Raw genomic sequence first — 45099 nt, forward strand, 5'->3', positions numbered from 1 at the left:
CAGCTCGCGCTGTTTCGATCTCGTCGCGAGTCCACGGTCCCATAAAAGCACTCCTGAACAACACTACTGCCACAAAATATAGGCTACGAGGCACTCTTTTGCGTAACTGTTACAAGGTTACAGTTCAGATAATCCTAAGATTGGAAGACAGCGATACCGCGCAGTGGTTTTCCGACAAGGTCGGGGAGACCGCGATTCGCAACCTGACGCTCACAGGCAGTACGAGCACGGGCAGCGAAGCGCATATCGGTGAATTTACCGGGTCCGTTTCACGTTCGCTTCAACTGGAGAAGGTTCCGCTGATCCCAACCCGCCTGATTCACGGCCTGCCCAACCTGCAGTACTTCATGCGCATTTCGGGTGCCGCCGTCTATCAGGGCCGTATTCCCATCCTTCAAGGCTGAAAACCTACGCATGTCTGCCGTATTCAAAAAAATCATCCGCGAACACAAGCTGTCCTCCCGCCTGATTCCCGTCTTCACGGTGGCGCCGGAACTTGAACTCGCCTGCGCCCGCGTGGCCGATTTCATCGGGGAGAAGTTCATGGGCGAGAGTGAGCCGCTCGTCAAGGAGATGCTGGACTGCGGGCTCGCCGCCTACAAGCGCACCCGCAAGACGGGCAACCCGCACATCGCATTCATGCAGGGGTTATTTTCCCGCGCTCACCTGCTGTACGCGCGCCGCTACGTGGCGATCGACGGCGATCGCTATCACGTCTGGCCGCCGATGTTCGAACCGGTGACCACGTTCGAGACGCGCTACGGCAAGCTTGAAACGGGCATGTTCGACGAGCGTTGCCCCGAATCGGTCACGCAGCGCTCGGCCGCCTTCCAGCTGGCCGCCCGCGCGCTGACGGGCGAAAATTTCCGACTCTATTTCGAGGACTACGATGTCGCTCACGCCTTTTCTGATAGCGAAGCTATCGAGGGTTGAACCGGACGTCGTGCGCCGTGCGATGTCGACGGCCAGCGCGATCGACGAGATTGAAGGCGGGCGACCGGCCGAGTTCTCGCGCGGTCCGAACGCGATGGCGTTCGCACTGGCGCTCTTTGTGGCGCGGCGGCCTGTGCATTTCTATCTTGGCCTCGCGGGGCTCGTTGGCTTTCCGGTCTACCTTCTGGTGCGGATCGGGTCATTCCTGATCGGGTGGATGCACATCCATGGCCAGTAGCCGGTTCGTCTCCCACGTCAAGTGGTGGTTCTTCTTCGTGCCGTTGCTTGCCGTGTTCATCATGCCGGCGATTCCCGAGCCCTCACTGTTCTCGGTGCCGGCCGAGGAAGCGGAGTCGGTCGCAGCAATCCTCGGTGTGGAGAGGGCCGACGAAGTGGTCGAGAAGACCAACGAACGGTTTAAGGCGTGGTTCGTGCAAACGGGTCTGGTCCGCGCAACCATCGACGCGACGGGAGGCGGCGATATTGGCGATGGGGGAGTGTCCGAGTTCGCCCACACCTGGGTCCACAACTTCTGGCGCGAGCTGTATCGGGTCGTGTACCGCGCGAGCGTCATGAAGCTCTGGATTTTCGGCACGCTGATCTTCTGCGTCGCGGCATTCTTCGACGGCGCGATGCGTCGCAAGATCAAGGCATCAGCGGCGGGCTTCGCCAGTCCACTGTCGTTTCACCTGGCAGGCCACGGCATCCTGCTGGTGTTCGGTGTTGCCTTTGCGGTCCTCGTCGCCCCGATTCCGGTGCTCGCGCCGTGCTGGATCGCCATCGCCGCGGTTCTCGGTGCGCTTCTGTGGCACGCGGCGTCGTCCTACCAGTGATCGGCTAGCCCGAAAGCTACATGGAAAACCGCATCATTCCGGGTTAAGGCCGTCAGCCGGCTGACAGGCCGTAGTCGTCGCGCGGCGAATCGCGCCGGGTGTCCCATGACGACCCCGAAGCCGCCTTTCGATGAGTCTAGTCGGTAAGGACCGGTGCCGAGTGAAGAACGGGCGTTGGCGTGCAGCCAGTTCGAGGAACTGGCCGTTGCTTGGGCTTATTTGAAAGAGAGCCTGATGTTGGCGTAACGCCCATGGCCGGGTTTCAGACGCGAAAGTTCATGATCCATCGTGCTACTGATATCCGCCGCACTCTTCAGCACCAACTGACGTTGACCTCTATTCTGAGCCAACCGTTGTACAGGTAGTCAACTCCAAAGCCGCACCAATTGATGTGTCCGCTCACCGGAAAGGCAAAAGTACCAGGGTGGGTGTGGTCCGTCTTGGAAAATGACGCGGTCAACGCCGCGACCTCGCGTCCCGACGTAGAGAGTAGCAGTGCTTTGCCCTTTCGCTTCTTTTCGTCGATGAACACCCGGATGACATAGAACCCACTGTTGATGCGTCTTTGAGAAATCTTCTCGATTGAGCCTTTTGGCAAGGAGGCATGTATGAACAATAAGTCGACGCCATGCTTAGGATCGGCATCTGAAGTTTCCGATGAAATGATTGCCGCGCTGACAACGGATGCCTCGTGGGAAAATGCGCAAACAGCATGTCGCGCGTCTATCCGCAGTCCGGCCTTCTTTGCGGCTGCCTGAAGTGCCGACGTAATCGCCGGTCTCGACTGGTAGACGATAGTAGCCATGCAAATCCTCTTTCCAGAGAATTCAAGACAATGAAAGAGTAGGCGGAAATGCGTCGGGCGGAAGTGCTGTTACAAATTAATCACGAGCGACCGCCTCGGACCGGATAGATCGCCTGGAAGCGGAAAACCAGCGGCTCGCCGCGGAAAACAACGGTCTTCTTGTGCAGTTTGCCCGCTGGACCTACAACGCCCAGACCCGCAATCTGACAGAGACGATCAGACTCTCCCCAGCCCGCTGTGGGGACCGCCGCTCCATCCGGTTCAAATAGGCGAATGCCCCGTCCGTTGCGCCGCGGCCTATGGAACTCAAAAACTCCATCCGGCTCATCAACTGGTCAGAAAGATGCTTCAAATCACACATGTTTTGACGGTCCGGGTGACGTGAGGCTCGCAACAATAGGGACATGCCGCGCGCGTGCGCGTGCACCTTTCCAAAGGACACCCTACATGAGCACCATCTCCGAAGAGACGAATACCGAAGCCGCGAGCCAGCCGTCGGCGACCGACATCCCTGCAGCAGCGGAAAACTCGGCTACCGGTGCTGATGCCGCAAGTGTTTCGGCGGCAGACCAAAGTGCCACGACGACGGATGGCGCGGACGGCGGCGAGATCGAACTCGAGCTGCAACAGATGGAAGACGCGGCAAACACCCTTCAGAAGGAAGGGATGATCAGCGAGTCCGAAGCCGAGGAAAAGCGTGAGCAGGTCGCCCGTACGCGCAAGCTGTTCCGCGAGCTGTCTCCCGCCGAGCGCGCAGCGATCGTGCGACGCCGCCGGGAAATCGGCCGTGAACTGATGGCGCGCCAGCTTTCCGGCGCGGCAGTAGTGGCCGCGACAGTGCGGCTGAATCACACCCGCCTGAAGCCGCTGTTCGAACAGTGGTGGCCGTACCTGAACCGCATGAGCATCAACATGCAGCGCTTCGGCCGCTCGACGTTCGGCGCTGAGGATCAGGACACGGTCACTTCGTGGCTCGAGAAGCAGGTTGCCGAGCTCGAAGCGTATGTCGATGAACAGCTTGGCGTGGCCAAGGACTTCCGCGAGAAGTCCGAGCGGAAACTGCGCGACCGGGGCGACATCGTTTTCGCCCCGACCGTGACCAAGCCGTCGCTCGCCATCGAGGTCGAGGCGTACTCGCGTTTCTCGATGCGTCTGCTGTCGCTGCTGATGAAGTTCGACAAGGTGATGGACAACTTCGACTTTCTCATCTGGAACGGCATTCGCGACCAGTCGGACGTCGACGAGGAAACGGCGCGTTTCCTGCGCAAGTTCCATCCGATTGGCGTGCGTGGGTATATGACCCACCTGCGCCTGATGACGACGGTGCGCGGCCGCTAGGCGCGACGCAATCATGCTTGACGGCCTGAATCCCCAGCAGCGCGAGGTTGCCGAGCACCGCCGGCACTGCGTCGCGATCGCGTGTCCGGGCGCGGGCAAGACGAAGACGATTGCCGCCAAGGCTGCGCTCCTCCTGTCGCAGCCTGGCGCGATCGTCGGTGCCGTCACGTTCAGCAAGGACGCTGCGGTGGAACTGCGCGATCGCATCCTGGCGCTCTCGGGCGCGCAGGCAAAGTCCCGGCTGGTGGCGGGCACCTTCCACTCGCTGGCATTCCGTCAGCTGGGCCAGCCCGGCGGAAAACGGCGGGACATCGCATCCGATGGCGATCGCATGGGCCTGATTGCCCGTGTCATCGCCGAACTCGGCCTCGAATGGAAGCCAGAAGAAGTCGTGCCCGTGATCGAGCGGATCAAGACCAACTTTGGTCGCTTCGAGGCCGGCACCGCCGATGCACAACTCTACGAGGCCTATCAGGCAGCGCTCGAGCGCAACGGCAAGATCGACTTCCAGGACATGCTGCGTCTCGCGGTTGCAGGCATGGAGGCGGGCGATATCAAACCGTACCGCTTCACCGATCTGCTCGTTGACGAATTTCAGGACACTGACCCGTTGCAGTACCGGTGGGTCGAGCTTCATGCGAAAGCGGGGGCACAGGTGACGGTCGTGGGTGACGATGACCAGAGCATCTATGGCTTCCGCGCCGCGCTCGGCTTTCGCGGGATGGAGAGCTTCGCGGCGTCGTTCAATGCGCAACGCGTCGTGCTGGGCAGCAATTACCGGTGCCGCAGCGAAATCCTCTCGGCCGCCGACCGGGTGATCCGCAATAACGCCGATCGCATTCCAAAGGTGCTGCAGGCCGAACGCGGCGCCGGCGGCTCGGTCGCGACGAAGCGGTCCGACGACGAATATGCAGACGCCGTTGCCGCAGTCGAATTCCTGCAACCGCTGCTCGCGTCCGGCAAGTCGTGCGCCATTCTTGCCCGCACGAACCGTATCCTTGATCCGATCGAAGCGGTTTGCCGCTCGCACGGCGTCCCGTACTTCCGTGCGTCCGGCAGTTCGGTACTGAACCGGCCGCAGGGCGCGCTCATGTGCAATCTGCTCGAAATCGTCGAAGGCCGCAAGCAGAACGGGCTTGATGCGGTTCTGGGCTACATGGGAATGAGTTCTGCGCACCTAGGCTCATTGCACCGCGACATGGGCTCGGCGCTTGTACAACGACAGAAAAAGGATCTGGTCGCGCTAGGTCTGCCCGAAGAGACGGCCACCGCGTACCGCGCGTTCATGAAGCGCCTGGGCGAATGGCAACTGATGTGTGAGCGCCAGTTCTATTCGCTTGCGCTCGATGGCGTGCTGGAACTGATGATGACCTATGCGAAGGCCGATCCGGCGATTCGCGCAATCCAGGGCACGTACGACGTGCTGTCGCGACTGAACGGCACGTTCGCCGAGCGGATCGAATATCTCAAACGGGACAACAACAAGCCCGCAGACGGCGCGCTCGTGCTGACCACGATGCACAGTTCGAAAGGGCTGGAGTGGGACCACGTCTGGATCACGCGCGCCGAAGAGGGTGTCGTACCGGACGAGAAAAGCACCGAATCGGAGGAGCGGCGCCTGTTCTACGTCGCGATGACACGGGCGCGTGACAGCCTTGTCATCGCCACGATCAAGAAGAATCCCGTGTCGCGATTCGTCATCGAATCGGAAGCACGCTGATCAATATCTGGAGTTTCCATGCTCGATCGACTGCTCCGCAGGCTTGTCCCATCCCCTCATGCCTGTTGACGCCGCCTCGCAGGTCGTCGTGCCAGCGGTTGCGCCGCATCGACACCGGGCATCGGCCTTTGAGTTCGACAGGGCAAGTCTCGATGCCCTCTGCTATTCGTACAGCGACGGCGACTTCTCCTACCTCGCCGTCGGACGCGATGACTGGGCGCCGCTCGCCGTCGCAGGCTTTTCGCTCGTGAGCCAGCCGCAATGCCGTACATGGCTGAACGAGAACCTGCGCTCACGAGTCTGGGTCGGAACGGACGCGCTGGAATCCTGGCACGCGGAGAACAGGCCGGTGTTCGCAAAGGTTGGCGCGCGACCCGACCGGCAGTTCGTGTCGCCGATGAATCTGGCGATGGTGACGGACATCGGGGAGGATCAGGTCCCGTTACTGGAGGCCAGCGAGATCGCGGAGCTGTTCGCGTTGGCGTGGCAGCGTGCCCGTGTCGCGTCGCCGTTTTTCTTTCTGGCCAATTCGGCGCAGTATGCCGCGTTGCTGGGTCACCACGCACTTCGCTTCGCTTCTGAGGCGAACGAGCACGCACTCGAAAGAGCCATCGACTGGCTCGCGACCTGGTTTGAGGCACGCGGCCTGGCGGTTGATCGGGAGCGATCTCTCATCAACCTGCCGGGCTATCGTGCGCTTTTCCATAGGGCTCCTGCACCGCTATGACGTGGACGCGGACGTGGTCCGGCGCACATGCAAAAAAATAGGGCGCTTCCCTGACGGGAGCGCCCTTTGTTCTATCGTGGCCCGGTAATTACAGGTCCGCGTGGTGAAGCTTTAGCGCGAGGCGATAATGTGCGTCGCCGAGCGGCACGTCGATAGTCTGGCCATCTGCGACCACCACGTTGCGTTTTTCGACGATCAGACCCTTCGTATTCACGACCTCGGAACGACAGTCGGCTGGACCGTCTTCGGACTTGCCGACGAATTCCGTGTCCTGGACGCTGACCGAAACCATCGCCTTGTTCCCGTCGACCATGGCCGGTGCGATAAACAGGGCGCGGCCGACAAAGGCGCTCTCGCTCCTAAGAGTGGTCGTGTTGCCGTCCTTCGTGCAATGACCGTAGGCGATGTTCTCGCCGTTCGAAATGACAAAGGGGGCTTTACCATTGTTGCCAATGATCGATGTGCCAGTCACGATCTGAACGCCGTCCTTGTAGAGCGCTGCGTCCAGCTGTTCACGAACGGGTGCTGTTTCGGCCTGGGCACTGGCCATCAATGCGCCGGCAATGAGGAAAGGACCGAAGACCTTGCTGATACTGTGCATCCTTCATTCTCCTGGTTGAAAATATTTGTACGCTCTCGCATCAGGCACTGGATGCGGCGCGTGCTAACTGTTGAACGTTGCTTGCCGCGTTCTCTATTGTCAGATCGCTCTTGCGCTTGACCTGCCCTTCGAGGGACGCACGCGGGCCGAGACGGATCGTCCCGTAGTAGTAGACGTTCCCTATCACGCGACCGTTAATCTCGAGGATGCCGCGCGCGTGCACGTCGCCTTCAACCGTGCCGTCGATCCGGACGTGCTCGCCCTGAACCTGCCCCTTGACCATGCCGCCCTGACCAACGTGCAGCAGGCCGGTATTGGAGACCACGTCACCATCGACGATGCCAAAAAGGCTCAGACCGTGATCGAGAATCACGCTGCCGTGAACCGACAGGCCCGCGCAAAGCAGGGTGACGTTGGGACCTTGTGTTTTCATGGGGGCTGGCTCCTAGAACAGTTGAACGTCGCCGGATTTCGCGGCGGGCGCTTTCGACGGCGCGGGCGTTGTGGTCGACGGCGCAGCGGGCTCGTCGTTCGCCGTCGGCTGGTGACGCGTGAGGTGGTGCAATGGCCGCAAGGCTGGCCTGGCCGGTCCATGCGACTGCTCCGCCGGGGCCGCGGCCGCCGTTGTGGTGGGAGTCGCGGTTGTAAGTGTCGGCGCGCTCTGCGATGGCGATGGCGCCGGTGCCGGTGCCTGAGCCTGAGCCTGCGATGTGACCGCCAGCGGGGCTGTCTGTGCCGGCGCAGTCGGGCGTTGCGCGTGGATCGGAGAGGCCGCGGCGCGCTGTTCCGGATTGGTGGATTGGGTGGCCGCGCGAAGATCGGTTCCCGCAGCCGCGGCCGGCATTGCGAGCGAACGCGCGTCGACGCTCGCGAGGCCGGACGGTCCGGTTGCCTTTGGAACTTCGAGGTCACTCGCGGTCAATGGCTTCGCGGGCGCCGCATTGATCGGCATCGTGCCGTCGCCCACGGATTGCGAAGTAGCAGGAACCTGAGCAGATACCGGAGCCACGGCGATCGACGCCGGATGAATATTCTCGCGCGTCGCGTGCCACACCCGCGCTGCACTCATCCCCGCCAGACCAGCAAGCGCGGCAATGGCCACAGCGATCAGGGCAGGGCGTCTTGCCGTGCGCAGTGCCGCGGTCATTGCGGCACTGTGGGAGCGTAGGGATTTGCCGCCTTCGGGTGCCGGTAGCGCCGGCATCGCGGCGGTGTGGCGGGTGATGTCGATGACGACGGGTTGCCCCGAATACTGGGCGTGCAGTGCCTGAATTTGCCGTAGATCCATATGTTCCTCACAGGGTGACAAGTCGAGCGTACCCATGCGGCCACGAAGTCAAGTGGGCCGCGATCTGAAGTAGGCGTGAGAGGTCGAAGCAGTCAGCTTTCGCGGCGCTGGCCGTCGAAGTCGTACTGGTCGTTGTCGGGCATGCACACCTGTACGATGTGTTTGAGCCGGCGCTCCGCGTTCGCGAGAATGTTTGCGCGATCCTGGTCCGTGATCTTTCGCTCGATCATCCGCTCGGTGGATCGCACAAAGATCCGGTCATACTGCGTCAGGCATCGCACCAGCAGACCAGCGAGCGGACGCGTGACAGTCAGTTCGATCAGTTCGTGCGGCATTTCGAGCCGACGCGCTTCGTGGCGGGCCAGCCATTCATCGGTCTTGCCGAGCCAGTTCGAGGTGTCGCGCAACGCCTTCTCCAGAGCCTTGACCTTGCCTCCGCGCGCGACGGCAATCTTCGACGCGCAGAAGTTGTAGTCGGACCTGATGTAGTTTCGGGCGAACTGCGAGCTGTACCGAAGCACCGTTTTCGCATCGGTCTCCGGATTGATCCGCTCAATGCGGCCGTCGCTCGTCAGGCGTTCGATGGGCTTCAGGCCGCTACCGGATGCTGACGGGGGTGCCTCGGAAGCAGGTGTGGCAACACTGAGCGCTGGACGACCGGTGTTGCCTTCCGGCTGCCGGTCGGGCTCGGGGGAAAGTTCAAGGACTGCGGCCATGGTCTATTCGGATGTGGTCTCTCTCACCGTCCATTGTCAACGCGAGTCCTCTGACGAATTCAGGCAAAAGCTATGCCGTTTTCGTGATCTTTCGGGGGATTTGCGGCAGCGTTTTGGGCAATACTGACTCTACTTCTCGCGTCCCTGACGCATCGACACTGACCCGGCTAGCCCGGAGTCCATCTTCTGTCCAAGTCGTGCCCTGCGCATGCTCCGACCAGCCGGCAACTGGTGTGGAATCTTCTGCTGATGAGCGCCTAGCCCGCGCTCCCCATTCATTCAGTCATAAAACTCGTCGCCGGCCGCATTCATTTGCGCCGCGACATCGTTCGGACTCGGATCATTCGGGTGTTCTCTCTCCAGAGCCCGTCTGGGTAGAACGATCGTAGTGGACTGAACCGTGATCCTGCGGCGGAATGAATTTTCCGAAAATGGGCTGTTGCGCAGCGTGACCATGCTGCGCGGGAACGACCTAACGTTCCCGACTGTGAGCCTCCCGGCTCCCTGAGCGCCACGACCCCAGAAGGGTTGTGGCGCTCGGGTCATTTCATCCGAATCCCGAAGCGCGCTCCTCTGACCGAGGAACGCGCTTTTTTTTCGTCCTTCAGTTCCTGTCCCGTACGGAGGTCTTTCATGCTTCCCGACCGTCTTGACCAGCGCATTGCCCAGGCGATCAGCGACACGATCGCCCAGGAACGCGCATCTGCAGATACCGCATCGCCAGCATGGCGCACGCGGTGCGAGGTAGCACGGTTCGCGACGTTCAGCGATCCCGAGCGCCGCGTTTTTCTTTCACATGTTGCTGAACGCCGCGGCGAGGCGGCGGCGCACGCACTGGAGCAGTCCGCCAGCGAGTTGCGCACCACAGCGATCTTTTTCCTTGCGAGAAAACCCTCATGAATGCAGTTCCCAGCATGCTCAACGGCCCTGTGCGCAGTGTCGTTGAAGAACGGGCCTTGCGCCCGCCGGTGATCGGACACATCCGGCCCGGCATCAAGGTGCTCACATCGAAAGCCCGAGCCAACAGCCGCGCCGTTGAGATCTACAACGACATGGTTGCGGCGGGTGATTCGTTCGACACGATCGGAAAAGTGATCGAATCGAAGTGCAACCTGAAAAACGCACTCGCGCCGAAAAACACACCGCATTTCACGTGTCGCCGCTCGGACTTCACCAATCCGGACGTCGCCGACGAAATCCTCAGGCTATATGGCGAGGATCGTGGCGAGGGACTGAAGCTCTATCGCTTTCCGGTGCTGTTCGCGTTCAACGACTGGATGCAGAACCTGCCCAACCAGATGGCCGTGTACGGCACCAATGGTCGCAAGTTCTTCTCGCAGTACGAACGAGATGGCATCCGCTATTGCATGACGTACGCGAAGATGGAGCGGGATCAGCGGGCGCAACGCGCGGTTCGGCACTTCGGCGGCCGCACGGTCATCCGGCGGCAGGATGAAGCGATTCCTGATGGCATCTGTGACCCCGAACAGTGTCCGCAGTATCAGGCGCGACATTGCAACCTGTCAGCGAGTTTCATCTTCGCTGTGCCGGACATCAAGGGTCTGGGGCTCATCGAGTTGCCGACGAATTCGATCTACGTGCTTCAGAAGGCGTATTCGGCCATGCAGACCGTGCAGCTTGCCAGAGGCAAACTGACCGGGACGCGATTCTGGATTACGAAGCGCGAGTTCGACATCACGCGCATCAACGAAAACGGCGAAGCGGTTCGGGCAAAGCAGCTGCTCACGGTGCTCGACGCCGACATCGACATCGGTGCGCTGCTTGACGGCGCCGATGATGCGGTGCCGGCAATCGAAGCGGCCGCACAGGCAGTTGCCTTGCTCGAGACCGGTGGCAACGTTGTTCCCCTTGGGGGTGGCGTCGCAGTCGCCGTTGCTGCTGAGGGAACGCGCGGTGAGAGCTCTGTCGGCGACAGCGACCCGATGGCAGACCAACAGGCATCCGGGCAGCAACAGCCGGTACAGGTTGCAGTGCAGGTTGCAGGCGGTGCCGAACCGGGTCATGCATCGAACCCGCCGTCATCGCAAACTGACGTCAGCGCGGACGGTGTTGTCGAAACGCTCGCCGACAAGCTGGACCGTATGTCGGACCTGCTGAAGCGTCTCGGGTTAAGCGCGGAAGACCGGAAGGATGATTTCCGGCTCTTTGCGCACACCACCTATGGACGCGGATGGGTCGAGCGGCCGCAGGATGTCGACAGCATGAACGGGCGTCTGAAGACGGCACTGACTGATCGCGCAGCACTCGATCGCGAGATCGCGGCGACCAGGCAGACGAAATTCTTCGACTGACCGGTCAACACTTTCCGTCAGCCCTTCGGGGCTGGCTTTTTCAATTCCTGTTCCTGCGTCCCTCCCGGGCGCGCATTCCAACAATGGCTGCCGTGGGGCAGCCGTTTTCATTTTTGGAGGCGAAAGTGAAATTCGCACAATTTTCTGACCTGCATTACGCGCCGGACAATCTGGTCGAGTCCGACCGTTGCTTCAGTTTTGCCGTTGGCAATGCGATCGACAGCGGCGCGCAGGTTGGCGTGATTTCCGGCGACTCGACCGATCACCGGCTTGATGCCCATGCGCCGGCGTTGCACGCGCTCGCGACCCAGATTCACCGGCTTGCCAACGCGATGCCTGTGCTCATGTTGCAGGGGACGTTCTCGCATGAGCCACCGGGCACGCTCGATAACTTCGCCCTCATGGGCGGCGTTCATCAGATCCATGTTGCGGATCGCGTATCTCAGGTCGCGCTCGTCGATGGGCGTTTCTGGGCATCGACGGGACCTGTCTTCTCGGATGACGAACTGCGTCAGTTCATCGGCGTCATGCCCGAAGTGGTGTTCACCTGCCTGCCCACGGTCAACAAGGGCCAACTGGCTGCGAGCGTTGGCGCGCTCGAGGCCGGTACGGGACTGGGCGATGTGCTCGCCGCATATCTGGCGGCGGCGGGCCGGGTGAACAGGCAGCTTCGCGCAGCGGGGATTCGCACGGTGGGTGTCTCGCACGGCACAGTCAACGGCTGCACCACCGAGCACGGCGTCACGATGGCGGGATTCGATCACGAGTTCTCGCTCACGGCGTTGTTCGAAGCCGAATGCGATGGCTTCATGCTGGGCCATATTCACAAGGAGCAGCAGTGGGAGCGCGACGGCAGGCTGGTCGCATATCCGGGCTCGATCGGCCGGTTTCACTACGGTGAAGAGGGCGAGAAGGGCTATCTGTCGTGGGACGTTGAACCGGCCAGCGCGTCAGCAACGCTCGTCGCAACGCCTTCGCGACAGATGATCTGCATTGACTTCGACGGGCCACCGGACATGGCAAAGCTTCAGGAGCTCGCTGGGGACGCGACCGACAAGTTCGTGCGTGTACGCTGGCAGGTGGACGAAGAGCATCGTCAGGTAGTCGATCGGGAAGCGATCAAGGCGCTGTTTTCCGGCGCTGCGGGGCTGAAGGTCGAATCGCGGGTGCTGCCGGTGGTTCGCAGCCGTGCCCAGGGCATCAGTCTGGAAACGACCGTCGAGGGAAAACTCGCACGCTGGTGCGAACTTTCAAGCGTTGACGCCAGCCCGCTTCAGGACCGGTTGCAGCTGCTCGCCTCCGGCGACGTGGAAGCGATCGCGGCCGGTGTGCTCGCCAGTCTTGCTTCCGGGCCCGAACCGCAGCCTGAAATGCCGGCGCTCGCCACGGTGCTCACGCACCCCGCCGCATTTCTGGAGACGGCGGACGAAGTCACGGCCGCACCGGTCGGGACTGACACGAAGGCGACCGTTAGACCCGCGGCGCTCGACTGGCTCAACGACGATCTGTTTGCGGCCTAGCCGCCATGGTGAGAGTGGCCCGTATGGCACTCTCGCGCGGAACACAGCTGTGTTCCGGAAGCCCGCCCGCTACGACAGGACCGCGGGTTTCCGGAACAAGGTTCACCCGCGTCCCTGACGCATCGATCGCAGTCTGCTGCATCCAATTTTTCTATAACCCTGGCGGGGATTCATCCCCTCAGGGATGCACTCCGCCCATCTTCTGTGGAGTGTCACCATGTTTGGTCTTTATCCCGCCGGCTCCCAATGGGTCCGGCATTTCACTGCAAACCGCTCGCCGCGCGAGATCCAGAAGGTCCTCACCGACCACGCGGGCTATCGCGCGAGCATCTTTCATCTTCCCTTTGGGGAACATCGCGGCGCTGTCATTGCCCAGTCGGACCGCTTCCTGATCCTGACTGCTGCCGTCAACGCGCCAACGGCGGACCTCGCCGTTGTGCCCGACGTGCAGCTGCAAAACCTGCTGTGGTCGTTCAACACGGGCTATGCAAACCAGTGGGGCTCACGCGAGCTGCTCGCGCTGACCGGTGTCGACAACTGGGACGCGCTGCTCCGGCGTACCAGCGCGGCCTATGCCGCCGTCTGCACAACCGTTGGCGAAGTCGTCGACGGGTCGCTCGAAAAGAGGGCGGCGGAAGAGGCGGCCCGAGTAGCCGCTCAGGCGGCTGCGAACGCTGCTCAACCGCCTGCGCACGTACCTGATCCGATCGTTGGAACGATGTTCTCCAACGACGATGACGCGCCGTGGTTGCCATCGGACTATCTGTACGATGCGCCGGTTCAGGAGGTGCCGACATGCGCCCACTGAAACTGACGCTGACGGGCTTTATTGGTGTTCGTGACGGCATGAAGCGCGACACCGTCACGCTCGATCTCGAATCGCTTCCGGCAGGCCTCATCGCGTTGACCGGTCCGAACGGCGCGGGAAAGTCCACGATTATGGACAATCTGCATCCATACCGGATCATGCCGTCGCGCGCCGCGAAAGTGTCGGTGGATGCGTTCTCTTACTGGGACCACGTCTACGGCGCGCACGCGCTCAAGGAGTTCGAATGGGAGCATGGCGGTGTGCGGTACCGCTCGTCATTCGCATTCCGCAAGCCCGGCAAGACGGGCAAGGCTGAGTACTACCTGGCCTGGCGCGACGGGGACGGAAACTGGCAGCCCATGCAAACAGGTGACGGTACTGTCTCTGATGGCAAGGCGGAAACCTATGACCTGTGCGTCGAGTCGGTGTGTGGTTCGCTGGAGTCGTTCTTTACCAGCGTTTTTTCTGCGCAGAACCGGCGTCCGCTCGCCTCCTATGGTGCGACCGAGATCAAGGCACTGCTCGCGGAACTGCTGCATATCGATGACCTGCGCACGCTGTCGGCGAAAGCCGCCGACGTCGCGAAGGCGCTCGGTCGTGCGCTTGACTCCACGCAACAGCAACTCGTTGCGCTTGGATCCAAACGCGATCGCGTCGCGCAGATCGATCAGGCCATCGCTTCCGATGCACAGTCCGTCGCCTCGACTCGCGAGAGCCGGGAGACGCTGAACGCAAAGGTAGCCACCCTGACCGACCAGCGCGCCGTTCTCGCTGCAAGGCAGACTGCCAATGCCGGTGCGCAGACCCGACTGAGGGAACTGGGCACGCGGCGAAGCCAGATTGCGGCGGCCATGCAGGTCCTTGTAACCGACGCACGCGCCGATGAACAACGCCTGAACCAGCGGCGCACCTCGTTGCGCTCGTCCATCGCGGAACACAACGCAGTGATTGCGCAACGTGAAGCGATTCTGGGCGCCGCCACGGCACGTGATACCGCCCAGGCACGTATCGCGAGCGAGGAGGCGCGTGTCGAGCCGATCCAGAGGGAGATTGCTGCCCTCGAGGAGAAGCAGCTTGCGCTGACCGCGGCAACTTCCCGTCTGAACGGTCTGAAGTCGGAAGGGACGTCGAAGATGACGCTCCTGAAGTCGCTGGAACAGCAGGCGAGTGTGATCAGTACCGTGCCCTGTGCCGGTCATGGGATGCATAACATCTGTCCCTTGCTTGCGCAGGCCCGTCAGGCGGACGTACAGGTTCAGGAGCACCGCATTTCGCTCACGAATCTGCGTGCGACGTTTCGTGCCAAACGCGATGAGGTCGCGCTGCTGACGCCTCAGGTGCAGCATCTTGCGGGCAGACGGGGGGAGCGGAAGGCGGTCAATGATGCCATCGCGGCCGCGCGCCGTGACCTGCAGAAAGCTGTCGATCTCGCCGCACGCAAGCCGCTGCTTGATGCCGCAACCGAGGGTCTGGGCAAAGCCAGTGAAGAACTGGCCGCGCTCGGGACCGAGGAAGCAACGCTGCGTGCACGCCGCGAGGCGCAGCAGGCCCGTCTGTCGGAGGAAGCGAAGGAGCTGGACGCGGAAGTCGCACGCCTCGGCGTCGACGACGTGACCGGTGCCATCGCCGATATCGACCGGCAGCTAACGCAGTGCCGCGAAGCCATCACCGCGGCCGACGCGAGGATCGAATCACTGATCCGCTCGCAGACGACGCGTGAGGTCGAGCTACAGGCGATCGCAAAGGAGCTTGCGGGATTCGACGCGACACAGTCGCGTGCGAACCGCATCTCCGATGAGATTGCGCAGTGGAAGCTGCTCGCGAGAGGCCTCGGCAACGAAGGCGTGATTGCATTGACGATCGACGATGCGGGCCCCGCCCTCACGAAGATGGTGAACGACCTGTTGCTCGCATGCTACGGCATGCGCTTCACGGTCGAGATCCAGACGCAGCGGGCGCTGGCGAGCGGTGAACTGCGCGAGGGGTTCGAAATCCTCGTGCATGACGCCGATCACGACAGCACCAAGGCAGTCACGGTGATGTCCGGCGGCCAGAAGGTCTGGATCAACGAGTGCCTGACGCGCGGCATCGCCCTGTATCTGGCAAGCAATGCTGGCCAGCCCTACCAGACCCTGTTCAGCGACGAGTCCGATGGTCCGCTCGATCCGCAGCGCAAGCTGCAGTTCATGCGGATGAAGCGGGCAGTGCTGCGGCAGGGCGGGTACGAGCGGGAGTTTTTCATCTCGCAGACCCCAGATCTGGTTGCGGAAGCGGATGCAGTCATTGACGTCGAGGCGCTCGCTGCCTGAGCGCTGTCATTTCTTTTCATTTCTTGACCCTGTGGGGAACGTCCCCACAGGGGCGTTCCCTCGTCTTTCTTACAACGAGGAATCCCATGCAAAACCTGTTCTTGCTGCTCATCGCAGCGAGCAGTTCGTCGCTGTGCGCGTGCACGGCTCAACCGGTGGCACACGTTGAGCCGGCCAGGCCAGCACCGACGATCGTTGTCCGCAAGCCGCGAGGCGAACCGAGCGATTTTGTTCTCTGCAAGGATGGTCGCGTCCTGGTCTTCCCGGCCGCGCATCCGCAAACCTGTTCCTGATCGCGCGAAGCCCCGGCCTCGAACGAGCGTCGGGGCTTCGTGCGCAAACATGGAGGTGACCATGAAGAAGCAGATCGCAACCGCAACCGTGATCGGGGCAATGCTTGCACTTGTATGCCTGCTCTGGGAACAGCAGTCGTTTGCTGCGCTTCACAGACATCCGACGCGCGTACCAGCCAATAGTCTGTCGCCATTCGACCGGCAACTTCGTCGCGCCTGACTGCCGCCATCGAAATTTTCTTTACCCCGACCGGGCAGACCTCCCGGTTGGGGAGGTCTGCCCGGCATTCTTTAAGGAGCCGAAATTGACCTTCTCATGCAGTGATTTTCTAGACGATGTCATGCGCAGTCTCGTTCACTCACAGGCGATCACTGAGGCCGAAATTCCTGCTGATGATCCCGGCAAAGCCGCAGACGTTGCGACCGCGGCAATCGTGGCAATGCACCGTGCAGGCCTGTTCGCACGCTTCATGCGCGAGCTGCTGAACGCAGTGGAAACGTTGGGAGCGATCGCTGAGGCCCACGGTGTCGATGCGCTGGTCTTCCTGTTCGACCTGCAGGCGGCGATTCTGAACGATACCTATGTCGATGCGCACGCCGGCATCGACGGTCGCATCGTCGAACTCGTATCTCAACTGCCTTCGGCCGCCGAATGGATGAAGCATATCCGGAAGGAAGGGCCTGAGGTCGACACTCCCTTCGGGGCTACTGCTCTGCTGGAGAGCCGCAAAGTGCTGGAAGGCGGAGATTGTCGATCGCCGGACCACGAGTTCAAAAACTTCCACCGGCTGCTTTGCGAGCGCTTCGAGTACCCGCACGATGCGATTGACTGGAAACGCGATCAGCTTTCGCTGATCGAATGGATCGCGAATCGCCAGTCGACCCCGGTCAGTGTGCAGCCTGTTCCGACCATCCGGGTCAGAGCGGACGGCGACGCGAATTTCTATCATCTTCTGGACGGCGAGGACTGGGTTGCCGCCGTGCAGATGAATGGCAAGTACACAGTGCCGGTGCAGGAAGCCATGCTGCAGAAGTTTGCCGGGGTGTTGCGCAATCCATGCGGTCCTCACTTGCCGGACATGAGCAACGCCGTTCCTGATCATGTCCGGGACCGGGTGAAATGGGCGCTGAGCCGATTGCGCGAACATGAAGGCGCGCTTCAGGGAGTTCAGCTGGCGCGCGGGAATGGCCAGATCCTGGCACTGGAACTGAAGGATCGGGAAGAGGCGATCAGGCACGCAATGGAAAGGATTAACGAATTCCGGGGCATGGCTGCGAAAAATGGTGTGGATGCTGAAGCGTTTATCCATTCCATTGGCGGTCTTCCCGATCTGGAGAGGTTCGGATACAGGACCAGCTAGCCGGTACCATGAAACCGCCCGTCGAGCGTCCCCGTCCTGGGGTCCGCCCGACGGGCATTTTTTTTTGGTGCTCGCGCAATCGGCGCCGGATTTGCGGGTCGTCTTCGGTCGAAAGAGACCACTATTTCCGCATCTTTCCCCGTGGTCACGCCCGCGCACTGGAATTACCCTTTGTGAATCTTCTGCGCCACAGGCGCATCGACCGGCCCGCCTAGCGGGCTTCTTTTTCCCCCTGGGAGCTTCTCCCACAGGGGAGGCTCCCGTCCTACCGGAGCCTTCATGAAAAGCACTCAACGCAGCGCCAATCGTTACCGTTCTGCTTCCTGAGAGCGGGTCTGCGCAGCATCCACCCGGGTTCCCGCGGATTTCGGGCGTCACTTGCGTGACGTCGCCCGCCCGCTGCAGATCGCCTACCAACGTCTCATGTCCTCGTATGACGGTTATCCAGCCGGTATCGAGTGCCGCATGGAAGATCGCGAGTCCTGGGCATTCGTGCTTCCGGATGCGTCAGGCTCAAAGGCGTGGCGCATTCAGCAGTTCGACCTGGACGGGTTAATCGGTCATCTCTGCTTCGACTCCCTCAACGAGGCGATCGAAGAAATGCTTCGCATGGGCTACTGCGTGACTGATCCCGGAGCACTCGATCGCATCGGAGTTACCGACCGATGGGCACGGGGTGTACGCCGCGCAGCGCTCATGCAGAAGCATCAGGAAGGCCTCATCACCTACCATCAGATGACCGACGAGATGTCTGCACTGCCTCACTGACCTTTCAACTCATTGACCGCTGTGGGAGCCGCTCCCGTAGGGGGGCTGGCTCCATTAACCCGGAGCAATCATGTTTGACGAGATTCTTCAAAAGATGGAGGCCGCGATCGCCGTCCTCATGGGCCTGATCCGTGTCGGCCATCCGTTGTGCGGCACGGCCAGCGGCAAGGACTCGACGTGCGCGACGATTCTCATGCTAGAAGCCGTGCGCCGCGTCGCGGAAGAAGGCCACGTGCAACCCGCGCACTACATCTCTTCGGCCAATACAACGATCGAAAACAGCAGTCTTGCGCGGCATATCGAGACCATGCTGGAAGAGGTCGACGAGCACGCGGCCGCATATGGGCTCGGCGTGACGACGCACATTGCCACACCGTCGCTTGCCATGCAGTTTGTCGTTTCCACCATCGGCCGCGGCACGCTGGTACGCACCGTCGAAAACGGCGTGCGTGCCGGCAAACGCACGAGAGCGTGCGCGACGGACTGGAAGCTCATCCCACAGGGGCGGTTGCGCGCGGCGCTCGAGCGCGATGCGACGGCCCGGGGCGACCGCGAGATCTGTACCGTTCTCGGCAATCGCATCGCTGAAAGCGCCTCGCGCGGCGTTGCCATGCTGGCCCGAGCGGAAAGCGCGATTGCGCCTACGCGTGACGCCAACGATGCACTGTCTATCTCACCGTTGCGCGACTGGTCGGTCGATGACATCTGGCTGATGCTGACGATGTTTGCCGACGAAGAGAAGCGTCCGTTTCCTTGTGCGTTTTCGGTGCGATCCATCGAACGTCTGTCGGACCTGTACCGCGCCGGCAACGATGGCATGTGTGGGGTCGTCCTCGGAGAAAGTGGGCAGCGTACGGCGTGCGGTTCGCGATTCGGATGCGTGTTCTGCTGCGTCGTTGGCGATCGGGACAAGTCGCTGGAATCCATGATCCGGGAGCCGGAGCATGCGTACATGGCGGGCCTCAACGATTTCCGCAATTACCTGCTCGCAACGCAATGGGATCTGAAGCGCCGCGAGCTGGTGGGTCGGTCGCTGAGCTCTGCCGGATATGTGCGTGTGCAGCCCGATGTGCTGTCGTTTTCGGAGCGCATGAACCTGTTGCGCTACCTGCTCACGCTCGACGCGCTCGAAATTGAGCGCGCCGAACAGCACGACGCGGATCTCGCGGCTGGTCTCATTCCTGATACGCCCGAGAACCGCGACCTCTGCGACGTGCAGTTCGAGATGATCACGCCGTCACAACTGGTCGCGATCGACTTCATGCTGTCCATGCACCACTACGCGCCGCATGCGTTTCCAGCGGTATCAGCCTGGTTCGAAGTCCACAGACTGCGGCGCCGATACCGCATCCCCAAAGTCGACACGTTTCCGAAGGTACCCATCGTGAATCACGGGTGGTTTCGCGTCGGACAGTTCGACGCGGATGCACCAGCCGAGGGTCTTCGGGATTTTGGTGCCGAGCAGTGGAATCGGTATCGGCATCCAGGTCGCGTGTCCACCTATGCACAAACGACTGCTGGGGAACGCGTTGTGTATTTCGAGCAAAGCGATCACCTCGACGTCGATGCCGAAAGAGCCTGTGAGTTCGTAACCTGCTCGTTTGATTACGAGTGGTATGCGCGCGTGCAGGCCAACGCAGGAATCGAATCGGCGCGCTTCTGGCTCAACGAAACGATCCTGACACTGCCTACGGGCAAATCGCAGCGATATCAGGAGATGGCGGCGCGTGGGCAGTATTTCGCGCGACTCGCCGAGCGACTGAACCTGACGCCGGCAGAAATGGATCAGTACCTGATCAGCAATGCGGTCAAGGAAGTGCAGCAGCTCGATCTCTTCTCAATGGCCGCGTGAGCGGTCTCATTTCATTCACCCTTGCGGGGCATCCCCTCGCAAGGGGCTGCTCCGCGCATCCATCTGGAGTAGCTTATGTACCTTGAAGCAGCTGAACCCGGCATGCCGGTTCGCCAGAGCAACGCTCATGTGGACGAAGGCCTGCTCGTCCGTGTGGGTATCCCGCACAGCGGCGGCCGACTCGCATACCACGCGTTCAATGAAGGATACGCGGGCATGGTCTCCGCTTCTGCCTTCTGGAATCCGAAAACCGGGCGCTTCCGCATCCCTGAAGCGACAGACCTGACAGAGATGGATTTCGCTCTGGACAGTGCGGGATTCACCGCCATGCGGCTCTTTCAACTGAAAGGTCGGCAGCGCGGCATCGCTGGCGTATATCCGTGGACGATGGAGCAATTCGTGGAACTCGCCTCGTTTTCCGGGGCCACGTGGGTCTCTCAGCCCGATTTATGCTTATGTGTTTTTGGTTTCGTCTGTCCGGGGTTGGACAATATCTCTCTCGAGAAGGGAGGGGGTGTGGGGGAGGGAGGTTGACCTGGCGACTTGAGCTAGCCAGTCGCATTCGTAGCTGCCGATAGGTGTCCGTATCGCGAGGCTTTCTTCGGATGCGACCACTTTCTGCCGCTCGCCTGAGCCATGCGGTGGTCGCTCGAACGGCTGGTCCACTCCGAAACCCGCCCAATGCTCAACGCGCAATTGTCGCCCAGAGCCGACGGCGGCCGAACAGGAACGTGTGGCCGTTTTAGATCGGCGGACATTCGCGACCCGGCGTCGGCGAGCGTCAGCATTCCCTATTTGCGGACGAGTCTTCACGACCCATTGTGGTCGGTCGTCAGATCGCGGTCCCTTCGTCGCTTCTTGAAGTACTGCGGTCATCCGACGGCCGGTCTTGTCGGTCGGGCATCGGCCAACACAGTCAACAGCGCCGCAGAACCTTATCGACTTGGCGTACGCCAAGTTCCGAGTCATTGGATTTGAGGAAGCCGCGTCAGAGAGAAGATTGGGCCGGAAGCTGCTTGTATTGCCGCAGCAATCTCGACGGTCACACCGCGCTCGAAGAGCAGTTCCTCGATCTCGCGCAAGCCCAACTGAAAGCGGAAATACCAGCGCACAGCACAACTGATAACCTCGCCTGGGAAACGGTGACCGTGATAGAGCGATTTGAATTTCTTCATCATGCCACAACGTGAAAGCGCCGTCCGGCGCACTACTGAAGTGTTTTAGACGATGATTTTTTTGGACGAGATGGCGTTGCACCAGAAACAGGTTGGATCGGGTTTGCCACAGCGGCATCGATCGCCCCTTTAGCCCCGTGATCCGCACGGACTAACGTTGCACGAGTCATGGAGACGACCAGGCCGGGAACTGTTTGACCAGGCGACTCGGTAGTGTTCATCGATATTCCCGTTACATTGAATTCAACGTTAAGTACCCAATGACCTTCATGAATATGCTGACTACGCAGTACACCAATTAGTAATTCCTGGAAAGAAAACTTGTATTCATTGTTCGACATCGTTATCCCCTGAAAAAGCCGTCCTTGCATAAACGAGGGAAGGTCGCCGAGTATATTTTCTCACCAACTGTAGCGTACGCCGAAATCACCCTTAACACCATTACGTCGAACGTTGCTGTCCCCACTTACGGCGAGTTGATAACCGAACTGTGCATAGAGGTTCAGGCGCCCAGTAATCTTTGCAGTAACGCCACCGGCAAATTCTAAGCGCGTCGCCTGTATTATCAACGGCACCTGGTCACCACCAAACGTCGTGGTCGCCTGAGCGTTCCAATCCCGCCACAAGTTGGCACGCACATACGGCTGCCATACAACATGATTGCCGCCTTCGATGGTCCATTGTCCACGCACGCCGAGCCGGCCAGTAGCCCCAGACGTCGAACCCAATGACACACTTCCAAGACTGTCATTCGTGTCGCTGAATGATACATGCTGCCAGATGATTTGCGCTTGAGGCTCGATCACGAAGCCCGGACCTAACGCAAGCGGTATTGGGTAGCCTGCCTCTAGGGATGTCACGAAACCAGAACCTTGAACCGATAGGCTGGCCGATTGTGTACTGGCGTCGCCATCATAGTGCGTGCCCTGCAATACGGCGTCAAGATACCAACCACTTGGTCCATAGTGCGTCCAGTATCCGGCGCCTGAATATGCATTTAGATTCATTGAACCAGTGCGACCGAATATATACTCGGTTGCGGCTGCGTTCGTCATGATGCCATCAACATCCGCACTACCGTGGCCATACGCAAAGTACACACCAGCGATGTCACGATGTCCGGGCCAGAAACTGCCTCGCCAAACGTCAAGACCAGTCTGGACGCCGATCACTGAGCCGTTCGCGCGTGGATTGGCGAAAGCCTGATAGCGGTTATCGATTTGCGAACCAAACACACGCCCCCACGCGGAAGATGCCAATCCTGAACGATCCGCACCACCAGCCTGCGGTGTAAGCGTGTCGCCGATGCGCTCATGCAGCGTACCGAGCATTTCAAGACCTATTTGCCGAGCGATCGGTTGCATAACACCATAAGTGGCAAGCTCCGGGCCGATGATTGGATACGTTCCAGGCGGCAAAGGGCCAACCGCAGGCGGATCGGGAGGCACGACTTCGGGCTGCACTGGGGGTACAGGCGGCACAACTGGTGGGATGGGCTCCTCTGGAGTCGGAGGCACCACGAAATGCGAACGCAGGAACCAGTCTTCAAGATTACTACCATTGACGCCACCTCGGAACAGGTCGTAGGTAAATGCGCCGCCGCGTGCTTCGCCCGCGAGCGAAAAGGCGTCCCCATTCGTCGTGCCGCCGTTCGTGACGATCACGACCGGAATGCCATCGGCCCGCGTCAGCGCACCGGGACCGCCCGCGTTCCTGATCGCGAGCTTCGACGCTCCCGTGGCCGTGCCGGTATCGATGACGAGCCTGTCCGACGGCGAGTTGTCCGCGCCCAGAAACGTGTCGAGCGCGATCGTGCCGTTATTGCCGACGTACTGCGTCGTGGTGAGCGTGGTGCCCGGATCGCCAGCGGTATGAATGAGTCCCGCGTTGACGACGCTGGCAACGCGCTGGTCGAAGCCGCGCAGGCCCATTTTCCCGGCCGATGCGATGTGATAGTCCGAATTCGCGCTGAAGACCTGGGTAGCGCCCGCAGCGAGCGTTCCGCCCTCGATCATGGTCGGGCCGGCATAGGTGCTGGCGCCGGTCATCACCGTTTCACCGTTCAGCACGTTGACCGTGCCCGTGCCCGCGATGGCGGCGGGAAACGTGTAACTGCCGCTGTTATCCGTGTGGTTGAAAACGACATTGCCCGTGCCGGCGCCGAACGTCAGCGTGTTCGCAACGAGCGTGCCGGGAGCGACTGGCGCAGAGCCAGTGGGCGCCCCGATGTTCAGTGTCCCGGTCGAGCCGGCATTCTGCGCAACAGAGACGGCGTTCGCAGAAACCTGTGCACCGTTTTCGATTGTCAGGTTTCCCGTGCCAGATTGACCGACGGCTAGCGTTGCCGCACTAAGCACGGAACCCGGATCGGTGACCGTGGCGTTGCCCACCGCTCCTGCGGAGGCACCGATAATGGCGTTCCCGCCGACCGTCACGGTGCCGTTCGACTGGACGCGCATATCCGCCGTGCCACCCTGGGCGATCACCAGATTCGGCGAACTCATCAACCCGCCGTTCGACGCGGTGACTGTTCCGCTCGCACCGGGATTGAAAGCGAGGTAGATCGTGGTTCCACTGCTAGCCATGCCACCATCGGTGACCGTCAACGCGCCAGCCGTGCCGATGCCGACGCTCAGACTGGTCGTGGAGCGGAGCGTGCTGCCGGGTCCGCTGACCAGCGCGGTAGCCGTCGTGCTGCCTCCGATCTGCAAACTTGTCCCCGTTGAAACTGAGCCGCCATTAAGCACATTGATTTGTCCCGTCCCGCCGTTCCCGACGATAAACTGGCCGTCATTCGTGTACGTCGAGCCGTGCCCTTCGACCGTCAGCACACCGGCGGAGCCAGCGCGCTCCCCTAGGCGGCTTATAAACAGGCTGTGCACGCTACCGCCGTCGCTCACCGTGAGCGTTCCCGAACCCTCAAAGCCGATGTAGTACTGCGATTCGGGGTTGGTGGTGTTGATCGACCCGCCGTTTACGGTGATGAGCCCCGTGCTTCCAGCGAACTGCCCAATCTGGATACCGGACAGTACAACGTTTGCGCCAGTCGGAACAATGAATGTCCCGCCCGGAGCACCTCCTCCATTATTCCCGCTGCTGGCGCCCGCGACGACATTCGTGAACGAACTCGGCCCGGCGGGTGCGGTCACGGTGGTGTTGCCGTCAATATTGAGGGCACTCTGTGCGAACCCAATCCTGGGAACAGACATCTCTCCGCACGCAAGCGCCACGGCCACAGCAGCGAGACGCAATTTACGATGGTTTGCACGTCTGGGACAACGCTTCATCGTGAACTCCAGGGAAACGGCAGTCTGGGAACTCCATTTATCGAAACAGAATCCGGGGCCATGGAAACGGGCTGCAGGGCGTTTCGCATTTCGGATTCGTTCATCGGACGCACGAGTGCCTCTCCCTGCAAAACGGGTGACCAAGCTACAAAGCTTTTTCTATCAGCATGCCGCATGCACATAATTAGCAATCCTGCACACAACGCATTGGATTCAAATAATGCAAGATGAGTCGGTACGAAACGGCGCGCTATTTCGTCGGGTATGCCAGCTTGCTAGCGTACTGTTCGTCCGTTTGAAGGCGCATCATTCGCCTCGTTGCCGGACGATACATGCCATTCCACGTGCGACATCAATGCGACGTACCGTCCTGCCATCTCCGGACGACACACCGGAAAAGTTCTTGGCAAATAATCGAGTTTTAGGTTATACAACCTGTGAAATTTTTCAAGAAAACGCGCGGATCATTTCATAAAATGCCCAGTCCGATGCGGTTAATTAACCTATGTGGCGTCTGACTATCGAGATGCAGCTGTGAGTTACTCCAGGGCGGTAGAATTGGCATGAATGAAAGCCTACCAAGAAGAACGAAAAGAAGCGCTTCTCCGGTCGCCGGGGTGCGAGCACATAACGCAAGTTAGATAAAACTCGCGCTTTTCGGCGACTACCGAACTTCACATTTCAGTAGTCGTTCTTTCTTTCAGTGGTCGTTCTTCTGTTTGATAGGTATGCGTAATCGTTAGCATTCAGGCAAGGGAGGACGTATGCCAAGGGAATTCGCAACGGCTGTTTCCGAATATTGTCGTGCAGAACAATCGTCACTGCGATTCCTTGCCGTTGCCCACGCAACGATGGGTCATGGTGAAGACTCCAACGTGACCGCTAGCAGCGTCCGACGACTGTCGTCAGCTCGACTACCCTGTCTGGTGTCTATCGCTGGCTCTTCGGCGCCCTCCCCGGCCATCACCGTAAGCGAGGGAAATCCCGTTGTTTCGCCAGACTCGCTACCATGCCGGCTGATCGTCATCACATCCATCGCGTTCAATCGGCCCTACGTTTACGCGACAGGCGGTGCCGTGAAGCCTGAAAACGTCCTGATTGCAGTTTCTGCGACCGCAGCTGCATCCCTCACGCTGTGGATGAGGAACACCGATGTATCCACGGATTGACGTTTTGTACGCCGATCAGTGTCTGACCGAAAGTGCCTAACATGCTCGACCCTTAATTTATGGAGATGTCATGGGAGCATCCGGGAACATTCAGCAACGCAAACGACCGTCTAATGTATTGGCCTTCCGGTATCTGACCGGTTTCCGGCGCATCAAACCAGGTCATGCATTTCGGCTGAATGCGATCGCGGTTGCAACGCAGCTCCTGGCGGTTGCGCATGCGCAGACGACTATCGGCCCGGGCACCATCACAACTTCGCAGATCCTGAATGGTCAGACCGTCACCGTCGTCGGCGGTACGAGCATTAACGTGCCCAACGTTCCGAATAACGGCTGGGCCATCCTCGCGCGCGAGGGTTCCCACGTCACGTTCGATCCCACTGCCGGCCCCGCTGCCGGTCCGATCCAGCTGATCGGCAACACGGCGTTGGGCCACGCGCTGCAGGTACAGCAAGAGTCGTCCGCGCAGGGCTCGGGGCTGGAGATCACGACCAACGGCCCCGGCGAATATGGGATCGAGTTGCATCAGAACGGCTCGGTCAACCTGAGCAACACGAACATCACGACGAATGGCGCCGCGTCCGGTGGCATCGGAGCCTACGGACTGGGGGTTTCCGATACGTTGTCCGCCACGCTGTCAAACAGTTCGATCACGACCAGAGGCGACGTCGGCAATGGCGTGATTTCGTTCGGGGGCACCATCACGCTGATCAACGTCCCGGTGCGCACGGAAAGCAGCAGTACAACCCTGAGTGCGTATGGCGTCAACGCCCAGAGCGGCGGACAGATCACGATGAATGGCGGTTCTGTCCTGACCAATTCGTATAGTGGCGTCGGTCTGCGCGCGTCCGGGTCATCCGCGCCGAACTCGGCCATTGTTGCCACCGATGTCGCAGTCGAGACGCACGGCAATACGGGCTATGGCGTGCTGGCCCTCGCCGGCGGCGCCAGGGTCGATATGACGGGAGGCAGCATTACCACCACCGGCCAGTCGGGTGCGGGTCTCATAGCACGCGAAACCGGACAGGTCAGGACGTCGGGTACCCCGATCAACACCAGCGGGCAAACGGGATACGGTGCCTATGCCTATGCCTATGCCTATTCCGCGGAGCGAATCAGCATGACCGGAGGAAGCGTCACCACGATTGGCCGGTCAGGCCGCGGGCTGACAGTCACGGACGCCAATTCCCTGCTCAGTGCCACCGACGTTCCGGTCCAGACGGCCGGCCTCTACGGCTACGGCGCTTATGCGGGCAATGGCTCGGTCCTTGACGTTACGCGCGGCAGCTTCAATACCACCGGCGATAGTGCGATCGGCGTTGTCGCGGTAGGCAGCAACACGTCGGCGACGTTGAACGGCACGACAATAGGCACCAGCGGCACGGGATCGGAAGGCATCGACGTTGAAAATGGCGCGACGTTGACGGCGTCGAATGTCACGGCCCGCGCCACTGGAGCCAGCAGCGCGGCACTGTACATGGGCGACAACACAGGTGGCGGTGCCCGTGTGAGCTTCACCGGCGGCAGCGTGACGAGTGCCGCGGTGCCGACCGTCACGATCGCCAGCGGGCTCTCGCACCTCTCGCTGACCGATACGACCGTGCATGGTGACGCGCTCTGGCTACGCGTCGCCGCCACCGATGCCTACAGTGCCCTCGCCCGCACACGCGTTACGCCGGGCGTGCAGCCCTCCGCCGACGCCGCAGCCGGACCCGAGGAGGCGGAGGCCACTGTGCCGCTCGCCCCGGATGTGGAGAGCGTCAGCGACAGCACGACCGGCGGGCAGGCGACCAGATGGGCGATGCGTTGCAATACTCGCTCGGCATCAACGGCACGTATACGCAGAGGCTCTCGCTCTATGGGCGCGTGTCGTACCAGCAGCAGATCGGTAGCGGCGGGTTCCGGGGTTGGCTCATCAATGGCGGGGCGCGGTACGTGTTCTAGCTATCTGCTGGACTTCCGGTTCGTCCCGTTGGACCAACGGCGACTCGGGGGCGGCCGACAGCAGTAGGCGCGGCGGACCTTGCCCGAGGAAGGGCCACCACCCAGATTCGCGAATTGGGTAGCAGTCTGCATGCGGCTAACGCCCTGCTGGTGTCGGCCGCCCAGTTTGTATCGAAAGATGACCTGGCGCGGTTCGAACGGATGAAGGAGACCCGTCTGGCGGGAATGCGCACGTCACGCTTGGAGCACATCTTCGCCAGATTGCCCAACCTGCATACTGGCTGAGGCATAAAAGTGGAAGTTGGCTGGCAACGCCTGTCTTCGGCGGCCACGATGTTTCTCGCGGCAACTAAATGTTCGCACTGCGCGTAGCTCAGCGAGTTAAACGTCGTGTTTTCTTGTTTCGTGCGCAGATACGCGCGCACGAAGTGTCCTCAATTCCAGTTGCAATTCAAGGCACAGGTACATCAAGGCCTTTGTCAACCTGTCTGCTCGTGCTTTTGTCGCGAATCGCGCGCGTGCGTCAGAAGGCGTGCACGGAGTGGCGTGCGATGCCTTTTCGGACGCAAGAAGCTCGTCGACAAGGCGCCTGTGGTGGGCATACAACCCGGCCCGGCTCACACGCGCCAAGCGGCATACTTCGCTAATCGAGAGCCTTTCGCATGGGTTCTCATCTCGTTTCGCCCTCACGACGGCGCGAACCTTGTCTTCGACACTCAGACCTTCCTTCTTCATCTTCAACATCCTTCGAGCCAGTAACGCCATCTCCACGACCGCCTTCGTTGAGACCGCGGAGCAATCGAACGGTGTTTTCTCGACGACGGGAAACCCACTGAACGGTTTGTTCTGGAAGATCTGTCCGTCTCAAAAACTCGTCGTCCCCAGAGAGCCGGCGCTCCCACGAGGCGCGGTGATGCTCGGTCACGGCAAAGTTGGAGCAGGTCGAGCAGATGTCTGGGGAACGCCTCGTTTCATCCGGCCCCTTTGCATCGCCACGACATGGAGACAAGCTTTGTGAATACACACAATACCCCCAATCGCATGGTGCCAGCTTTACCCCAGCATCGATCAGCTTCTCCGCCACAGCATTTATTCCCTTTTTTCCGCGGTAGTGTGTCGCGCCAGATCCCTTTAATGCTAGAAGTGCAGAACTCGCCCTGCCGCCGACGTGCGATGCCGTGAGAAGGTCGGTGAGCCCCTTCATAAGGTCAATCCGAGCTTCCTGATGGAGCAACTTCTGTGAGGCAGCTCGACGGCCGAATGCTGAATCAGCAGAGGAGGAGATAATGGTAGGCTCTATCGGGCGCGCCCTGGCGTCAATCAGAAGCAGAACCTGCAAAGGTTCTGGAAAGCAATTGCACAGGGTCTGTCAAGCGAGGAAGCGGCAGTCATAGCTGGTGTGTCTTCTGCGGTCGGAGCTCGCTGGTTCAGGCAAAGTGGCGGTATGCCCAATATCAGCCTTGCTCCGCTTTCAGCCCGGTTTCTCGCTCTTCAGGAACGGGAGGAAATCGCGCTCTTACGCGTCCAGGGGCATGGCATTCGCGAGATTGCCCGACGTGTAGGACGACATCCATCGACTATCTCGCGCGAACTGAGCCGCAATGCTGCGACGCGTAGTGGCTACGTTGAATATCGGTAAGCGGTCAATAAAAGACGCCCTTCCATCGAGGGGCAGAAGGTCAGAAGCTAGGTGTCCACGTGGACACCTGCACACTGACACCGATGACAGGGAACAAAGATCTCAAGAGCCGCCTGGTGATTGGCGCAAAACGCGACGGCCGTCGCGAGTATGACGAAGGCGCACGCGACGAATTGGTGAGGATGTGCCTGAAGCCCAGCGTGTCAATCGCGCGCACAGCAATGGAACATGATGTAAATCCGAATCAGCTTCCCAAGTGGATCACTCGTTACCGTCAGCAGCGAATGGCGCAGGCTCAGCAGATCTCGCCATCAGGAGTCACGGGTGGCGTGCCGATCGATACTCCGACACCATTGCGCCCGAGCGAGGCGCCGCCATTCATCCCAGTCGTCACCGCACCATTGCCACCGCCGGCTATGCCTCAAGGGCCGTCGCAGTCGCCGCCACTGATGGTGGTCGCGTTTCATGTGCGGTTGCCGAATGGCGTCGAATTTGGGCTCGGCAACGCGAGTCTCGAGGAACTGGCGACGATCGTCCAGATGCTGGGGAGGCTGCCGTGTTCCGGTTCGACGATGGGCTGAAGGTCTACGTTCACCGCGATCCCGTTGACTTCCGGATGGGCATCAATGGTTTGTCGATCCTCGTCGAGCAGACGATGTCGCTAAACCCGCTGGACGAGGCACTGTATGTGTTCGGCAACCGGCGTCACGATCGTATCAAGATCATTGCCTGGGATGGCAATGGGTTCTGGCTTCTTCTGAAGCGGCTTGAGGGTCATGATCGCTTTGCATGGCCCAGCGATGCGGCGATCGTGACATTGAGCATCGAGCAACTACGCTGGCTTCTACAGGGCGTCGATCTCGCCGCCATCAAGAAGCACCCGAAACGATATTACGTCCGTGTGAGCTGAACGTCGGCGCAGTATGCCGGGTTTGTCGAGGAACGTACCGCGCTGGTGAATCGCCTGCGCGGACTGCTTGCCGAGTTTGGTGTGTTTCTGGCGCAAGGCATCCGCACATTACACCAACACATCGTCGACCGTATCGAAGACGGCAGCAACGAACTCGCTGGTCCCACACGCCAGGCCCTGATGCGTGGCTGGGCACAATGCCAGGCATTGGATCAGGAAATCGCGTGGCTTGACAAACAGATTGCCGAACCCGCCGGTCATGATCCTCAGGCACAGCGGTGCATGGACGTGTGCGGCGTGGGCCCTCTGACTGCATCCGCCGCTGTTTCGACCATCGTTGATGCGCGACAATTCAAAAACGGCCGGCAGATGGCTGCCTGGATCGGCACCGTAAAACAGCGGCTCGGACGCATCACCAAGCAAGGCAACGACTATCTCCGAACCCTGCTGTTTCATGGCGCGCGCTCAGCGGTCCTGACGGCACACCGACGTGACGACCGGCTCTCGCGCTGGATTGTCCAGCTACAGGCGCGCGTCGGCTACTACAAGACGCTGGTCGCCGTCGCCAACAAGCATGCGCGTATTCTCTGGGCGTGCTCGCGAAAGGCGAGAAATTCGATCCATCGCACGTATGGATTGCTCCGCGCGCAGTGATTTGCGCAACAGACAGCGAGTTAGCCATCAACCACGATCCACTTTGCACTCGAAGACGCAACAGGTAAAGGATAGCGACAGGTCAGACCGGCAGCGGGCGAACTCGATGAACCGTAAGGCGCCAAATCGCATCTATTCGCCGTCCCAGGGATGGAGTCCCGCTGCGCGGTTACTATCCGGGCCCGGGCGCAACCACAGCGCCCAGTAAGGCCGTTTATGGGCATGCAGTCTGTCTCGCCGCCGTCCGCACCACCAACGTCTCGAACGACACCGAAGCTTGGTCAGCGACGCATTAAAACCCGCTTGTTAAAATGGGGAGGTCCTTATAGGCGGGTCAGGCCTTCAGAACCTTCGCAACGCCAGCCGCCAACGTCTTTCGCAAAATTCGTTCCTTCTCCACTGGCTCTTCGGGCGAATTCTTCATGCCCTGCTTTTACAGTAACTCCTTAGCGCGACGGAGCCGGAAGACGAGGGTGTCGTCATCGCCAACCTCGTCAACCTGTGGAACGCGTTCGGCAAGTGCGTGTGCGTAAAAGATCTATAGTTGCGTCTGCAACAACATACGGGAATGTCTGGTGCCGCAAGAGCGGGACTGTTTTTGTAGCACCCCTCGTTTGGACTTTCTGTCCAGCCGGCGTGGCATGGACTAGGTTTAGCCATTTTCAGCTTAGCTAAATCGTCTTTATTTTTCAGCAATATCCAATCTTGAATAAATATTTGCGGCCCCACGGGAACTTGACCTTGAGGCCCAGGCTCCGAATTCGGAAGGTCAGGTGAATAAACGGATTGCTGCCACACTCGACAATCCGAATGAAATCCATTCTGTGCGCAATAGGCTGGATTATCGGCGGAATTAGTATTAAGTTGAAGCGAATAACCGCTCGCAGGTTTCGCTAAGCCGCTTACAACGGTTCCCGGGAAGCTCCCAATTGCCGAGGTCGTGAGCCGGTCGTCTGTGCGATATAATCGGGGTTCTGTCGCGCCAAGGTGCCGGGTTAAAATTTGCGTTCGATCCTGAGTGACGAACAGCATGGGCCAGACGAAGAAGACACCACGCGCGACGTTGCCTCCGGGCATCGGCGAAGGTCTCAAGCGACTGCACTATCCGTTGGACGTGATCCTGCTGTGCGTACGCTGGTATGTGGCTTACTCGTTGAGCCTGCGAAATCTCGAGGAGATGATGGCAGAGCGAGGCATCGAGGTCGACCATTCGAGCGTGCACCGCTGGGTTATCAAGCTCGTACCGCTGTTTGAGAAGGCGTTTCGCCGCCACAAGCGCCCGGTGGGCAAGAGCTGGAGGATGGACGAGACGTACGTCAAGGTCAGAGGCCAATGGAAGTATTTGTACCGCGCTGTCGACAAGCAGGGCAACACAGTCGATTTCCTGCTGCGTGCCCATCGAGACAAGGCCGCTGTGCGCCGCTACTTTGAGAAGGCGACTGACCAGAACGGCGAGCCCGAGACGATTACCGTGGACAAGAGCGGTGCGAATCTGGCTGCGCTCGAGGCTCTCAACGCCGGGCGCGACACGCCGATCAAGATCCGCCAGAACAAGTATCTGAACAACATCATCGAGCAGGACCACCGAGCGATCAAACGCATCATCAAACCGATGATGGGATTCAAGGACTTTCGCTGTGCCCGCATCATTCTGTCTGGCATCGAAGTGATGCATATGATCCGCAAGGGACAGATGCAAGACGATCGCGTCGCCCGAACGGTTGCCGGGCAGTTCTACCTGCTGGCTATGTAAGCAATCCTATGTACATTCACTCATTTGATCTGCCATCGTTATCGCGACAGAACCCTGGCGATTCGTGACGCACTGTTCCCGCGTTAGGCTTACCGCAGAACCTGGGAGCAACTCGATGCCCGCATGTCACAACGCGACGCATGCAAGACGATGTCAGCCTGCTTGAGCTCGCGGGCCTGCACGGGGTGGGGCCGTACTGGCAGGGAAGCTTCATGCGAATGACAACTACCCCGTTGGGCCGCAGTCGAATTCAATGCCCGCGATCGTGCGAGTTTTGAGATGCGGAGCGGTACGCGTTCGGACAAATCGCAGCAGGTTGCGCGGTGGCCATTCAGTGAGCCTGTGCACGAGGTAGACGTACGGCTCAAGGTCGCTGGCGCTGCATACGAGCACGACTCAGTCAACGGGGGCTGGCCATCTCCGTGTGCAGTGACGCATTTCCGCCAATCGGGCCGACGGTTGTAGGAAATGTTGGGTTTCGGACAAACAGAGGTGGCGCCGAGAATTCGGACAGTTCGTTGAGTGGAAAAGCAGGGGCGTGAGTCGGTCATAATGGGCGGCAACAAGGAACCAGAAGATGACGAAACGAAACCGACGGACACACTCAGCAGCGTTCAAGGCAAAGGTGGCACTCGCGGCGCTCAAGGGCGACAAGACGCTGGCAGAGCTGGCCCAGCAGTTTGATGTCCATCCGAATCAGATCACGGACTGGAAGAAGCAACTGCAGGAGCGGGTTGCCGATGTGTTCGAAGCGGGCAACTCGGCGCCAGCGGCACCGCCAGTCGACGTGAAGGTACTGCACGCGAAGATCGGGCAGTTGACGCTGGAGAATGATTTTTTAGAAAGCGCGCTCAGCAAGGCCGGGATTGCTGGGCGTAAGGCGATGATTGATCGTGGCGGCTGGTAGGCATCAGCCGGGCGAGCGCCTATTACCAATCGCGTGGGGTGCTGCGTCGCGAAGGCAGCAAGGTCGGGCGCAGGCACGCCGGCACCTTGATGAAGCGCATGGGCGTCGAGGCGTTGTATCGCAAGCCGAACACGAGCCGCAAGCATGCAGCCCACCGGATCTGGCCATACCTGCTACGCAACCGGAAGATCGACCGGGCCAATCAAGTCTGGGCACTCGATACGAGCTATATCCCGATGGCGCGCGGCTTCGTCTATCTGACGGCCGTCGTGGACTGGGCGAGTCGTCGGGTGCTGGCATACCGGGTGGCGATCACGCTGGAGAGCTGCCACGCTGTCGAGGCGCTGGAGGAAGCGTTTGCGAAATACGGGCTGCCTGAGATCGTCAACACGGATCAAGGCAGCCCCGTTCACCGCAACCGATTCACCGACGCGGTGCTTAGCCGGAACGTTCCTCTGTCCATGGATGGAAAGGGCGCCTGGCGTGACAACGTGTTCGTCGAACGGGTGTGGCGCAGCGTCAAATATGAAGAGGTCTATCTGAAAGCCTATGACTCGGTCAGCCACGCCCGCAGCTCAATCGGGCGATTACCTGAACGGGTATAACCAGAACCGGCCTGATGCCAGGCTGGCCGACCAGACACTGGATGAAGCATACTTCGCCACGCTGCCAGCGATAAAATCGGCAGCCTGATTGCCTCAGCGATTCCACTTAAAAACTCGCGGATCCTGTCTGAACGAACGAGGCCACCTGTCGCGGCGTCTTCGCTGGCTTATTCATCTGCCGACTTGCAGTTTCCAAGACCGGCCACTCTACTTCCCGTTATCGCGACAGAACCTCACCGGTCGCCTCGCTTGCGATCAGCGGACACTGATCATACCCACTCGCATTCACTGATGGCATAAAAATTGCGGCAAGGTAAGCCGACGACGTAACCTACATACTCAAGGCCAAACATTCATGCAACAAAATTGTCACCATCTTTCTGCTTCTAATTTCCTACTGCACGTTGCTATCGGCTGCTGACAACCAGGGGAACGGAACCATGCCCCCCCCCTTTGCTCTTACCCCCTCAGACTTTCAGCGGGCTCTTAGAGTTCGTTATCAATACTCGGATAAAATTGTCAATTTCGTCGATACTCCCCCTTTCTGGCTTTCGCCCGAGACGTTTGCCTACCGACGGACGACACATGGCGAGCGCCAGTTCATTAAATTCAATGTCAAAACTGGGAAGAAGCAACCGGCTTTCGATCATAGTCGCCTTGCCGAAGCATTAAATAAGGCGGCCTCCTCCAATTTCCGAGGCACTTCGCTGCCCTTTGGCCGCTTCGAAATCGGACAAGACGGCAACCAGTTGCTGTTCTACATTGATTCCGTTCAGTGGAGTTGTGATCTTTCAAGCTACATCTGCACTAGGATCTCTCAGGGCGAAATCTTGTCATTTCATAACGACTTCACGCCAACGGCTGAAAGCGATAGTCGAATGACAAGCGATTCGCCGGACGGCAAGTGGAAAGCATATATCAAAAACTACAACGTCTTTCTAATGAGTAAGGACGGGTCAGTAAATGTACCGCTAAGTTCGGACGGGACAGAAGCGAACAATTACGTCTTCTCATCCCTAAAGTGGTCCCCTGACTCGAATCACCTCGCAGGTTACCGTGTCGCCGTCGGCCAACCGCGTCAAATCATGCTTGTCAATTCCTCAGCAACAAACCATCAAGCCAGGTATGAGCCATTAGCGTATCCCAAAGCGGGAGATATTCTTCCGCGACCGCAACCGGTACTATTCGACATAGTCAACAAGCGCATGGTCAATATCGACAATGCCTTGTTCCCGAATCCTTTTGACCTTTCCCAAATTAATTGGTGGAAGGATGGGAAAGGCTTTACATTTGAGTACAACCAACGCGGCCATCAGCTCTACCGAGTAATCGAGGTGGAGGCAGCCACCGGCCGTACGCGCTCTTTGATCGATGAGGTCAGCTCCACGTTCGTCGATTATAGAGATTTAAGAAATAACCAAAGAAGTGCCGGAAAGCACTTTCGTTACAATGTCAATGATGGAGAGGAAATTATCTGGGCATCCGAGCGCGATGGATTTGAACATCTGTACCTATTTAATGGCCGTACCGGTGTTTTAGAAAACCAAATCACCAAAGGTGACTGGATTGTCCGCGGGGTGGCCCACATCGATCCAGTCAGAAGGGAAATCTGGTTTGAAGCAAGCGGAATGAATTTCGGTGAGGACCCATATTTCATTCATGCCTACCGAATTGGCTTCGACGGAAAGGGGCTGACATCACTTACGCCAGAACCGGCCAATCATCACATCGAGTTTTCTCCGGACGGTAGATTCTACGTCGACCTCTGGTCGCGTATCGACCTTCCCCCACGCATGGCGCTTTTCCGGTCTAGCGACAACGCTAAACTGATGCAGATCGAGAGCACCGACATCTCCCAACTCGAATCTAATGGATGGAGAGCACCAATCAATTTTGTTGCCAAAGGGCGCGATGGTAAGACCGATATTTGGGGGATCATTCATCTACCAGATAGATTCGATCCACATCTGAAGTATCCTGTGGTGGAGCATATATATGCCGGCCCGCAAGGCTCTCACGTCCCAAAGTCATTCACAACCACAACAGAGCCCCTTACCCAGTTAGGTTTTATCGTTGTGCAAATCGACGGAATGGGCACTAACAACCGTTCACGCCTTTTCCATGATGTCGCGTGGAAGAATCTGAAAGATGCAGGCCTTCCCGATCGCATTCTGTGGCATAAGGCGGCTGCCTCTGTATATCCCTGGTACGACATCTCGAATTTGGGAATCTTCGGTACATCAGCTGGCGGCCAGAATGCCATGAATGCACTGCTATTCCATTCGGACTTCTATAAGGTTGCGGTAGCCAACAGCGGCTGCTATGACAACCGTATGGACAAGATATGGTGGAACGAACAGTGGATGGGCTGGCCCGTCGGCATTGAATACTCACAGTCCTCCGCCATCGACAATGCCGACAATCTGCACGGCAAACTTATGCTTGTTGTGGGCGAAATGGACCACAATGTCGATCCGGCCTCCACCTTTGCGCTCGCCGACAGTCTCATTAAGGCGGGAAAGGAATTCGAAATGGTCTATGTGCCCGGTGCTGATCATGGAGCCCCCGGTATCTTCACCGAGCGTAAGCTCATGGATTTCTTCGTTCGCAATGTTTTCGGGCAAGATCCGCCTAATTGGAATGCCACATCGACGCATTTTCCGTCGAGTTGATTTCCCTTTATACTGATCGCCGTGACATTGAGTTCGTAGGATTTTTCTATAGTCACATTCAATCGTTTACGTTGGGCTCAGGACTGCTATTGTTTGCCTTTGTTGAACGCAAGCCCGCAAGATTCGTGTGGGAGACCGGCGCAGTGTCATCGCCGGTCGCTGAGCGTCGCCGTCGTTCAGGCGCTACGCCGAAAGCAGTGGGGTCAATGCCGTTGCGCGTTGGCGATCGTACTCGCTCTGGCGCTTGAAAATTTCTCGCCTCAGCGGTCGTGGACCTGAGGATTGAAAGTGGCACGGCCATTGGGATGCCAACGAGATCATTCGCTTGTAGGGGTTATAAGCTGGAACCGCCGATTTTTTCGAAATTCTTCCAATTCAATAGTCGGCCCTGAACAATTCATTCTTCGATGCACCCGCATCAGGCCGGCGCAATGCTGCGGTCGAGCAAAGCAGCAAGAACGTATGCAAAAAAAAGCCGCAGCTTCCTGGCTTTGTTCAGCAGGGCATGGCTGCAGTTGGTTGCAGACGCAACTAGGCATTTTTGACGCAAACGGCCTTGCCGAAGCTGTTCCACAAATTCACGAGGTTCGCGATAATCACGCCCTCGCGCTGCTGAGATTCGGTTTTGCGCGTCAGTAGCCGCGCACCGATGCAACGCTTGATTCGCGAGATCTGCGCCTCGACCAGCGCACGCTGGCCATACCCGTATTTGTTGCGGAACGCATGGATGCCCTTGTCCTTGATGTACCGAACGAGATGGTCGTGCCAGCGCGTCGCCGGCTGATTGTGAACGACCGCATTGGCCGGTGGGGGAATCACCGGCAGCACGCCGCAGGCTGACCACGCCTCGGTCTGCGCAATACTGTAGTACGCGCCGTCGGCGATCATGCAGTCGGCGATCACGCAGTCGGCGATCACGCAGTCGACGTTCGCGTCGACTGCCAGCATCGCATTCAGGCCCGCCTCGTCGGAGACGTTGTCCTCGGTAATCGCGATCCGGTGGACATTCATCTCCGGGTCGATCGACAGATGCATCTTGCGCCACGGCGTCTGGCTCGCGTCGCGCCCGTACTTTTGCCGATGCCATTCGCTGGCCCGGCCAAAGTTCATGCCGCTGCTGTCGACGATCAGGCTGATGGCTTCGCCGTTGCGCAGGCGTTCGGCCACGCGAGCGCAGCGTTGCTTGACCTGAACCTCGAGCGTACGGAACCGCTCGCTCAGAAGCCCGAAACTCGGTACCCCGATGTCGAGTCCGCGCAGCGCCCAGAATTCGTGCATGTGGCCGGTGATCTGCCGCATGCCCCAGCCGAACAGCCGGTAGAAGATGAAGATCGGTTCGAGGTACGCATCGCTGTACGTCCGGGACTGACCCGACACGCCCTTCTGGTAGGGCGTGTCGTTGATGAACAGCGCCTTCAGGTCTCCGTCGGGACAATACAGGCTGAGTTGCCCGCGCCGCTTCAGGCTTTCGTTGTACTCGTGCGCGTTTGTTACCGCATAGCCCGGCTTCGCTCGTTTGCGCGGTTCGCCCGTCTTCAGTCTTGTCTTGTAAGGCATGAAAGCTCGCTCGTCGGATAGATCACCGGACTCTTTCTACCCGACCCACGGCCGCCGCGCAAGCGGCCCTCTTGAACAAAGCCTGTCGATGTGAAGCCTTTCAGCTCGTCGAAACGCCGAGGATCGGGTTCACCTCGCAAGGTGGTCGACCAGATAAGGGCTTCGGCGCAGGTTGGCCGAGCAGAAAATGCGGAACTCGACGGGCCCGGGAGGCGCGGGCGCGTCCACCACGCCGCACGCATTGAGCGCATGCTGCAATGCTGAGATCACCTGCCCGTCAGGGTCCTGGTCGATGGCGATATCCATCGTGCCTTGCTCAATGTATTGCCTGTGGCGGTCGAGCATTTCATGGCCGACCCACACCGTCTTGCCCGCCGCGCCCACCCTGCGCAACGCCGCTTCGATCCCTTCCGATCCGTATCCGCTGTTGTAGATGCCGACCACGTTGCTGCGCTTGAGTGCGTTCAGTACGGCACGATGGCAACGGTCTGGGTCATCCAGCGTTTCCATCTCTTCGTGTTCGCAGACGAGGTGCGGAAACGACTCGACCAGCGTCGCGCGGCATCCGCTGATCCGGTCGACGTGCGCGCGGTAGTCCTTGTGCGAGCAAAGCAGCAGCACGCGACCGGGCTGCGTCGCGAGCCGTCCTACGAAATACCCAGCCGTGCGGCCTGCGCTTGCATTGTCGATACCGGCGTAATGCAAACGGCCGATGTCGGCGATATCGGTCACCATCGTGACCGCGGGGACGCCCTGGGCGATCACTGCGCGCAGCGCATCGCGCACCGCGGGTGTGTCGTGCGTCGTGACGATCAGCCCGGCACGCTTGTGATTCGGTCGAAGGATCGCATGCGTGATGACTTCGTCGTCGGCCTCCGGAACGATTTGCCGATGCAGGACGATTCTCCGATCGAGCATTTGCATCGACCGTTGCAGCGCGAGATTAATCCGCTGAAAGAGGGGCGTGTCGTTGCGCGGGATCAGCACGTCGATATGCAGGAGTCCGTGCCTTGGATTGGGCAGCACGCGAGGCACGCCGAGTTCGCGTGCGGCCGCCACAACGCGTGCCCGCATCGCGGCGGACACGCTGCCCCGTTCGTTCAGCACGCGGTCCACCGTTGCGAGGCTCACGCCAGCGGCTTCGGCGATATCGAGGAAGCGGGGCCCGCGCTTGCGGCGTGGTGAGGTTGGGTTTTGCATGACCCTGTATCCATGTTTTGCGTGTATGGCTGCGCTGTCGCAGCGTCCGGCCTTTGCTCATTGCAGCATGTCGGCTTTGTCCGGATGGGGGTATTGCAAAGATGCTGCGGGTTGTGTAGAAGCGCAACATCATGAAGCCAGCTTGAATAATGCCATATAAAGCCAGACTATAAACGGGTGAACCGCGCAAGCCCAAGAAGCCGGGGTACCGGGTGACGAACGCGCGGGCGTATAACCAGAGCCTGAGAAAGCGCGGCATGATCAGCCTGTATGTGCCGGGCGGCGATCTGAAGGCGCAGCTTATCAACGCAAAGATCCGTACGCCGGGCGTGTCGGGGCGTGAGCCGACCTACACCACGGCGTACATCGAGCTGATCTTTACCTTCTACCGGCTGTTCGGCTGGGGGATGCGGCAGATCACCGGCTATATGGAGGACTACTGGGAGACTCGCGGGCTGGACATCCCGGTGCCCAGCGCCAGTCAGCTGGGCGAACGGTTCGCTTCACTGGAGGTGAGCGTCACGCAGCGTTGCGAACAGCTGGCCCGGCGTCTCGCGCACGGCGAGACGATCAGTCTCATCGTCGACAGCACGGGATTGAGCTTTGGGCGGGCGAGCCAGTGGTACGAGGCAAAGTACGCCCAGAAGGCCGCGCGCACGCCGTGGCGGAAGATGCATCTGTCGATCGACGCTGACATGAACGTACACGCGATCCGCATCGCCACTACAGAAGTATCGGACAGCGAAGGAATGGACGCCGTGCTGCCCGCTGATGTGCCGATGGATCGGGTGATTGCCGATGGCGCGTACTACAGCATCGAGCGTCCCGAAGCGCTTTCAGGCGCGGGCGTGACGCCCGTCATCCCACCGCTAGCTCACGCTGTCGTACACGGCGAGGAGCGAACCCGCCGGCATGACCGGATCGTCAGATACATCGAGGACAAAGGCATCTATGCATTTCACAAGAAATACGGCTACGGTGTGCGCTCGCTGGTCGAGGCACAGATCTCGCGCATCAAGCGCTGCATCGGCGAGCGCCTGCTGACGCAGGGGCTTGCGTCGCAGGAAGGTGAAGGCGTAATCATCGCCAACCTGCTGAACCGGTGGAACGCCTTCGGCAAACCGGTTTGCGTCAAAAATGCATAGTCGCGTCCATAGCACGGGAACTTGTACCCATCCGGACAAAGCGCGTTGCGCAGCCGGTACTGGAATGCTCCTTTTTCAACTGCCTTGGAACGGCCACGCGATTGCCGGCCATCTCGCGCTTACAGGACGATTGACGATATTTCATCAACGTTTCCGTTGATCCGACCGAGCCCGGCGCTTAACTTCGGGGTCGTGCCGTTGGCGATAACCGATCGATACGGAGTCAGGATGGCGCAACGACTGCTGGGGTTCGCCTTCGCTGGAAGAAGCATCTTCGCGGGCGGATCGCAAAAATAAACCGTTTAGAGCATATGTCCATAACCAATAACTACGAGAATTCGGCGGATACCGCCTGCATCGATCCCAAACTAACGCTCAGATACACGGGTGCGCTATGCGCGCAAGGTAAGTCAGCACAGGCGAAGTCAATGTGCCGTGCAATTTTCGCCGCCGACCCAACTCGTGCCGATGCGCTTACTCTTCTCGCGACGATTGCCTTCCCGATGAAGGAACTACCGGTTTGCCCTTCCCCTTCCGTCGCCCCGCCGCCTTGCGTGCGCGGTACCTTTCGTGTTCGCCGCCGCTGCGGGGCATGCGACGACCGACTGGGTCGACACACCCACACGAAGGCCTTTCTGACCGGCCCGCAGCTGATGGCGCGCAACGCGGTGCCATTGCTCGAACTGGCCGACGGCGAGATCACGGACATCGTCCTCGGTCATCCGCGGGGAGCCATAGGCGCCTTTGACCTCGGCATGGATAGACCGGATCAGGACGAGCAACTGTGCATCCGTGAGGCGCTTGCGCCCGGGCGTGCCGCCGCGCTTCCACGCCCGATAGCCATTCAGGCTGACCGACAGGACCCCGCACAGCGCCGACAGCGGATAGTGACGGCGATGCGAATCAATCCAGGCGTACTTCACAGGAGGTCCTTCGCGAAGGACGCCGCCGCTTTTTTTGCGATTTCAAGTTCCATCTGCAGGCGCTTGTTCTCGGCCCGCAAGCGTGACGGTTCCATCTGCTCCGGCGTGACAACCTTTGTCCCCGGGCCGTTGAGCGTGCCTGCCTCATCGGCCTTGACCCAGTTGCGCAATGACTGGTGTGAAATCCCCAGCTTTCGAGCGACGACCCGCGCGCTTTGCCCGTCTTTCACTCGCTGCACCGCGAGCGCCCTGAACTCCGCGGTGTATGCCTGCTTCGGTATTTTGAACATCGATTCTTTCCTTCCTTCGGGTCGAGTTTACACACGACCTGCTGGAAGGCGAAATTTCGAGGGAAGCTCATCATCGCCAACCTGCTGAACCGGTGGAACGCCTTCGGCAAACCGATTTGCGTCAAAAATGCATAGTCGCGTCCATAGCACGGGAACTTATACCCATCCGGACAAAGCCCATCGGCAGCAGCGCATTCCAAGGCGGTCTTACTCCCTATGCCACGAAACCAGGCGTCTAATCTGGTGCTGCGGGCACGCATCGCACTTGAGCGTCTTCGACCCGGGCGACGGTAGCCAATTGCAGGTTTTGACTCTGCAGCCGTCATTGGCAAACGACCGATTCTACCTGACCGGGAAGGACCGAGAGGTAAGCGGCGCTGTTTTCTGGCAGTCCTCCCAGCAAATCATGTAAGGGTAGACCTGCCGTTTCGTTGCTCTCACATGGAATGTGACCAGAACCATACACATTTTGGATGGCAAATACTATGGCTTTATCTCGCGTCGCAACCGCATTGCTGCTGGCTGCACGGATCACCGTGCAAACTGCACACGCGCTCGTGTCCGAAAATTCGGTGCCTCAGGATCAGGCGCTCAAAACCCTGCAGTCCGCGCTGCGGATGCAGGGTTTCGCGCCCGTGCAGGATCATGGCGTGCTGAAAGTGGTGCCCGAGGCCGACGCCAAGCTGCAAGGCGTGCCGACCTACGTCGGCAACGCGCCGACTGCGCGCGGCGACCAGATCGTCACGCAGGTCTTCGCGCTGAGGAATGAGTTGGCCAACAATCTGCTGCCGGTACTGCGTTCGCTGGTCTCGCCGAACAACACGGTCGCGGCCTACCCCGCCAAAAATACGATCGTCGTCACCGACTACGCCGACAACGTGCGGCGCATCGCCCGGATCATCGCCGATTTCGATAGCGCGGCCGGCCAGGGGTTTGCAGTCGTGCCGCTGAAGAACGCGAACGCCATCGACATCGCGCAGCAGATGAACAGGATGCTCGATCCGGGCTCGATCGGCAGCACGGACGCGACGCTCAAGGTGTCGATCTCGTCCGATCCGCGCACCAACTCGCTGCTGATGCGCGCGTCGAACACCGCACGCCTCGCGGCGGCCAAGGAACTCGCGAAGCAGCTCGACATGCCGACCACGATGCCGGGCAACATCCACGTCGTGCCGCTACGCAATGCCGACGCGACGAAGCTCGCGCGCACGCTGCGCAGCATGCTCGGCAAGGGCGGCGGCGAGGGTTCGTCAGGCGGTTCGAACGATGCGAACTCGTTCAATCAGAACAGCACTGGCGGCGGTCTGTCGAACAGCAGCAGCTCGACGGGTACGTCGGGCTCGCCGCCGTTGCAGTCGGGCGGCCTCGGCAGCGGCTCGATGAACTCTCCGATGGGCGGCGGCGCTTCGGGCTCGAACAGTAATAGCGGCGGCTTTCTCGGCGGCGATAAGGACAAGGACAAGGAGGAGCACCAGGACCAGGGCGGCGGCATGATCACCGCCGATCCCACGACCAACTCGCTGATCATCACCGCGCCCGAAGCGACGTACCGGAACTTGCGCGCGGTGATCGACCAGCTCGATGCGCGTCGCGCGCGGGTCTATATCGATGCACTGATCGTCGAGCTCAACTCGAATACGAGCGGCAATCTCGGCATTCAGTGGCAGGTCGCGAACGACAACCTGTTTGACGGTACTAACCTCGCGGCTGGCACGGGCAACAGCATCATCAACCTGACGCCGGCCGCGGCCGCTGGCGCCGGAAAGGGTCTGCTCACGGCTCCCGCCACGAGCGCAGCGCCTGGTCTGGCCACGGCTCCCGCCTCCAGCGCAGCGCCTGTCCAGCAGGGTCCGAACATCGGCTGGCTTCACAACACGTTCGGCGTGCAGGGTCTCGGCGGTCTGCTGCAGGCGCTGTCGCAGACCGCCGATGCGAACGTGCTGTCCACGCCGAACCTGATCACGCTCGACAACGAAGAGGCGAAGATCATCGTCGGTAACAACGTGCCGATCCAGACCGGTTCCGACTCGAACCTGACGAGCGGCACGACCAGCGCGGCGTTCAACACGTTCGACCGCGCCGACATCGGTCTGACGCTGCACGTGAAGCCGCAGATCACCGACGGCGGCACCCTGAAGCTGCAGCTCTACACGGAAGGCTTGGCGATCGTGGACGGCACGAACAACGCGGCGACGAACCCGGCGGGCCCGGAATTCACGAAGCGTTCGATCCAGTCGACCGTGCTGTGCGATAACGGCGAGATCATCGTGCTCGGCGGCCTGATGCAGGACAACTACCCGGTCAGCAACAGCAAGGTGCCGCTGCTCGGCGACATTCCGTGGCTGGGCCAGTTGTTCCGCTCCGAGCAGAAGACGCGCAACAAGACTAACCTGATGGTGTTCCTGCGCCCGGTGATCCTGAGCGACCGCGACACCACGCAGGCCGTCACGGCGAACCGCTATGACTACATTCAGGGTGTGCAGGGCGCGTACCGTTCGGACAACGACATCATGAGGGATCGCGACGATCCGGTCGTGCCGCCGATGCCGCTCGGCCCGAGCCAGGGCGGGGTGCCGGCGCTGAATCTGTTCGAGCTGAATCAAACGCGCCGCCAGCAGATGATGCCGCAACAGGTGCCTCAGCAGGTACCGCCGCAGGCCGTGCCGCAAGCTGGCGCGCAGACCACCACCGAACCCGTGCCGCAGACGATGCCGCAAACCATGCCGCAACCGGCCGTCGTCGAGCCGGCAAGCGGCCCGGTGCCAAGCACGGTGTCGCCGGGAGCGCATCCGTGACGCAGATGCCCGCGCAAACCGCGCCCTCGCAACGTCCGCTGAACGGCGATGCCGCGGCCGGCGAGCGCGCAGCGGCCAGATCCTGGTCGCGCATCAGCATGCCGATAGCCTCGAAGTCTGGATCAGCGAGCGCACGAGCGAAGCCGCGCTTGCTGAAATCGCACGCAACTACGGCGTGGTGTCGGTCGTGCGCGTGCCCGCCGACGATCTCGCGCAGGCGATCAACCAGGCCTATGCGCGCCNGGACGGCAGCGCCGCGCAGGTGGTCGGCGAAGTCGAAGGCGAAGTCG

35 protein-coding genes and 7 pseudogenes are annotated in these 45099 nt (G+C 60.1%); 31 read left to right on the forward strand and 11 right to left on the reverse strand.

Going from position 1 to position 45099, the window contains the following annotated elements:
- From VSR82_RS36650 to VSR82_RS36665, 4 genes are all read left to right on the forward strand, one after another.
- The coding region (locus tag VSR82_RS36650) for a TraM recognition domain-containing protein (protein WP_498858603.1) at window positions 1–404 on the forward strand (404 nt) is incomplete at its 5' end.
- A gap of 10 nt (window positions 405–414) precedes the next feature.
- Window positions 415–933 carry a hypothetical protein gene (locus VSR82_RS36655; RefSeq protein WP_410852192.1) on the forward strand — a complete coding sequence of 173 codons (519 nt, stop codon included), beginning with the start codon at window positions 415–417 and terminating at the stop codon, window positions 931–933.
- A gap of 22 nt (window positions 934–955) precedes the next feature.
- Window positions 956–1171, forward strand: coding sequence for a hypothetical protein (locus tag VSR82_RS36660; protein WP_255208946.1), 216 nt, complete (start codon window positions 956–958; stop codon window positions 1169–1171).
- Window positions 1161–1766, forward strand: coding sequence for an IncC plasmid conjugative DNA transfer DtrJ family protein (locus VSR82_RS36665; RefSeq protein WP_013094728.1), 606 nt, complete (start codon window positions 1161–1163; stop codon window positions 1764–1766). Before VSR82_RS36660 ends, VSR82_RS36665 begins: the two co-directional genes overlap by 11 nt.
- A gap of 313 nt (window positions 1767–2079) precedes the next feature.
- Here the strand turns inward: VSR82_RS36665 and VSR82_RS36670 are convergent, their stop codons facing one another.
- Window positions 2080–2571, reverse strand: a complete 492-nt coding sequence (locus tag VSR82_RS36670; RefSeq protein WP_498858604.1) for a hypothetical protein — start codon at window positions 2569–2571, stop codon at window positions 2080–2082.
- Between the two features lie 447 nt (window positions 2572–3018).
- On the opposite strand from VSR82_RS36670, the gene VSR82_RS36675 reads away from it, so the two are divergent.
- The 3 genes from VSR82_RS36675 to VSR82_RS36685 are packed head-to-tail and all read left to right on the forward strand — an operon-like array spanning window position 3019 to window position 6356.
- Entirely contained in the window at window positions 3019–3909 is an 891-nt protein-coding gene (locus VSR82_RS36675) for an ATPase (protein ID WP_410852194.1), read from the forward strand.
- A gap of 13 nt (window positions 3910–3922) precedes the next feature.
- Window positions 3923–5629 carry an ATP-dependent helicase gene (locus VSR82_RS36680; RefSeq protein WP_410852195.1) on the forward strand — a complete coding sequence of 569 codons (1707 nt, stop codon included), beginning with the start codon at window positions 3923–3925 and terminating at the stop codon, window positions 5627–5629.
- A 58-nt stretch (window positions 5630–5687) separates the two neighbouring features.
- Entirely contained in the window at window positions 5688–6356 is a 669-nt protein-coding gene (locus VSR82_RS36685; protein ID WP_498858605.1) for a hypothetical protein, read from the forward strand.
- Window positions 6357–6444: 88 nt separating this feature from the next.
- Here VSR82_RS36685 and VSR82_RS36690 read toward each other — a convergent pair whose 3' ends face one another.
- The 4 genes from VSR82_RS36690 to VSR82_RS36705 form a co-directional block, all read right to left on the reverse strand.
- Complete coding sequence (locus VSR82_RS36690) at window positions 6445–6957, reverse strand: hypothetical protein (protein WP_498858606.1); 513 nt, start codon at window positions 6955–6957, stop codon at window positions 6445–6447.
- Window positions 6958–6997: 40 nt separating this feature from the next.
- The gene (locus tag VSR82_RS36695; protein ID WP_184251897.1) at window positions 6998–7390 is read right to left on the reverse strand and encodes a bactofilin family protein; all 393 of its coding nucleotides are present in this window, start codon (window positions 7388–7390) and stop codon (window positions 6998–7000) included.
- A 12-nt stretch (window positions 7391–7402) separates the two neighbouring features.
- Window positions 7403–8245, reverse strand: coding sequence for a hypothetical protein (locus tag VSR82_RS36700; RefSeq protein ID WP_498858607.1), 843 nt, complete (start codon window positions 8243–8245; stop codon window positions 7403–7405).
- 92 nt (window positions 8246–8337) lie between these two features.
- Window positions 8338–8961 carry a hypothetical protein gene (locus tag VSR82_RS36705; protein ID WP_013094720.1) on the reverse strand — a complete coding sequence of 208 codons (624 nt, stop codon included), beginning with the start codon at window positions 8959–8961 and terminating at the stop codon, window positions 8338–8340.
- 633 nt (window positions 8962–9594) lie between these two features.
- Between VSR82_RS36705 and VSR82_RS36710 the strand changes: the two genes are divergently transcribed.
- The 11 genes from VSR82_RS36710 (at window position 9595) to VSR82_RS36760 (ending at window position 20718) form a co-directional block, all read left to right on the forward strand.
- Window positions 9595–9861, forward strand: a complete 267-nt coding sequence (locus VSR82_RS36710) for a DUF7696 family protein (protein ID WP_498858608.1) — start codon at window positions 9595–9597, stop codon at window positions 9859–9861.
- Entirely contained in the window at window positions 9858–11273 is a 1416-nt protein-coding gene (locus VSR82_RS36715; protein ID WP_498858609.1) for a recombination directionality factor, read from the forward strand. Before VSR82_RS36710 ends, VSR82_RS36715 begins: the two co-directional genes overlap by 4 nt.
- A 125-nt stretch (window positions 11274–11398) precedes the next feature.
- Window positions 11399–12793, forward strand: coding sequence for a metallophosphoesterase family protein (locus VSR82_RS36720; protein ID WP_498858624.1), 1395 nt, complete (start codon window positions 11399–11401; stop codon window positions 12791–12793).
- A 184-nt stretch (window positions 12794–12977) separates the two neighbouring features.
- Window positions 12978–13601: a hypothetical protein gene (locus VSR82_RS36725; protein WP_410852201.1), complete on the forward strand. Its 624-nt coding sequence runs from the start codon at window positions 12978–12980 to the stop codon at window positions 13599–13601.
- Window positions 13589–15910: an AAA family ATPase gene (locus tag VSR82_RS36730; protein WP_498858625.1), complete on the forward strand. Its 2322-nt coding sequence runs from the start codon at window positions 13589–13591 to the stop codon at window positions 15908–15910. Before VSR82_RS36725 ends, VSR82_RS36730 begins: the two co-directional genes overlap by 13 nt.
- Before the next feature lie 86 nt (window positions 15911–15996).
- A complete protein-coding gene (locus VSR82_RS36735; protein WP_184251901.1) occupies window positions 15997–16203 on the forward strand; it encodes a hypothetical protein in 207 nt (68 codons plus the stop codon).
- Window positions 16204–16264: 61 nt separating this feature from the next.
- Window positions 16265–16423 (forward strand): hypothetical protein, encoded by a 159-nt coding sequence (locus tag VSR82_RS36740; RefSeq protein ID WP_184251902.1) that lies wholly within the window; start codon window positions 16265–16267, stop codon window positions 16421–16423.
- A gap of 85 nt (window positions 16424–16508) precedes the next feature.
- The gene (locus VSR82_RS36745; protein WP_498858610.1) at window positions 16509–17564 is read left to right on the forward strand and encodes a hypothetical protein; all 1056 of its coding nucleotides are present in this window, start codon (window positions 16509–16511) and stop codon (window positions 17562–17564) included.
- Between the two features lie 465 nt (window positions 17565–18029).
- On the forward strand, window positions 18030–18332 hold the full coding sequence (locus VSR82_RS36750) for a hypothetical protein (protein WP_498858611.1): 303 nt from the start codon (window positions 18030–18032) through the stop codon (window positions 18330–18332).
- A gap of 508 nt (window positions 18333–18840) precedes the next feature.
- On the forward strand, window positions 18841–20184 hold the full coding sequence (locus tag VSR82_RS36755) for an adenine nucleotide alpha hydrolase family protein (RefSeq protein WP_498858612.1): 1344 nt from the start codon (window positions 18841–18843) through the stop codon (window positions 20182–20184).
- 75 nt (window positions 20185–20259) lie between these two features.
- Window positions 20260–20718: a hypothetical protein gene (locus tag VSR82_RS36760; protein WP_498858613.1), complete on the forward strand. Its 459-nt coding sequence runs from the start codon at window positions 20260–20262 to the stop codon at window positions 20716–20718.
- A gap of 503 nt (window positions 20719–21221) precedes the next feature.
- Here VSR82_RS36760 and VSR82_RS36765 read toward each other — a convergent pair.
- The 3 genes and pseudogenes from VSR82_RS36765 to VSR82_RS36775 form a co-directional block, all read right to left on the reverse strand.
- A pseudogene (locus VSR82_RS36765) lies at window positions 21222–21359 on the reverse strand (IS6 family transposase); the annotation flags it as partial.
- 32 nt (window positions 21360–21391) lie between these two features.
- Window positions 21392–21700 carry a hypothetical protein gene (locus VSR82_RS36770; protein ID WP_498858614.1) on the reverse strand — a complete coding sequence of 103 codons (309 nt, stop codon included), beginning with the start codon at window positions 21698–21700 and terminating at the stop codon, window positions 21392–21394.
- 60 nt (window positions 21701–21760) lie between these two features.
- Complete coding sequence (locus tag VSR82_RS36775) at window positions 21761–24568, reverse strand: autotransporter family protein (protein ID WP_498858615.1); 2808 nt, start codon at window positions 24566–24568, stop codon at window positions 21761–21763.
- Window positions 24569–25885: 1317 nt separating this feature from the next.
- Between VSR82_RS36775 and VSR82_RS36780 the strand changes: the two genes are divergently transcribed.
- The 10 genes and pseudogenes from VSR82_RS36780 to VSR82_RS36825 all read left to right on the forward strand — a co-directional run bounded on the left by VSR82_RS36780 (window position 25886) and on the right by VSR82_RS36825 (window position 36899).
- Window positions 25886–27826, forward strand: coding sequence for a hypothetical protein (locus VSR82_RS36780; protein WP_498858616.1), 1941 nt, complete (start codon window positions 25886–25888; stop codon window positions 27824–27826).
- A 1200-nt stretch (window positions 27827–29026) separates the two neighbouring features.
- A pseudogene (locus VSR82_RS36785) lies at window positions 29027–29395 on the forward strand (helix-turn-helix domain-containing protein); the annotation flags it as partial.
- Between the two features lie 86 nt (window positions 29396–29481).
- Window positions 29482–29688: pseudogene (locus VSR82_RS36790) on the forward strand (transposase); the annotation flags it as partial.
- Window positions 29689–29727: 39 nt separating this feature from the next.
- Window positions 29728–29979: a hypothetical protein gene (locus tag VSR82_RS36795; protein WP_498858626.1), complete on the forward strand. Its 252-nt coding sequence runs from the start codon at window positions 29728–29730 to the stop codon at window positions 29977–29979.
- On the forward strand, window positions 29955–30308 hold the full coding sequence (gene tnpB, locus VSR82_RS36800; RefSeq protein WP_429464177.1) for an IS66 family insertion sequence element accessory protein TnpB: 354 nt from the start codon (window positions 29955–29957) through the stop codon (window positions 30306–30308). Before VSR82_RS36795 ends, tnpB begins: the two co-directional genes overlap by 25 nt.
- 45 nt (window positions 30309–30353) lie before the next feature.
- The gene (locus tag VSR82_RS36805; protein WP_498858617.1) at window positions 30354–30962 is read left to right on the forward strand and encodes a transposase; all 609 of its coding nucleotides are present in this window, start codon (window positions 30354–30356) and stop codon (window positions 30960–30962) included.
- A gap of 1030 nt (window positions 30963–31992) precedes the next feature.
- Window positions 31993–32715: an IS6 family transposase gene (locus tag VSR82_RS36810; protein ID WP_498858618.1), complete on the forward strand. Its 723-nt coding sequence runs from the start codon at window positions 31993–31995 to the stop codon at window positions 32713–32715.
- Between the two features lie 54 nt (window positions 32716–32769).
- Window positions 32770–32932: pseudogene (locus VSR82_RS36815) on the forward strand (IS21 family transposase); the annotation flags it as partial.
- Between the two features lie 360 nt (window positions 32933–33292).
- Window positions 33293–34315, forward strand: a pseudogene (locus VSR82_RS36820) (IS3 family transposase).
- Window positions 34316–34667: 352 nt separating this feature from the next.
- Window positions 34668–36899: a S9 family peptidase gene (locus VSR82_RS36825; protein WP_498858619.1), complete on the forward strand. Its 2232-nt coding sequence runs from the start codon at window positions 34668–34670 to the stop codon at window positions 36897–36899.
- A gap of 531 nt (window positions 36900–37430) precedes the next feature.
- On the opposite strand, the gene VSR82_RS36830 is transcribed toward VSR82_RS36825, so the two are convergent.
- Window positions 37431–38456 (reverse strand): IS5 family transposase, encoded by a 1026-nt coding sequence (locus tag VSR82_RS36830; protein ID WP_498858620.1) that lies wholly within the window; start codon window positions 38454–38456, stop codon window positions 37431–37433.
- 129 nt (window positions 38457–38585) lie between these two features.
- Window positions 38586–39656: a LacI family DNA-binding transcriptional regulator gene (locus tag VSR82_RS36835; RefSeq protein WP_498858621.1), complete on the reverse strand. Its 1071-nt coding sequence runs from the start codon at window positions 39654–39656 to the stop codon at window positions 38586–38588.
- Between the two features lie 257 nt (window positions 39657–39913).
- Here VSR82_RS36835 and VSR82_RS36840 point away from each other — a divergent pair, with 257 nt between their 5' ends.
- Window positions 39914–40801 (forward strand): IS5 family transposase, encoded by an 888-nt coding sequence (locus tag VSR82_RS36840; protein ID WP_498858622.1) that lies wholly within the window; start codon window positions 39914–39916, stop codon window positions 40799–40801.
- A 701-nt stretch (window positions 40802–41502) separates the two neighbouring features.
- On the opposite strand, the pseudogene VSR82_RS36845 reads toward VSR82_RS36840, so the two are convergent.
- Window positions 41503–42014 (reverse strand): annotated as a pseudogene (locus tag VSR82_RS36845) (transposase); the annotation flags it as partial.
- Between the two features lie 485 nt (window positions 42015–42499).
- Here VSR82_RS36845 and gspD point away from each other — a divergent pair.
- Together gspD and VSR82_RS36855 are read left to right on the forward strand one after the other, a co-directional pair.
- Entirely contained in the window at window positions 42500–44809 is a 2310-nt protein-coding gene (gspD, locus tag VSR82_RS36850) for a type II secretion system secretin GspD (RefSeq protein ID WP_498858623.1), read from the forward strand.
- Window positions 44810–44814: 5 nt separating this feature from the next.
- Window positions 44815–45099, forward strand: a pseudogene (locus tag VSR82_RS36855) (type II secretion system protein GspE); the annotation flags it as partial.

The organism is Burkholderia sp. JPY481 (assembly GCF_038900515.1).
Classification (GTDB): domain Bacteria; phylum Pseudomonadota; class Gammaproteobacteria; order Burkholderiales; family Burkholderiaceae; genus Paraburkholderia; species Paraburkholderia youngii.

What these genes read in the sequence shown, in the direction of transcription:
- VSR82_RS36690 (WP_498858606.1), bottom strand. Translation starts at nt 6,957, where the DNA reads ATGCACAGTATCAGCAAGGTCTTCGGTCCTTTCCTCATTGCCGGCGCA.
- VSR82_RS36740 (WP_184251902.1), top strand. Translation starts at nt 16,265, where the DNA reads ATGAAGAAGCAGATCGCAACCGCAACCGTGATCGGGGCAATGCTTGCA.
- VSR82_RS36730 (WP_498858625.1), top strand. Translation starts at nt 13,589, where the DNA reads ATGCGCCCACTGAAACTGACGCTGACGGGCTTTATTGGTGTTCGTGAC.
- VSR82_RS36705 (WP_013094720.1), bottom strand. Translation starts at nt 8,961, where the DNA reads ATGGCCGCAGTCCTTGAACTTTCCCCCGAGCCCGACCGGCAGCCGGAA.
- VSR82_RS36685 (WP_498858605.1), top strand. Translation starts at nt 5,688, where the DNA reads ATGCCTGTTGACGCCGCCTCGCAGGTCGTCGTGCCAGCGGTTGCGCCG.
- VSR82_RS36780 (WP_498858616.1), top strand. Translation starts at nt 25,886, where the DNA reads ATGGGAGCATCCGGGAACATTCAGCAACGCAAACGACCGTCTAATGTA.
- VSR82_RS36775 (WP_498858615.1), bottom strand. Translation starts at nt 24,568, where the DNA reads ATGTCTGTTCCCAGGATTGGGTTCGCACAGAGTGCCCTCAATATTGAC.
- VSR82_RS36675 (WP_410852194.1), top strand. Translation starts at nt 3,019, where the DNA reads ATGAGCACCATCTCCGAAGAGACGAATACCGAAGCCGCGAGCCAGCCG.
- VSR82_RS36670 (WP_498858604.1), bottom strand. Translation starts at nt 2,571, where the DNA reads ATGGCTACTATCGTCTACCAGTCGAGACCGGCGATTACGTCGGCACTT.
- VSR82_RS36700 (WP_498858607.1), bottom strand. Translation starts at nt 8,245, where the DNA reads ATGGATCTACGGCAAATTCAGGCACTGCACGCCCAGTATTCGGGGCAA.
- VSR82_RS36835 (WP_498858621.1), bottom strand. Translation starts at nt 39,656, where the DNA reads ATGCAAAACCCAACCTCACCACGCCGCAAGCGCGGGCCCCGCTTCCTC.
- VSR82_RS36825 (WP_498858619.1), top strand. Translation starts at nt 34,668, where the DNA reads ATGCCCCCCCCCTTTGCTCTTACCCCCTCAGACTTTCAGCGGGCTCTT.
- VSR82_RS36750 (WP_498858611.1), top strand. Translation starts at nt 18,030, where the DNA reads ATGGAAGATCGCGAGTCCTGGGCATTCGTGCTTCCGGATGCGTCAGGC.
- VSR82_RS36770 (WP_498858614.1), bottom strand. Translation starts at nt 21,700, where the DNA reads ATGTCGAACAATGAATACAAGTTTTCTTTCCAGGAATTACTAATTGGT.
- VSR82_RS36655 (WP_410852192.1), top strand. Translation starts at nt 415, where the DNA reads ATGTCTGCCGTATTCAAAAAAATCATCCGCGAACACAAGCTGTCCTCC.
- VSR82_RS36715 (WP_498858609.1), top strand. Translation starts at nt 9,858, where the DNA reads ATGAATGCAGTTCCCAGCATGCTCAACGGCCCTGTGCGCAGTGTCGTT.
- VSR82_RS36830 (WP_498858620.1), bottom strand. Translation starts at nt 38,456, where the DNA reads ATGCCTTACAAGACAAGACTGAAGACGGGCGAACCGCGCAAACGAGCG.
- VSR82_RS36665 (WP_013094728.1), top strand. Translation starts at nt 1,161, where the DNA reads ATGGCCAGTAGCCGGTTCGTCTCCCACGTCAAGTGGTGGTTCTTCTTC.
- VSR82_RS36680 (WP_410852195.1), top strand. Translation starts at nt 3,923, where the DNA reads ATGCTTGACGGCCTGAATCCCCAGCAGCGCGAGGTTGCCGAGCACCGC.
- VSR82_RS36760 (WP_498858613.1), top strand. Translation starts at nt 20,260, where the DNA reads ATGTACCTTGAAGCAGCTGAACCCGGCATGCCGGTTCGCCAGAGCAAC.
- VSR82_RS36725 (WP_410852201.1), top strand. Translation starts at nt 12,978, where the DNA reads ATGCACTCCGCCCATCTTCTGTGGAGTGTCACCATGTTTGGTCTTTAT.
- VSR82_RS36840 (WP_498858622.1), top strand. Translation starts at nt 39,914, where the DNA reads ATGATCAGCCTGTATGTGCCGGGCGGCGATCTGAAGGCGCAGCTTATC.
- VSR82_RS36810 (WP_498858618.1), top strand. Translation starts at nt 31,993, where the DNA reads ATGGGCCAGACGAAGAAGACACCACGCGCGACGTTGCCTCCGGGCATC.
- VSR82_RS36660 (WP_255208946.1), top strand. Translation starts at nt 956, where the DNA reads ATGTCGACGGCCAGCGCGATCGACGAGATTGAAGGCGGGCGACCGGCC.
- VSR82_RS36735 (WP_184251901.1), top strand. Translation starts at nt 15,997, where the DNA reads ATGCAAAACCTGTTCTTGCTGCTCATCGCAGCGAGCAGTTCGTCGCTG.
- VSR82_RS36710 (WP_498858608.1), top strand. Translation starts at nt 9,595, where the DNA reads ATGCTTCCCGACCGTCTTGACCAGCGCATTGCCCAGGCGATCAGCGAC.
- VSR82_RS36695 (WP_184251897.1), bottom strand. Translation starts at nt 7,390, where the DNA reads ATGAAAACACAAGGTCCCAACGTCACCCTGCTTTGCGCGGGCCTGTCG.
- gspD (WP_498858623.1), top strand. Translation starts at nt 42,500, where the DNA reads ATGGCTTTATCTCGCGTCGCAACCGCATTGCTGCTGGCTGCACGGATC.